The sequence below is a fragment of the Hymenobacter qilianensis genome (genome assembly GCF_014489555.1).
Classification (GTDB): Bacteria; Bacteroidota; Bacteroidia; order Cytophagales; family Hymenobacteraceae; genus Hymenobacter; species Hymenobacter qilianensis.
In genome coordinates, this window is the sequence record NZ_CP060784.1 from 3,272,612 (window position 1) to 3,330,282 (window position 57,671).

39 protein-coding genes and 5 pseudogenes (2 of these 44 running past the window's edge) are annotated in these 57,671 nt (G+C 55.0%); 36 read left to right on the forward strand and 8 right to left on the reverse strand.

The window, feature by feature from the left end; translation table 11 throughout:
* The 7 genes and pseudogenes from H9L05_RS14965 to H9L05_RS14990 all read left to right on the forward strand — a co-directional run.
* A protein-coding gene (locus tag H9L05_RS14965; RefSeq protein ID WP_187731633.1) for a RagB/SusD family nutrient uptake outer membrane protein crosses the window boundary here: on the forward strand, nucleotides 1–1,063 show its 3' portion. The gene continues 659 nt to the left of window position 1, outside the view; 1,063 of the gene's 1,722 nt are visible here — the last part of the coding sequence; its start codon lies beyond the left edge, outside the window; its stop codon occupies nucleotides 1,061–1,063.
* Between the two features lie 42 nt (nucleotides 1,064–1,105).
* A complete protein-coding gene (locus tag H9L05_RS14970) occupies nucleotides 1,106–1,999 on the forward strand; it encodes a carbohydrate kinase family protein (protein WP_187731634.1) in 894 nt (297 codons plus the stop codon).
* A gap of 147 nt (nucleotides 2,000–2,146) precedes the next feature.
* Nucleotides 2,147–3,655 (forward strand): glycoside hydrolase family 32 protein, encoded by a 1,509-nt coding sequence (locus H9L05_RS14975; protein ID WP_187731635.1) that lies wholly within the window; start codon nucleotides 2,147–2,149, stop codon nucleotides 3,653–3,655.
* Between the two features lie 386 nt (nucleotides 3,656–4,041).
* Nucleotides 4,042–6,402, forward strand: a complete 2,361-nt coding sequence (locus tag H9L05_RS14980; RefSeq protein ID WP_187731636.1) for a glycosyl hydrolase family 28 protein — start codon at nucleotides 4,042–4,044, stop codon at nucleotides 6,400–6,402.
* 71 nt (nucleotides 6,403–6,473) lie between these two features.
* Complete coding sequence (locus tag H9L05_RS26285; protein WP_317174979.1) at nucleotides 6,474–7,595, forward strand: glycoside hydrolase family 88/105 protein; 1,122 nt, start codon at nucleotides 6,474–6,476, stop codon at nucleotides 7,593–7,595.
* 23 nt (nucleotides 7,596–7,618) lie between these two features.
* Nucleotides 7,619–8,419 carry a DUF4350 domain-containing protein gene (locus H9L05_RS26290; protein ID WP_317174980.1) on the forward strand — a complete coding sequence of 267 codons (801 nt, stop codon included), beginning with the start codon at nucleotides 7,619–7,621 and terminating at the stop codon, nucleotides 8,417–8,419.
* A gap of 26 nt (nucleotides 8,420–8,445) precedes the next feature.
* A pseudogene (locus tag H9L05_RS14990) lies at nucleotides 8,446–10,067 on the forward strand (glycoside hydrolase family 43 protein).
* Nucleotides 10,068–10,256: 189 nt separating this feature from the next.
* Here the strand turns inward: H9L05_RS14990 and H9L05_RS14995 are convergent.
* On the reverse strand, nucleotides 10,257–11,351 hold the full coding sequence (locus H9L05_RS14995) for a LacI family DNA-binding transcriptional regulator (protein ID WP_187731637.1): 1,095 nt from the start codon (nucleotides 11,349–11,351) through the stop codon (nucleotides 10,257–10,259).
* A gap of 320 nt (nucleotides 11,352–11,671) precedes the next feature.
* On the opposite strand from H9L05_RS14995, the pseudogene kduD reads away from it, so the two are divergent.
* The 20 genes and pseudogenes from kduD to H9L05_RS15090 all read left to right on the forward strand — a co-directional run bounded on the left by kduD (nucleotide 11,672) and on the right by H9L05_RS15090 (nucleotide 36,433).
* Nucleotides 11,672–12,441: pseudogene (kduD, locus tag H9L05_RS15000) on the forward strand (2-dehydro-3-deoxy-D-gluconate 5-dehydrogenase KduD).
* A 129-nt stretch (nucleotides 12,442–12,570) separates the two neighbouring features.
* Complete coding sequence (locus H9L05_RS26295) at nucleotides 12,571–13,002, forward strand: hypothetical protein (RefSeq protein ID WP_317174981.1); 432 nt, start codon at nucleotides 12,571–12,573, stop codon at nucleotides 13,000–13,002.
* Entirely contained in the window at nucleotides 12,903–13,391 is a 489-nt protein-coding gene (locus H9L05_RS26300; RefSeq protein ID WP_317174982.1) for a 5-deoxy-glucuronate isomerase, read from the forward strand. The genes H9L05_RS26295 and H9L05_RS26300 overlap by 100 nt, the downstream gene beginning before the upstream one ends.
* Nucleotides 13,392–13,421: 30 nt before the next feature.
* Nucleotides 13,422–16,694 carry a SusC/RagA family TonB-linked outer membrane protein gene (locus H9L05_RS15010; RefSeq protein WP_187731638.1) on the forward strand — a complete coding sequence of 1,091 codons (3,273 nt, stop codon included), beginning with the start codon at nucleotides 13,422–13,424 and terminating at the stop codon, nucleotides 16,692–16,694.
* 20 nt (nucleotides 16,695–16,714) lie between these two features.
* Nucleotides 16,715–18,598: a RagB/SusD family nutrient uptake outer membrane protein gene (locus H9L05_RS15015; protein WP_187731639.1), complete on the forward strand. Its 1,884-nt coding sequence runs from the start codon at nucleotides 16,715–16,717 to the stop codon at nucleotides 18,596–18,598.
* A gap of 10 nt (nucleotides 18,599–18,608) precedes the next feature.
* Nucleotides 18,609–18,953 carry a cupin domain-containing protein gene (locus tag H9L05_RS15020; RefSeq protein WP_187731640.1) on the forward strand — a complete coding sequence of 115 codons (345 nt, stop codon included), beginning with the start codon at nucleotides 18,609–18,611 and terminating at the stop codon, nucleotides 18,951–18,953.
* Nucleotides 18,954–18,980: 27 nt separating this feature from the next.
* Nucleotides 18,981–21,035, forward strand: a complete 2,055-nt coding sequence (pelA, locus tag H9L05_RS23925) for a pectate lyase (RefSeq protein ID WP_223284475.1) — start codon at nucleotides 18,981–18,983, stop codon at nucleotides 21,033–21,035.
* A 10-nt stretch (nucleotides 21,036–21,045) separates the two neighbouring features.
* Nucleotides 21,046–22,575: a tagaturonate reductase gene (locus H9L05_RS15035; RefSeq protein ID WP_187731641.1), complete on the forward strand. Its 1,530-nt coding sequence runs from the start codon at nucleotides 21,046–21,048 to the stop codon at nucleotides 22,573–22,575.
* A complete protein-coding gene (locus tag H9L05_RS15040) occupies nucleotides 22,572–24,227 on the forward strand; it encodes a UxaA family hydrolase (protein WP_187731642.1) in 1,656 nt (551 codons plus the stop codon). Before H9L05_RS15035 ends, H9L05_RS15040 begins: the two co-directional genes overlap by 4 nt.
* Before the next feature lie 256 nt (nucleotides 24,228–24,483).
* Nucleotides 24,484–25,939: pseudogene (gene uxaC / locus H9L05_RS15045) on the forward strand (glucuronate isomerase).
* Between the two features lie 110 nt (nucleotides 25,940–26,049).
* Nucleotides 26,050–26,910 carry a sugar kinase gene (locus H9L05_RS15050; protein ID WP_223284476.1) on the forward strand — a complete coding sequence of 287 codons (861 nt, stop codon included), beginning with the start codon at nucleotides 26,050–26,052 and terminating at the stop codon, nucleotides 26,908–26,910.
* A gap of 458 nt (nucleotides 26,911–27,368) precedes the next feature.
* Nucleotides 27,369–27,833, forward strand: coding sequence for a beta/alpha barrel domain-containing protein (locus tag H9L05_RS15055; RefSeq protein WP_317174983.1), 465 nt, complete (start codon nucleotides 27,369–27,371; stop codon nucleotides 27,831–27,833).
* Nucleotides 27,834–27,911: 78 nt separating this feature from the next.
* Nucleotides 27,912–29,105 carry an MFS transporter gene (locus H9L05_RS15060; RefSeq protein ID WP_317174984.1) on the forward strand — a complete coding sequence of 398 codons (1,194 nt, stop codon included), beginning with the start codon at nucleotides 27,912–27,914 and terminating at the stop codon, nucleotides 29,103–29,105.
* The gene (locus tag H9L05_RS26305; protein WP_317174985.1) at nucleotides 29,099–29,266 is read left to right on the forward strand and encodes a hypothetical protein; all 168 of its coding nucleotides are present in this window, start codon (nucleotides 29,099–29,101) and stop codon (nucleotides 29,264–29,266) included. The genes H9L05_RS15060 and H9L05_RS26305 overlap by 7 nt, the downstream gene beginning before the upstream one ends.
* Before the next feature lie 55 nt (nucleotides 29,267–29,321).
* Nucleotides 29,322–29,795 carry a nuclear transport factor 2 family protein gene (locus tag H9L05_RS15065; protein WP_223284477.1) on the forward strand — a complete coding sequence of 158 codons (474 nt, stop codon included), beginning with the start codon at nucleotides 29,322–29,324 and terminating at the stop codon, nucleotides 29,793–29,795.
* Nucleotides 29,796–29,987: 192 nt separating this feature from the next.
* Nucleotides 29,988–31,037 (forward strand): annotated as a pseudogene (gene fbp / locus H9L05_RS15070) (class 1 fructose-bisphosphatase).
* A 41-nt stretch (nucleotides 31,038–31,078) separates the two neighbouring features.
* Nucleotides 31,079–32,431: a Gfo/Idh/MocA family oxidoreductase gene (locus H9L05_RS15075; protein WP_187731643.1), complete on the forward strand. Its 1,353-nt coding sequence runs from the start codon at nucleotides 31,079–31,081 to the stop codon at nucleotides 32,429–32,431.
* Between the two features lie 250 nt (nucleotides 32,432–32,681).
* A complete protein-coding gene (locus tag H9L05_RS15080) occupies nucleotides 32,682–34,226 on the forward strand; it encodes an aldehyde dehydrogenase family protein (RefSeq protein ID WP_187731644.1) in 1,545 nt (514 codons plus the stop codon).
* A 226-nt stretch (nucleotides 34,227–34,452) separates the two neighbouring features.
* Nucleotides 34,453–35,583, forward strand: coding sequence for a DmpA family aminopeptidase (locus H9L05_RS15085; RefSeq protein ID WP_187731645.1), 1,131 nt, complete (start codon nucleotides 34,453–34,455; stop codon nucleotides 35,581–35,583).
* Entirely contained in the window at nucleotides 35,573–36,433 is an 861-nt protein-coding gene (locus tag H9L05_RS15090) for an aminotransferase class IV (protein WP_187731646.1), read from the forward strand. The genes H9L05_RS15085 and H9L05_RS15090 overlap by 11 nt, the downstream gene beginning before the upstream one ends.
* A gap of 46 nt (nucleotides 36,434–36,479) precedes the next feature.
* Here the strand turns inward: H9L05_RS15090 and H9L05_RS15095 are convergent, their stop codons facing one another.
* Nucleotides 36,480–37,349: an AraC family transcriptional regulator gene (locus tag H9L05_RS15095; RefSeq protein WP_187731647.1), complete on the reverse strand. Its 870-nt coding sequence runs from the start codon at nucleotides 37,347–37,349 to the stop codon at nucleotides 36,480–36,482.
* A 153-nt stretch (nucleotides 37,350–37,502) separates the two neighbouring features.
* A complete protein-coding gene (locus tag H9L05_RS15100) occupies nucleotides 37,503–37,952 on the reverse strand; it encodes a DUF983 domain-containing protein (protein WP_223284478.1) in 450 nt (149 codons plus the stop codon).
* Between the two features lie 138 nt (nucleotides 37,953–38,090).
* On the opposite strand from H9L05_RS15100, the gene H9L05_RS23930 reads away from it, so the two are divergent.
* Nucleotides 38,091–38,564: an amidohydrolase family protein gene (locus H9L05_RS23930; protein ID WP_223284479.1), complete on the forward strand. Its 474-nt coding sequence runs from the start codon at nucleotides 38,091–38,093 to the stop codon at nucleotides 38,562–38,564.
* A complete protein-coding gene (locus H9L05_RS15105; protein WP_223284480.1) occupies nucleotides 38,498–39,748 on the forward strand; it encodes an N-acyl-D-amino-acid deacylase family protein in 1,251 nt (416 codons plus the stop codon). The genes H9L05_RS23930 and H9L05_RS15105 overlap by 67 nt, the downstream gene beginning before the upstream one ends.
* A gap of 128 nt (nucleotides 39,749–39,876) precedes the next feature.
* On the opposite strand, the gene H9L05_RS15110 is transcribed toward H9L05_RS15105, so the two are convergent.
* From H9L05_RS15110 to H9L05_RS23935, 4 genes are all read right to left on the reverse strand, one after another.
* Entirely contained in the window at nucleotides 39,877–42,306 is a 2,430-nt protein-coding gene (locus H9L05_RS15110) for an ABC transporter permease (protein WP_187731648.1), read from the reverse strand.
* A gap of 207 nt (nucleotides 42,307–42,513) precedes the next feature.
* On the reverse strand, nucleotides 42,514–43,203 hold the full coding sequence (locus H9L05_RS15115; protein ID WP_187731649.1) for an ABC transporter ATP-binding protein: 690 nt from the start codon (nucleotides 43,201–43,203) through the stop codon (nucleotides 42,514–42,516).
* A 75-nt stretch (nucleotides 43,204–43,278) separates the two neighbouring features.
* Entirely contained in the window at nucleotides 43,279–44,334 is a 1,056-nt protein-coding gene (locus H9L05_RS15120) for an efflux RND transporter periplasmic adaptor subunit (RefSeq protein WP_223284481.1), read from the reverse strand.
* The gene (locus H9L05_RS23935) at nucleotides 44,334–44,537 is read right to left on the reverse strand and encodes a hypothetical protein (protein ID WP_223284482.1); all 204 of its coding nucleotides are present in this window, start codon (nucleotides 44,535–44,537) and stop codon (nucleotides 44,334–44,336) included. The genes H9L05_RS15120 and H9L05_RS23935 overlap by 1 nt, the downstream gene beginning before the upstream one ends.
* Nucleotides 44,538–44,853: 316 nt before the next feature.
* Here H9L05_RS23935 and H9L05_RS15125 point away from each other — a divergent pair, with 316 nt between their 5' ends.
* The 5 genes from H9L05_RS15125 (at nucleotide 44,854) to H9L05_RS15145 (ending at nucleotide 52,984) form a co-directional block, all read left to right on the forward strand.
* Nucleotides 44,854–46,236 carry a sigma-54-dependent transcriptional regulator gene (locus H9L05_RS15125; RefSeq protein ID WP_187731650.1) on the forward strand — a complete coding sequence of 461 codons (1,383 nt, stop codon included), beginning with the start codon at nucleotides 44,854–44,856 and terminating at the stop codon, nucleotides 46,234–46,236.
* On the forward strand, nucleotides 46,226–47,578 hold the full coding sequence (locus tag H9L05_RS15130; RefSeq protein ID WP_187731651.1) for a sensor histidine kinase: 1,353 nt from the start codon (nucleotides 46,226–46,228) through the stop codon (nucleotides 47,576–47,578). The genes H9L05_RS15125 and H9L05_RS15130 overlap by 11 nt, the downstream gene beginning before the upstream one ends.
* Before the next feature lie 120 nt (nucleotides 47,579–47,698).
* A complete protein-coding gene (locus H9L05_RS15135; RefSeq protein WP_187731652.1) occupies nucleotides 47,699–49,693 on the forward strand; it encodes an alpha/beta hydrolase family protein in 1,995 nt (664 codons plus the stop codon).
* A gap of 174 nt (nucleotides 49,694–49,867) precedes the next feature.
* Nucleotides 49,868–50,998, forward strand: a complete 1,131-nt coding sequence (locus H9L05_RS15140; RefSeq protein ID WP_187731653.1) for a metallophosphoesterase — start codon at nucleotides 49,868–49,870, stop codon at nucleotides 50,996–50,998.
* A 258-nt stretch (nucleotides 50,999–51,256) separates the two neighbouring features.
* A complete protein-coding gene (locus H9L05_RS15145) occupies nucleotides 51,257–52,984 on the forward strand; it encodes a CotH kinase family protein (protein ID WP_187731654.1) in 1,728 nt (575 codons plus the stop codon).
* Nucleotides 52,985–53,140: 156 nt separating this feature from the next.
* On the opposite strand, the gene H9L05_RS15150 is transcribed toward H9L05_RS15145, so the two are convergent.
* Nucleotides 53,141–54,685, reverse strand: coding sequence for a hypothetical protein (locus H9L05_RS15150; RefSeq protein ID WP_187731655.1), 1,545 nt, complete (start codon nucleotides 54,683–54,685; stop codon nucleotides 53,141–53,143).
* Between the two features lie 659 nt (nucleotides 54,686–55,344).
* On the opposite strand from H9L05_RS15150, the gene H9L05_RS15155 reads away from it, so the two are divergent.
* Nucleotides 55,345–56,070, forward strand: a complete 726-nt coding sequence (locus H9L05_RS15155; RefSeq protein ID WP_394368496.1) for an aminotransferase class IV — start codon at nucleotides 55,345–55,347, stop codon at nucleotides 56,068–56,070.
* A gap of 11 nt (nucleotides 56,071–56,081) precedes the next feature.
* A pseudogene (gene ilvD, locus H9L05_RS15160) lies at nucleotides 56,082–57,671 on the forward strand (dihydroxy-acid dehydratase) (it continues 82 nt past the right edge of the window).

Sequence of the window (57,671 nt, forward strand, 5' to 3'; positions counted from 1 at the left end):
GCAGGCTTATCTGGCCAAAACGCTGCTTTTCCAAGCCTATGTGCAGAGCGACAATAATGCTGTGACGTCGGTGGATCAGGCCAAGCTTCAAGAAGTGGTGACGTTGACCAATCAGGTCATTGCCTCGGGTAAATATTCGCTGCACTCTGATTTTGCTACCAACTTCCTCACGGCCGGCGACAACGGGGTAGAATCGGTATTTGCCATCCAGTTTTCGCGCAACGACGGCACGCCCAAAGGCCGCACGGACCGGGGCAATGCCCTGAACTACCCGATGAATCCGGACTACGGCTGCTGCGGGTTTCATCAGCCCAGCCAGAACCTGGTCAACGCCTTCAAGACGGACGCCCAGGGTCTGCCCCAGTTTGAAACTTTCAACAACTCGGACCTAAGCGCCCCCGCTGATTTCCAGACGAACACCGTCGATCCGCGCCTCGACCACTCTGTTGGTATTCCCTCGCACCCTTACAAATATTCTCCATCGTTCATCTTCGAAACCTCCTGGCTGCGCGACCAGAACACGTACGGAGTGTACATGTCGATGAAGGAAAACGTGCTGCCTTCGGACCCAAGCTTCCAGAAAACGCCCCCCTTCATGAGCTCATCGAAGAACTGGACCATCATCCGCTACGCTGATGTATTGCTCTGGAAAGCGGAGGCCCTGATTGAGCTGAACCGCCCGGCCGAAGCTCTGCCCATCGTTAACCAGATCCGGCAGCGCGCTCAGAACAGCACCGCCCGGTTGAAAACTACTACTGGTGCCAACATCTCCAACTATCGTATCGGCCAGTATTCGGCCGGGGTTTGGAACCAAGCGTACGCCCGCCAGGCGCTGCGCTTCGAGCGTCGCTTAGAGTTTGCGCTGGAAGGTCAGCGCTTCTTCGACCTAGTGCGCTGGGGAATTGCGGCCGATTATCTGAACACTTACTTCGAAAAGGAAAAAACAAAGCGTCAGCACCTGAAGGACGCCCGCTTCACCCGCGGCCGCGACGAATACTTGCCAATTCCGTTAAATCAGATCAACTTCAGTAAGGGCCTGTATCAGCAGAATCCGGGTTGGTAGACACACGGTTGAATGCCACAAAAATCATCAAATCAGCTTCTTATGAAAGATACAGTTGTGTGTTTCGGCGAAACGCTCTGGGATGTGCTGCCTTCGGGCAAGCAGCCTGGTGGGGCGCCCTTCAATGTGGCGGTGCACTTGCACCAGTTTGGGCAACCTGTGGAGCTTATCAGCCGCGTTGGCGACGACGATCTGGGGGGCGAATTACTGACCTTTCTCGAAAGCCGGGGCGTTAGCACGAAGTATGTGCAGCGCGGCAAAACCCACCTGACTGGCGTAGTGAAGGCCAACGTGGACGACCGCAATGAGGTGGTTTACAAGATTGTGCAGCCCGTGGCCTGGGACTACATTCAGTACGACAACGACGTGCGCGACCTGGTAGCCAACGCCAAAGTATTTGTGTATGGGAGTCTGGCTGCGCGTAGCCAGGCCACGCGCGAAACCTTGTATCGGCTGCTGCAAAGCGCCCAACTCAAGGTGTTCGACGTAAACATGCGCCCCCCGCACTACACCCGCGAGGTCATTAAATACCTGCTGGAGCAGGCCGATGTGGTAAAGATGAACCACCATGAGCTGGCCGAAATCCTGGATTGGTTTGGCGGCAGCACCGACGACGAAGCTGCCCTAGCTGGCCTGGCTAGTCGTTTCGGTTTGAAAGCCGTGTGCGTCACGCTTGGCGCTGATGGGGCTATGCTGTGGGCTGGGGGGCAAATTTACCGCTCACCCGGTATCAAAGTCGAAGTAGTGGATACCATCGGCAGCGGTGACGCATTCTTAGCGGCTTTCCTACGAGCTTGGCTGAGCGGTCGGCCCTACGACGAATGCCTGCGCATTGCCTGCGCGAGTGGAGCGTTGGTTGCCACCTATCAGGGAGCCACCCCGGCGCTTAGCGAATCGCATATTGCGGAGCTGCTGGGAGTAGGACGCCACGCCTAAATTCACTTACATGAACGTCATGCAGAGCAAAGCGAAGCATCTCGCTCGCTTCGTTGCAATGCTAATCCTGACGATTGCACGCGAGATGCTTCGCTTTGCTCTGCATGACGTTCTTTTTTATACAGTAAGCTTTAATCGCCTCTCCCTATGAAAAAACTGTTTTTACTGACTGTAAGCTTGCTGGGCCTGACGCTCAGCGGCTGGGCCCAACGGCCGCAGGCCACCGAGCAGTACCGCCCCAAGTTTCACTTCACCCCGAAGGCCAACTGGATGAACGACCCGAACGGAATGGTCTTCCATAAGGGCACCTACCACTTGTTCTATCAATATTACCCCGACAGCACCATCTGGGGGCCGATGCACTGGGGCCACGCCACCAGCAAGGATCTGGTGAGCTGGCAGCACCAGCCTGTTGCCTTGTACCCCGACAGCCTGGGCTATATCTTCTCGGGCAGCGCCGTGCTGGACGTGAACAATACTTCTGGCTTCGGTAAAAACGGGCAGGTGCCGATGGTGGCCATTTTTACGCATCACGATCCGAAGCTGGAGAAGCTGGGGGGCAATAAGCACCAGAACCAAAGCATTGCCTATAGCCTGGACGAAGGCAAAACATGGACGAAGTACGCCCAGAACCCGGTGCTGAAAAATCCTGGTATTCAGGACTTCCGCGACCCGAAGGTGAGTTGGTACGAGAAGGACAAGAAGTGGATTATGACCCTAGCCACCAAAGACCGCATCACGTTCTATTCCTCGCCCAACCTGAAGGACTGGACCAAGCAAAGTGAGTTTGGCGAGAAGGTAGGCGCCCACGGCGGCGTGTGGGAGTGCCCCGATCTGTTTCCGCTGACGCTGGGGGGCAAAACGCAGTGGGTGTTGCTGGTCAGCATCAACCCCGGCGGACCCAACAAAGGCTCGGCCACGCAGTACTTTGTAGGCGACTTCGACGGCAAGAAGTTTACGCCGCTTTCCACCGACACCAAATGGGTGGACTACGGCCCCGACAACTACGCGGGCGTCACGTGGTCGAACACCGGCGACCGGAAGATTTTTCTGGGTTGGATGAGCAATTGGGAATATGCCAACCAAGTGCCCACGCATCCTTGGCGCAGCGCCATGACCATCCCCCGCGACTTGTCGCTGCGCAAAGTAGGAACGCAAGTGCTGTTGGTGTCGCAGCCATCGAAGGAGGTAAGCAAGCTGGGATCAAGCGAAATTACGCTTGATAATGTGGCGGTGAAAGGGGAGATGAACCTCTCGGACAAAACCAAAAACACGGGCCCATTTCAGTTGAAACTAACTGCTGATCAGCTCGCTGATTTTGCTGTAGTCTTGACCAATGACCGCAAGGAAGAAGTGCTGATTGGCTACGACAAAAAAGCCAACCAATACTACATCGACCGCACCAAGTCGGGCAAGTTTGACTTCAGCAATAAATTTGCGATGCGCGCCACTGCGCCCCGCCTTACCACCAGCGCCAAGATGGACCTCACGCTTATTGTAGACGCGGCTTCGGTGGAAGTATTTGCCGATGAAGGCCTGACCGCCATGACGGGCATTTTCTTTCCCACTGATGAATTTAAAACCATCAAGGTTCGGGCAGCGAATCCGCTTACGCTGCGCAAAGTCACTTACAAGCGCATGGGTGTCGGAATTTGATTGCTCCGTAACAGCTTCATCGTAGGAGCCGCGGAGTGAAAGCCAATCGGGTAGCAGACGGAGCGAAACTTCGACTGCTACCCGATTGGCTTTAGATGCATCATCATAAAATGCAACAATGGCGTAGACTCGCCGGCTTTGCGTACTGCTACGAACCACCCAAATCGGCATCAGAAGCGCGATAATGGAGTACAGCGAAGGGCACAGAACCGAGGAATGAGAACGTTCCCGGTAACGATTGCGCAAATAAACTCTTCGCTAAGTCCGTTTCCCTCACGGCTCCGTCTGTAGCTTAAGCTATTGCTCAATAGCTGCTGAAGCGGCCGTATCAGGAAAGAATTACACTCCAGCCGGTGCTGGGGGCTTTTTTCCCTAACGCTCATTCGATGAAAAAATACGCTGTATTGCTGCTGTCACTGGTAGCCCTGGCTTTCCGCCCGGCCGAGGAAAAGAAGGTTCAAGTGTTTCTGGTCGGCGACTCTACCATGTCGGAGAAGCCGGACCGCAGCAAGCCCGAGCGCGGCTGGGGCATGTACTTCGACCAGTTTTTTGACGGCGAAACCGTCGTGCAGAATCACGCCATGAACGGGCGCAGCACCCGCAACTTTCGCCACGAAGGCCGCTGGGCCAAGGTGATGGAGCAGGTGAAGCCCGGCGACTGGGTGCTCATCCAATTTGGCCACAACGACCAGAAAAAAGAAGACACCGCCCGCTACGCCGCGCCCCAAACCGACTACCGCAAAAACCTGACGCGCTACGTGCAGGAAGCCAGGCAGCGGGGGGCAAATCCGGTGCTGCTCACGCCCGTTGGCCGCCGCTACTTCGATGAGCAGGGCAAGCGCAAAGACGACCACGGCGAATACCCGGCGGTGGTGCGCGAGGTAGCCAAATCGCTGAAAGTGCCGCTGATTGATATGCACGAAAAAAGCTGGGCCTTGTACTCCCAGCTCGGCGAGAAAGGCAGCCGCGACCTTTTCTGGAGCTACCAGAACGGCTATTACCAGGAGAATCCGGTGGCCCCCGCCAAGAACGACAACACGCACTTTTCGGCCTATGGCGCTGAGCTGATTGCGCAGCTAGTAGCACAGGACGTAAAAAAGCAAAACCTTGGCCTAGCTAGTCACCTGAAGCCGCTGGCCTTCGCGGGCAAGTATGCTTTCGATCTGCCGGTAGTGCTCCAGCCTTCATTCCGTGCCGATACCTTTAACATCACCAAGTTCGGGGCCGTGGCCGATGGGCAAACGCTGAATACGGAGGCATTCCGCAAAGCCATTGAGGCTTGCAGCCAGCAAGGTGGTGTGGTATTGGTGCCACGCGGCCTGTGGCTCACGGGGCCTATTCAGCTGAAAAGCAACGTGAACCTGCATGTGCAGCGCGGGGCGCTGGTGCAGTTCAGCAACAAGCTTTCTGACTACAAACTCATTAAAACCAACTGGGAAGGCGAGGATGCCGTGCGCAATCAGTCGCCCATTTCGGGCTACGACCTCGTAAATATTGCCATCACCGGCGAAGGCACTTTCGACGGTGCCGGCGACGCCTGGCGCATGGTGAAGAAGGAAAAGCTGAGCGAAGGCCAGTGGCAGAAGCTGGTGAAGTCGGGGGGCTTTTTGGATGAAAAAGGCACCACCTGGTACCCGACGTCCAGCTCGCTGAAAGGCTCGCTCTCGCCCAAAATCTGGGTTATTCCGGCTGGTCAAGCCGAAGTAGATTTCAACCGCTACACTGAAGTAAAAGACTTCCTGCGGCCCAACATGCTCAGCCTACAGCGCTGCAAGCAGATTCTGCTGGAAGGCTTTACCATTCAGAACTCGCCGGCCTGGACCATTCACCCGCTGCTCTGCGACAACATTACGCTGCGCAACGTGACGGCCAAGAACCCGTGGTACGGCCAAAACACCGACGCGCTGGACCTGGAATCTTGCCGCAATGGTTTGGTAGAAGGCTGCACCTTCGACGTGGGCGACGACGGCATTTGCATCAAGTCGGGCCGCGACGAGCAGGGCCGCAAGCGCGGTGTGCCGACCGAGAACTTCATCATCCGCGACACCAAAGTATATCACGCCCACGGCGGCTTCGTAATCGGCTCGGAAATGTCGGGCGGCGCGCGTAATATCTACGTGACCAACTGCACTTTCATGGGTACTGATGTGGGGCTGCGCTTCAAAACGGCTCGCGGGCGGGGTGGGGTAGTGGAGAACATCTTCGTCGACGGAGTAGACATGACCGACATTGCCGGCGAAGCCATTCTGTTTGATATGTTTTACGCCGCCAAAGACCCCGTGCAAGTGAACGGCGAGGCGTTTGCCATTCCCGAAATTAAGGCTGAACCCCTGAACGAAGGCACTCCGCAGTTCCGCGGCTTCCGCATCAAAAACGTAACCTGCAAGGGGGCCAATACGGGTATCCTGATTCGCGGGGTGCCCGAGATGAACATCAAGGATATCGAGATAGAAAATACGGTGCTGGAAAGCAAAAAGGGCCTCGTGTGTCAGGAAGCCGACGGTATCCGGCTTAAAAATGTGGCCCTGTTTTCCACCGAAACAAAGCCGGTGCTGGAAGTACAAAACAGCCGTAACATCGTGATGGACAACATCCGCTATACCAACGGCGCCGACCTGCTGCTGCGCGTAACCGGCGACCGTAGCAAGAATGTGAAGTTGGTAAACACTAACACGAAGGGCGCGAAGGAGGATGTGGAGTTCGGGAAGAAAGTGTCGAAAAAAGTGGTAACTGTTTCGAGCCGCTAACCAGTAAGAACATCAATCCCCGCCTCAGCCGAGGCGGGAAATCGTTTATCGCTTAAGCTCACGTATAGCCTATGTTCCGAAGTCTCATTCTTGTCGGTTTTCTGTTTTCGTTTGTTGCGGCGACGGCCCAAAAAGCCCCCCAGACGGCCACGCAGCCCATGTCGCAGCGCATGGCTGATTCGTTCATCAAATGGCACCCCGATTCCATCCTTATCGGCAGCCGCAAAACGACTCGGTGGGACTACGAGCAGGGCTTAATGCTGAAGGCTCTGGAGCGGGTGTGGCAGCGCACCGGCGACCCCAAATACTTCACCTACATTCAGAAAGATATTGACTTGTTTGTGCAGCCTGATGGTAGCATTCGTACCTACAAAATCGAAGATTACAACCTCGATAATCTGACTACCGGCCACGCGCTGCTGTTGCTGAGTCAGATGTCGTTGGGCAACTCGGCAGCGCAGCAGAAGTACGTGAAAGCCGCCCAACTGCTGCGCAAGCAGATCGCTGAGCAGCCCCGCACCAAGGCCGGCGGCTTTTGGCACAAGAAGATCTACCCCAACCAGATGTGGCTGGATGGCCTGTACATGGCTCAGCCCTTTTACGCCGAGTACAATAAGGTTTTCAACCAGCCTCAGGACTTCGACGACGTAGCCAAGCAGTTTGCGCTTATCGAGAAAAATCTGGTTGATGCGAAGACTGGCTTGCTCTACCACGGCTACGACGAGAGCCGGGAGCAGCAGTGGGCCAACAAGCAAACCGGCCAATCGCCCAACTTCTGGGACCGGGGCATGGGCTGGTACGCTATGGCGCTTGTAGATGTGCTCGATTACTTCCCCAAAGAGCACAAAGAGTATGCGAACCTGGTGAAGTATGCACAGCGACTGGCGCCCGTGTTGGCTAAGTATCAGGATCAGAAAACGGGCACCTGGTCGTTGGTAGTAGATCAGGGTTCACGCAAAGGCAACTACGCTGAAGCCTCGGGCAGCAGCATGTTTGTGTATATGCTGGCCAAAGGCGTACGCATGGGCTATCTGGATAAATCGTATCAAAAGGTGGCTGATAAAGGCTATCAGGGCCTCCTCAAAACCTTCGTAGCCAACGAGGCTGACGGGGCTCTGGCGTTCAATGGCACGGTGAGCGTAGGCGGTCTGGGGGCAAACCTTACCGCGACGGCAGCTTCGAGTACTACCTGAGTGAGCCGCTGCGCAAGAACGATTTGAAAGGCGTCGGCCCGTTCATTCTGGCTAGCGTGGAAATGGAAATTGCCGCTGAAAATAAGCTCGGTCAAGGCAAAACCGTAGGTCTGGATACGTACTTCAATCACGAGTCGCGCAAGAGCCCGATTACCGGCGAAACAGAGCCGTTTCACTACACCTGGGAAGAGCGTACCCACGGTGGTTTCTGGTTCTGGGGCAACCAGTTTCGTGAGCTGGGGGGCAAAACTATTTCGATTCCAACCGCGCCAACGGCTGCCGCACTCAAAGGCGTAGATGTCTACATTATCGTTGACCCGGACACGCGCAAGGAAACGCCGAATCCGAACTTTGTAGAAGCCGCGCACGTGCAGGCCATCAGCGACTGGGTGAAGGCTGGCGGCACGCTGGTAATGCTGGCGAATGATACGTCCAACTGCGAGATTCCGCGCTTCAACCAACTGGCTCAGGCCTTCGGAATGCGCTTCGCCAACACCAGCCTCAACATGGTGAAAGGTGACCAGTTTGAGCAAGGCAAAGTAGATTTGACGTCCGGCAAAACGGTGTTCAAAACTGCTAAAACTGCCTATGTAAAAGAGCTGGCTCCCCTGGAGATAAAGTCACCCGCACAGCCGCTGGTAAAGAACGGCAGCCACGTGATTATGGCCACGGCCAAAGTAGGCAAAGGAACGGTGTTCGCGCTGGGCGACCCATGGCTGTATAATGAGTACGTAGATGGCCGCAAAATCCCAGCTACCTACGAGAACTTTCAGGCCGGTAAAGACCTGGCTACCTGGCTGCTGCAGCAAACTGTCCGCAAGTAAGGCTGAGCCATTTAGCTTTGCTTCTCATGAAAATTCTTGGTCTTCTGTTTTTGCTGCTTCTGCCCGTTTTGGGTGCAGCGCAATCATCTTCTTTGTCGAAAGTGTGGGTGCCGGACTTGGGCAACGGCACCTACAAAAACCCGGTGCTGTACGCCGATTATTCCGACCCAGATGTCGTGCGCGTCGGCTCCGATTATTACCTCACTTCGTCGAGCTTTAATGCGGCGCCGGGCCTGCAGATTCTGCACTCGAAAGACCTAGTAAACTGGACGATTATCAGCACTGTTTTTACGCAGCAGTCGCCGCTGGATGTATTCAGCAAACCTCAGCATGGCAATGGGGTTTGGGCCCCAGCCATTCGCTACCACAAAGGGCAGTTTTATATCTATTACCCCGACCCCGACTACGGCATTTATGTAACGCGGGCGAAGAACCCGGCAGGGCCGTGGGAGACGCCTATTCTGATTAAAGAAGCGAAAGGTTGGATTGACCCTTGCCCTCTCTGGGACTCGGACGGACAGGCCTATCTGGTGCATGCCTTTGCCGGCTCACGGGCCGGCTTTAAGAGCGTGCTGGCTGTGTCGCGCATGTCGCCCGACGGGCTGAAGCTGCTGGGTGATGAGGTGATCATTTTCGATGGCCACGAGAAACACCCGACTATCGAAGGCCCGAAGTTTTATAAGCGCAACGGTTACTACTACATTTTTGCGCCGGGCGGGGGCGTATCCACGGGCTGGCAGGTGGTGCTACGCTCCAAGAATGTATTTGGTCCCTATGAAGACCGGATTGTAATGGCCCAGGGCAATACGCCCATCAACGGGCCCCACCAAGGTGCGTGGGTGACCACGCCCGGCGACAAGGAAGACTGGTTTATGCATTTTCAGGACCAGGGGCCTTACGGGCGCGTGGTGCATTTGCAGCCCATGGTCTGGAAAAACGACTGGCCCGTCATCGGCAACGACCCGGACGGCGACGGCAAAGGCGAACCTGTACTAACGTATCGCAAGCCCGCTTACAAAGGCGCTGCGCAACCGCTGGCCACGCCCGCTACTTCCGATGAGTTTGATGCTACCACGCTGGGTCTGCAATGGCAGTGGCACGCCAACCCGCAGCCAGGCTGGGCGTTCATAAATGCCCCCCAGAGCACGCTACGCCTCTACTCCGTGCCGCTGCCCACCGATTTTAAGAACTTCTGGCAAGTGCCGAATTTGCTGCTACAAAAGCTGCCCGCCGCGGCTTTCACGGCTACTACTAAACTCAGTTTTACCCCGCGTTTTGAGGGGAGCAAACGGGGCTGATTATGATGGGGATGGACTATGCGCGCCTGAGTCTGATCAACCAGAATGGCCGGATTTATCTGGCCCCAACGGTGTGCAAGAATGCGGACAAAGGAGAAGCAGAAGTAGCTGCCGCGCCTCCCGTAGAAGTTCCGACCAACCAGCCGATTTATCTGCGCATGGCCGTGCGCGAAGGCGCCAAATGCCAGTTCAGCTACAGCCTCGACGGCCAGCAGTTTCAGCCCATCGGCACCGAGTTTCAAGCCCGCGAAGGCCGCTGGATTGGTGCCAAAGTAGGCCTGTTCTGCACACGCGCCAGCAAAACCAACGACGCCGGCTCTGCCGATGTCGATTGGTTTCGGATTGAATAAAAAAAGCCCCCAGCGTTGCTAAGCTGACGCGGGGGGCTTTTTTATTCGTCTGGTTTAACAGAACGATGTATAGACGCGGCATTTCGCGTCTCGTCGTTGCTGATGTTGTTTGGTAAGTGCGGTTTTCGTCGTTCAACCGATGACGAGACGCGAAATGCCGCGTCTCGTCATCGGTTGAACGATTTGCCCTTAAATAGACAGCACGAAATCACGCGGCTTTGACTTCTGATCCTCGGGTGATGCCGTCGCTAAGCGCGCCATGATATGCTCTGGTAGCCGCGTAGAGTCGCGTGCGATGAGCTCGGTGGCAATACGCACGGTGCCTACGGGCTGCGCGCGGTGCTTGCGCTCAATCAAATCGATGAGGCGCTCGGCCGCCACCTGCCCGATTTCCTGGGCCGGCTGAACTACGGTGCTTAGCGAAGGCGACAAGAGCTCGGCTACGTTCAAATTGGTGAAGCCAATAAGCGAGACATCGTCGGGAATGGTGAGGTTGCGCTGGCGCAGGGCCGTGAGGCAGCCCACGGCCAGCCGGTCGCTGGCGGTAAAAAAGGCGTCGGGCGCGACGGGCAGCGCCATTAGCTCATCGACCATGGGGCCTACTTCATTGGGCCCGAAGGTGCCGTAGCGCACCAAGTTTTCATCGTAAGTCAGGCCGTACTTTTCCAGGGCCGCCCGGTAGCCGGCCAGGCGCTCCTGCGTAATGCTGAGCCAAGGCTGAATGGTAAGATGAGCAATGCGCCGCCGCCCCGATTGAATCAGATGCTCGGTGGCAGCAAAAGCGCCCTTAAAGTTGTCGGCTACCACTTTGGTTACTTCCAGCTCCGACGAAACCCGGTCGAAAAGTACGATAGGAACGCCCTTATCGTGCAGCTCGCGCAGGTAAGTAACATCGGAAGTCTCGCTTGATAAGGACAGCAGCAAGCCATCCACGCGCCGCGACATAGCCTGCTCTACGTTAGCCACTTCCCGCTCGTAGGACTCGTGGCTCTGGAAAATGATAACGTGGTAGCCGCGGTTGTAGGCAATGGCCTCAATGCCATTGATAGCTTGAGAGAAAAAGTAGTTGGCAATCTGGGGAACAATAACGCCAATGGCGCGGGTGCCGCTACCTTTCAGGCTCAGCGCTATCGGATTAGGACGATAGTTGAGGCGCTCGGCGCATTCCATCACCAGCCGCTTGGTTTCGGGGTTGATTTCGTAGCTGCCGCGCAAGGCTCGCGAAACAGTGGAGGTGGAGATGTTCAGTTCGCGGGCAATATCCTTAATGGTGAATGTTTCCAAGAAAGTAGCAGTGTAAGGGAGAGGAGTAAGGAGCGTCGTGAGGGGGCAAAACTGACTAAAGTTCAAGAACCATAAGCGTGCCGCCACTGCTTGTAGCACCTTGGCAGCAGAAATATCCACTTGTTTTCAGCGCAAATCCTAGTCGGGACCGGGGAGAGTCGGCTTTGTGGCAACGTTCCCGATAACGTTTGCGCGAATAAAAACCGGGTTATACTTCCTGTTAAGCATCACTTGATATGATATTAACAGAGCGAATAATTTGATCAGTGTCTTAAAAGTACACTGAATTTCTTTGAAAAGTTTATAACAACAACACCTGCATGAGTGCATCTTCTCTCTTCAGCTTGGCTGGCAAAGTGGCCTTGGTAACGGGTTGTAACCGCGGTATTGGGCAGGCAATGGCCCTCGGACTGGCTGAAGCCGGTGCCGATATTATCGGCGTGTCGGCCTCACTCGAAGCCAGCGGAAGTGAGACGGAACGGCAGGTGCGGGCCTTGGGCCGCAAGTTCACGGCCTACCAGGCCGACTTCAGCCAGCGCCCCCAGGTCGATGCCTTTATTCAGCAGGTGCAGCAGGACTTCCCCCGCATCGATATCCTGATCAACAACGCCGGCACCATCCGCCGCGCCCCCGCCGCCGAGCACTCCGATGCCGACTGGGACAACGTCCTGGCTATCAACCTCGACTCGCCTTTTCGCCTCGCTCGCGCTATTGGGGGCAAATGTTGCGGCAGGGCAGCGGCAAAATCATCTTCACGGCTTCGCTCTTGACGTTTCAGGGCGGTATCAATGTGCCCGGCTACGCGGCCAGCAAAGGTGCTATCGGCTCCTTAGTGAAAGCCCTGGCCAATGAATGGGCTGGCAAAGGTGTGAATGTAAACGCCATTGCCCCCGGCTACATCGCCACCGATAATACGGAGGCCCTACGCAACGACCCCGAACGGAGCCAAAGCATTCTGGGCCGCATTCCCGCCGGCCGCTGGGGAACGCCCGAGGACTTTAAAGGACCCACCGTTTTCCTGGCCTCCGAGGCCGGCAACTACGTGCACGGCACCATCCTCACCGTCGATGGCGGCTGGATGGGCAGGTAAAGGTGAAATTGTGAAGTGGTGAAATGGTGAGTTTGTCGTTCGGCTGAAGCAGTAGTACAAGGAACCTCACCACCTCACCATTCCACTACCTTACCGCTTCACCATTTCACCACTTCACTAATTCACCTTATGATCCAGCGCCACGCCAGCAGCCCCCGCGAAACCGTTACCCTGACCACCGACCAGCTCCGCGAGCAGTTCCTGATCGAACAGCTCTTTGTCGAAGGTCAGATTGAACTCGTGTATTCCCACTACGACCGCATGATTGTAGGGGGCGCGGTTCCCGCCGGCCAGACGTTGACCTTGCCCAACCCCGCGAACCTGAAAGCGAACTACTTTCTGGAGCGCCGCGAACTGGGAATCCTCAATGTGGGCGGCGCGGGTCAGGTAACCGTGGATGGCACCAGCTACGAGCTAGGCAACCAAGACTGCCTATATGTCGGTAAGGGGCGCAAACCATTATGTTCAGCGGCCAGGAGGCCCGCTACTATCTGCTCTCCGCGCCAGCCCACGCCACGCACCCAACCACGCTGCGCACGCAAGCCGAAGCTACTCCGGTAGAAATGGGGGCCATGGAAACGGCTAACGAGCGCACCATTTACAAGTACATCTACAACGAAGGCATTCAGAGCTGCCAGCTCGTGATGGGCCTCACCCAGCTCAAGCCCGGCAACGTGTGGAACACCATGCCCGCGCACACACACGACCGGCGCATGGAGGCCTATCTGTATTTCAATTTGCCCCCCAACCAGCGGGTGCTGCACCTGATGGGCGAGCCCAACCAGACCCGGCCGCTGTGGGTGAGCAACGAGCAGGCTATCATCTCGCCCCTTGGTCGGTGCACACGGGCTGCGGCACCAGCGCCTATGCCTTCATTTGGGGCATGGCCGGCGAAAACCTGGAATACACCGACATGGACGCTGTTGGCATTCATGATTTACGGTAAGTAAAAAGTAAAACCCACCATTCCCATTCCCACAATGAAAAAATATCTATTCCTCTTCTGTCTGCTGCTGGGTGCGGTGACAGGGGCTTACGCGCAGGCCCAGCGAACCATTACGGGCGTGGTGCGGTCGGCAACCGAGGCCTTGCCCGGCGTAACCGTGCTCGTGAAAGGCACGACCAATGGCGCCTCTACTGATCCGGAAGGCCGCTTCACGCTGACCGTACCCGCCGACCAGGACGTGACTCTGACCGTCAGCTCCATTGGCTACCTCTCCCAGGACGTAGCCGTGGGCACCCGCGAAGCGGTGAACGTAACGCTGAAGGAAGATACGCAGCAGCTGAACGATGTAGTAGTAATTGGCTACCAGGAAGTAAACCGCCGCGACGTGACCGGCTCGGTGTCGTCGGTAAGTGCCCAGCAAATCAAGGATATTCCCGTCAACTCGGCCGCAGAGGCCTTGACTGGTCGCTTGGCGGGTGTGCAGCTGACCAGCGCCGAGGGTACTCCCGGCAACCAGAACGTGCAGGTGCGGGTACGGGGCGGTGGCTCCATCACGCAAGACAACTCGCCGCTATATGTAGTGGACGGGGTGCAAATTGAAAATGCGCTGAGCGTAATTGCCCCCCAGGATATTGCTTCCGTTGACGTGCTGAAAGATGCTTCGGCTACGGCCATCTATGGCGCACGCGGTGCTAACGGGGTAGTAATTATTACCACTAAGAAAGGAATTGAGGGCCGTACTGTAATCAGCTACAACGGATTTGCTGGTGTCCGGCGCCTTGCCAATAAACTAGGGGTGCTCAACCCCGAGCAATACTTAGACTACCAATTCGAGCGCGCCCAAATAGCGGGCTCTGGTACGGGCGGTTTGCCTTCTTTCCGCTCCCTCTTCGGGAGCAGCAACTTCAACAGCGATACGCTGCAACGGGCTCGTAGTGCTCCGTTCATCGACTGGCAGGATGAAACCTTCGGCAGCGACGCGTTTCAGCAAACCCACAACGTATCGGTGGCCGGGGGTGTGAAAGGCACCACCTACTCATTAAGTCTGACGCGCAACCTGGAGGATGGTATTCAGCGCGGCTCCGATTATGACCGTAAACTCGTCAACTTCCGCTTTGATACCAAAGCAAGTGAGCGGCTGCAAGTGGGGTTGAACGTACGTTTCAATGACCAAACCACCGACGGGGCCGGTACTTCCACTACGGGTTCCAATACCACATCGCGGCTGCGCAACACGGTGCAGTATCAGCCCCTGTCGGTGCCCAGAGCATCCGGCGCGGTGCTCGATCCGAACACCTTCGATGATGAGTTCCTCGCCATTTCTTCGCTGGTGAGCCCAATTGTGGCTATAGACAGTGAATACCGTCGTGATAAGCGCCAAACATTCAACATAAGCGCTAATGCGGCTTTGAAAATCGTCGAGAATCTGACGTTCCGAACTACGGCTGGTTTCGATATCACGAATGCCAACCTCGGCACCTTTAATGGTCGTTTCTCACCGCTGCTGCGGCAGCCCGCCGGCAACTACCAGCAGCTGCCAACCGCTTCTATCACTACCGGCGTGCAAAACACGTTCAATAACTCCAACGTGTTGGACTACAATTTCAAAAAAGACCTGCACTCAGTAGGGGTGTTGGTTGGCCAAGAAATTTACCAGCAGCGCAACACCCAGCAGTACATCCAAACCAACTTCCTGCCGCTGGATATCACGGCTGAGCGGGCTTTGGCTAACATAAACCAGGGCGTGCTGCCCGCTGGCCAGACGTCGCAGCCAGTGTTGCCACAAACCAGTATTCCACAAGATTATCGTCTCCTTTCAGGGTTTGGCCGCGTCACATACTCTTACGACGACCGATATCTGTTTACGGGTACCTTCCGGGCAGATGGCTCATCGAAGTACCGGCCAGGCAACCGCTGGGGCTATTTCCCCGGTGCTTCGCTAGCCTGGCGTATCTCGCGCGAGAGCTTTTTCCAGGATATAGAAGCCGTTTCGGACCTAAAACTGCGCTTGAGCTACGGCAAGGCTGGAAACAACCGCATTGCGGACTTCTTAGGTGAGCAGCTCTTCTCAGCCGGCAGCGCTCCTTATTCTATCAACAACTCCATCGTGCTGGGTTCAGCTGCCACTTCGCTGGCAAACCCCAACCTGAAGTGGGAGTCTACCACATCGCGCAACATCGGGGTTGATCTGGCCCTGCTTGATAACCGGGTGCAGTTCACCGCCGATGCTTATTACAATACTACCAGCGATCTGCTGATCAACCGTACCATTCCGGCGTTTCTGGGCTACACTAGCCAAACCCAGAACATCGGGTCTACTTCCAACCGCGGCCTGGAGCTGCAACTGACCGGCACCATTATTACTAATGATGCCTTCACCTGGACGGCAACGGCGAACTCCTCGTTCAACCGGGGCCGTATCGAGAGCTTGGGTGAGGGTCTTGATGAATTACCGGCCATCAGCTCCGGTTGGGCGGGAAGCGCAGCTACGCTCAGTCGCGATTACGTGGCTAGAGTTGGCCAGCCAGTGGGTCAGATGTTTGGCTACGTAACTGATGGTTATTACACAGCTGATGATTTCCAGAGCTACAATCCGGCCAACCCAGCCGCTCAGCGGTGGGTTTTACGAACCGATCGCCCTGGCTTATTGACTTCAGGCACACCTGATGGCTTGGCAGCGCAGCCGGGCTTACTGAGGTTGAAAGATCAGAACGGCGACGGTGTAATCAATGAGGAAGACCAAGTAGTTATCGGCAATGCCAACCCCAAAATGGTAGGTGGCTTAAACCAGCAGTTCACTTATAAGAACTTCGACGCCAGCGTATTCCTGAACTTCGTGTTGGGCAACGATGTGTACAATGCCAACAAGATTGAGTTTACTACGAACACAGCGAATACGGTATTTAGCAACGTGCTCGACGACATGAACTCGCGCTACCGTATCACCGAAACCGACGGTACGTTCATCACGTCGGCAGAGCGGCTAAGCGAAATCAACCAGGACGCTAATATCTGGCGGCCCACATCCAGCTACTTCCTGCATTCGTGGGCGGTGGAAAATGGTTCGTTCCTGCGCGTGAATAACGTAACCGTAGGCTATACTCTGCCCAAAGCGCTAACTGAACGGGCTAAAGTCCAGCAGTTGCGTTTCTACGTGACGCTCAACAACCTATACACCTTCACCAAATACTCGGGCTACGACCCGGAGGTGAACACGCGCCGCAGTACACCGCTCACGCCCGGTGTTGATTACGCTGCTTACCCACGCAGCCGCGCCTTCATGTTTGGGGTGAATCTTTCTTTGTAATTCTTTATCCGTTACTCGATATGAAACCCTCTGTTTTTTTCCGGGCTGCACTAGCCGCTAGTGCGCTAGTCGGTACCGCCGGGATGGTAACGTCTTGCAAAGACTACCTCGACGTAGAACCCATTGCGCTCAATACAACCGAATATACTTTCAGTACCGTAGCAGGCGCCACGGCGGCCGTTATCGGGGCTTATGATCCACTGTCGGGAGATAATAGCTACGGACAGCGCATAAGCATGTATTTCCCTTATGATAGCGACGAAATGATCAGCTCACCGGGCCCGGCAACGGATGGCGGCCGCCGGGGCATCGCGCGCTACAAAGCGCTGGCAACGAACAGCGACTTAACCAATCCCTGGAATACTCTCTACCAGGGCGTGGAGCGATCCAATATCTGTATTCAGCAAATTCCTTTGTCGCCTCTTTACAACGGCGGTACCCCCGCCGACACGGCGGCCATGCACCGGCTGCACGGCGAGGCACTTACCTTGCGGGCTCAGTACTATTTCGACCTGGTGCGCCACTGGGGCGACGTGCCGGCCCAGTTTACACCATCGGTATCGGGCCAGGATTTTCTGCTGCCCAACGCCGACCGTCAGGCCACGCTGGCCAAACTGATTGAAGACCTGGCGCTGGCGCAGAAGCTAGTGCCATGGCGCTCCGCTGCTGGGGTGGCTAGCGAGCGGATAACCAAAGGAGCTGTGAAAGCTCTGCGTGCCCGTATTGCCCTGTTCCGGGGCGGCTATAGCCCTAACCCCACCACTGGTGCAATGGAGCGCCCCGCCGACTACCTTGACTATTACCGCATTGCACGACAAGAATGCAGCGAGATAATGGCGCGGCCCGCCGAGCATTCGTTGAATCCTAGCTTCGAAGGACTATTCAAGAGCATTAATCAGCTGCAATACGAAAGTGCTAATGAAATTATGTTTCAGGTGGGAATGACAGGCTCAACAGCCGCGTCGGACAGCAAACTGGGCTACTATAATGGACCCCGTTTGCAAAATGCTTCCAGCATTTATGGCTCTACCCAGGGAGGTGTAAACGTGGTGCCCACTTACTTCTACGCTTTCGACTCCACAGATACGCGGCGCGACGTAACCATTACCACCTACGGTATGGCGAATAACAGCACGTTCTTTACGGGCGTGGCTCTGAACGTGATAGCAGACGGCAAATTCCGCCGCGACTGGCGCACCCCGCTGCTCACGGGCGCAAGCAACTACTTAGGCTACAACTGGCCCGTCATTCGGTTTGCCGATGTGTTGCTGATGTTCGCGGAAACAGAAAATGAGCTCGAAGGCCCCACTGCCAATGCACGGGAAGCCATGCTACGCGTCCGGACTCGCGCTTTCGGTGGTAACCGTTCCCGGGCTGAGGCCACGCTCGCGCAGGGCGGGTTCAGGCTGACCAGTAAATCAGATTTTTTCAATGCTATAGCAAACGAGCGATATCTGGAGTTCGGCAGCGAAGCTATTCGCAAATACGACCTGATCCGCTGGAATCTGTTCAGCGCGAAAATGGCCGAAGTGAAGGCCAATCTGGAGAAGCTAGCCAGAGGCCAAGCACCTTACCAGAACGTGCCGCAGTATATGTACTTCCGCACACCAACTACTGTAGGCAGCAGCGTACAGTGGACGCGCTCGTTCTATCGTCCATCACCTACTCTAAATACTGCTCCTACGGGTACAGTACGGGTGAACTGGCGTCAGGCAATTGACGCGGCGTACATTGCCAATACTAAGCCTCTGGGTACTTCCTTCACACTTGGCACTACCACTGCCGTCAGCCTGGGTACTGGTTTAGCCGCCGAATACGTGCCTAACGCCGGTAGAGAGTTGTTACCCATTCCGCAGGCTACTATTGCGGCAGATAACAAGCTGGTTCAGAACTTCGGTTACTAGCCGCTTACTGATGGCAACTACACCCACGTCAGGCACTTTCTTCGAATCCGACCGTCTTCCCTGGGAGACGGTCGGAGAGGGAGTAAGCCGGCAGATTCTCACCTACGAGCCTGGCTTGATGCTGGTGCGCGTGAGCTTCGAGGCGGGCGCCGTGGGGGCGCTTCACCACCATATGCACACGCAGATGACCTACGTGGAAAGCGGCGTATTTCGGTGCACGGTGGGAGAGGAGGAGCGCACGCTGCGCGCCGGTGATGCTTTCTACGCCCCTTCTTATGTATGGCACGGCGTGGTGTGCGAAGAAGCAGGAAAATTGGTGGATGCCTTCAGCCCCATGCGGGAGGATTTTGTGTAATGCCGCTCAGGTACTGACACCTTGTTCATGAAACAATTCTTTCACTCCCTAGTGCTGCTACTGCTGCTGGGGGGCTTTTTGTCCCCCAGTCAGGCCCAGCAGATCGTGGTGGCCCAGAACGGCTCGGGGAAGTTTCGCACCATTCAGGAGGCCATCAATAGCCTACCAAATGAGGCGTCGAAGCCGCGGGTAATTCTGATTAAAAACGGTACGTATCGCGAGAAGCTTTTCATCGACGGCAAGAGCAATATTACGCTCAAAGGCCAAAGCGAAAAGGGTACTATAATCACCATTTCGCAGGCTCGCGACGCCTGGCGTTGCGACCCTGTAAAGGGCGCTGACGATTGGGGCGTGGCAACGCTGAACATGCGTAACTCGCCCGATATCACGCTCGAAAATCTGACTTTCATCAACAGCTACGGCTTCGATGCGAAGGGTGAGACGACGATTGACTGCCCGGCTGATCCGAGCGGCAAGAAAGTGGTGCAAAAAGATGGTCATCAGATGGCCATGCGCACCTTCGGGGGAGCTACCCGCATCACGGTGCGGCACTGCACTTTCCGCGCTCTGGGTGGCGACACGGTTAGCCCCTGGGACACCGAAGGCGGCATGTTCTATTTTCAGAATTGCACCCTGGAAGGTGGCGTCGATTTCTACTGTCCGCGGGGCTGGGCTTACATCGAAAACAGCCGCTTTATCTGCCACAATATGTCGGCCGCTATCTGGCACGATGGCTCGGGCAACCGCGACTCCAAAACGGTGCTGAAGAACTGCACTTTTGAGGGCGACGACAACTTCAAACTGGGGCGCTACCACCGCGAGTCGCAGTTCTATCTGATCGACTGCAAGTTCCCCAAGAACATGGCCGATGCCGACATCTACCATTCGCCTTCCGGGCCGGGTACACCCAATTGGGGTCGGCGTGTGTACTATGCGAACTGCCACCGCGAAGGCGGCGACTACGCCTGGCACAAGGACAACCTAAATACAGCAGAAAATGCCCCCCAGGTGCGCGCCATTACGGCTAACTGGACTTTCGGTGGCCGTTGGAACCCCGACCGTAAATCGCCGGCCATTACGGCCTCTACGGCTCCCGCTGCCATCGACACCATCGCCGAGAAGATGCTGGTGTACCAGCGCAGTGTAGGCGGCTGGCCCAAGGCCGTAGGCGACGTGAAAGTAGATTACAGTAAGCCGCTCAGCGCTGCTAAAAAAGCCGCTACGCTCGATGATGCCAATCGTAATGACGCTACCATCGACAACGATGCCACCACGCGGGAGATTAAGTATCTGATGGAGGCATTCAAGAAAACCAACAATCAGGCATATCGGAGTGCGGCTCAGAAAGGCATTCAGTACCTGCTGAAGATGCAGTACCCGAATGGGGGATTTCCGCAGTTCTACCCCGATATGAGCAACTATCGGCACTACATCACCTACAACGACAACGCCATGATTCGGGTGCTGGTGTTGCTGCGGGATGTAGCCCAGCAGAAAGGCAACTTCGCCATCGTGAATTCGGCCCTGATACCGCAGGCCCAAGCAGCCGTAACGCGCGGCATCGACTGCATCCTCAAAACCCAATATGTGCAGAATGGCAAGCTCACCGCCTGGTGTGCCCAGCACGACGAGAAAACTCTGCTGCCGGCAAAAGCCCGGGCCTTCGAGCTAGCCTCGCTCAGCGGCATGGAAACCGTGGAAATAGTCGAGTTTCTGATGGCCGTAGATAAGCCTTCGCCTGAGATCAAAAAGTCTATTGAAGCTGCCGTGGCTTGGCTGGATGCTGTGAAGCTGTCGGGCTACGCGGTGAAGCTCATTGACGCGCCGAAGGAGCCTACTGGCAAAGACCGCGTGATTGTACCGGAGCCCGGCTCAGTTATCTGGGCCCGCTTTTATGATTTGGAAACCAACAAGCCCATTTATGTGGGCCGCGACGGGGTGAAAAAAGCCACTCTCGCCGAAATTGAAAACGAGCGGCGTGCCGGCTATGCCTATGCAGGCACCTGGGGGGCAAAATTGCTCGCCAAAGAATACCCCAAGTGGCAGCAGAAATGGGCCAACACCACCGGAGCGAAATTATAAGTATTGCATTATGAAGAATTTAAATCGCGCCACAGCCTTAGCTGAAACTGAGGCACCCGTGCTCCGACCCACTGCTGCTTTGCTGGAGCTGCCCGAAAAAGTGCTGCAATTCGGTACCGGCGTACTGCTGCGCGGCCTGCCTGATTACCTCATCGACAAAGCCAACCGCCAGGGTATTTTTAACGGCCGCATTGTGGTGGTAAAGTCTACCGACGGAGGCGACATGACAGCTTTCGAGCGTCAGGACAACCTATATACGTTGGGTATTCGGGGCGTGGAAGACGGCCGTACCGTGGAGGAAAACGTGCTGTGCGCGTCCATCAGCCGGGTGCTGTCGGCTAAAAGTCAGTGGGCGGAAGTGCTGAAATGCGCCGCTAATCCCGATTTGCAGGTCGTTATTTCCAACACCACCGAAGTCGGGATTCAGCTTACGGCTGATGATATCCAGCAGGAGCCCCCGCACTCTTTTCCGGGCAAGCTGCTGGCCGTGTTGTATGCTCGCTTTCAGGCCTTTAACGGTGATCTAAGCAAAGGCCTGATCATCGTACCCACTGAGTTGATTCCGGAAAACGGCAGCAAGCTGGAAGCTATTCTCTTGGAATTGGCTCACCGCAATGGCCTCGAACCCGAGTTTATCGAGTGGCTGGAAACGGCCAATCAGTGCTGCAATTCGCTGGTGGACCGTATTGTGCCCGGTAAGCCTGATGCGGCGACTCAGCAGGCACTGACTACGCAGCTTGGCTACGAGGACGAGCTGCTGACCATGGCGGAAGTGTATCTGCTTTGGGCCATTGAGGGCGACGAGCGGGTGAAAGAAATATTGTCTTTCCACCAGGCAGATCAGGGAGTGGTTATCCGCACCGATATCAACCTGTTTCGGGAACTGAAGCTGCGCTTGCTCAATGGCACGCACACGCTGAGCTGCGGACTAGCTTATTTGAGCGGTTGCGAGACGGTGCGCGGGGGCATGGATAATGATTGTGTGGCCACGTTTGTGCACAATCTGATGCTGGGTGATTTGCTGCCGGGCATTCCGTATGCCGTGGACGAGAAAGTAGGTCAGCGCTTCGGTTTGCAGGTGCTGGACCGCTTTCGGAATCCTTACATCGAGCATCGGTGGCTGGCCATTACCATGCAGTACACCATGAAAATGCAGATGCGTAACGTGCCCACCTTGCTGCATTATTATAAGCGGTTCAACACGGCGCCGCAGTATGTAGCGCTGGGGTTTGCGGCCTACTTGCTGTTCATGCGCGGCACTAGGCAGGATGGCAAAACGTGGTTCGGTACAGCCAACGGCACGGAGTATCCGATTAACGATGATCAGGCGGGATACTTTGCTGAGCTGTGGGCCCGCAACTTATCTGCGGCCGATCTGACAACGACTGTTCTACAAAATCAAGCGCTCTGGGGCCACGACCTCAGCCAGTTACCCGGCTTTGCCAAACGTGTAAGTGACAACTTGCAGCAAATGCTGGAAACCGGTGTTGCGGCCACTGTAGCAAAGCATTTAAATAAAAAAGCCACCTTAGTCAAATGAAGCATCAGGTAGCCCGAATTCATCCCGACGATAACGTACTGGTGGCCCTGGCCGATTTGCCAGAAGGCACGCCCGTACCGTGGGATGGCACGACCATCACGACGACGGCTCGGATTCCGGCCAAGCACAAGCTGGCCACCCGCGACTTTGAGCCGGGCGATTTGATAACCATGTACGGTGTGCTGGTGGGCAAAGTCCGCCAGTCGATACCGGCTGGCGGCTTGCTCACGACCAGCAACATTCAGCACGCCACCGACAGCTACGACGAGCACCAGCACGAAAAAGCCCCCTGGACGGCTCCTGACGTAAGCCGCTGGCAGGATCGCACCTTTATGGGCTACCACCGCTCCGACGGGCGCGTGGGCACGGCCAACTACTGGCTGGTTATCCCGCTGGTATTCTGCGAAAACCGCAATATACAGGTGCTGGAAGAAGCCTTGGTAAATGACCTGGGCTACGCCCGCCGCAAGAGCTACCAGCCTCAAACGCAAGCCCTTATTTCCTTAATGCAGGCGGGCAAGTCGGTGGAAGAAATCCTGCAAACCGATCTGCATAGTTCCGAAAATGCCCCCCAGGGACCGAATCGTTTGTTTCCGAACGTGGATGGTATCCGGTTTCTGAGTCACGAGGGCGGCTGCGGCGGTATTCGCCAGGATGCGCAGACGCTGTGTGGGCTGCTGGCCGGCTATATCACGCATCCCAACGTTGCGGGTGCTACGGTGCTGAGTCTGGGATGCCAGAACGCGCAGGTGAGCATGTTGCAGGACGAAATCAACAAGCGTAGCCCCAACTTCGATAAGCCGCTGTTCATCTTGGAGCAGCAAAAAATCGGGACGGAAGAAGCGATGATTAGCGCGGCGCTGCGCCAGACGTTTGCGGGCCTGATGCAGGCCAACCAGATTCGACGTCAGCCGGCGCCGCTGAGCAAATTGAATATTGGTTTGGAGTGCGGCGGTTCCGATGGCTTTTCTGGCATTTCGGCAAACCCCGCTGTGGGCTACGTGTCGGATATGGTAGTGGCGCTGGGAGGCTCGGTTATCCTGGCCGAGTTTCCGGAACTGTGCGGCGTTGAGCAGGAATTGGTGAATCGTTCGGTGGATAACGCTACGGCTGAGCGCTTTAGCCAGCTGATGAAAGCGTACGGCGACACCGCTATTGCCGTGGGCTCTGGCTTTGATATGAATCCTTCGCCCGGCAACATTCGGGATGGGTTGATAACCGATGCTATGAAGTCGGCGGGTGCGGCGCGGAAGGGGGGAAGCTCGCCCGTAGTGGCCGTGCTCGACTACCCCGAGCCCGTGACCAAGCCCGGCCTTAACCTATTGTGCACGCCCGGCAACGACGTGGAATCTACCACGGCCGAGGTAGGCTCTGGCGCTAACGTAGTGCTGTTTACCACTGGCCTGGGTACGCCTACCGGCAACCCGATTGCCCCAGTCGTGAAGATTGCCACCAACACGGCGCTGGCCAAGCGCATGCCTGATATTATCGATGTGAACACCGGCACAGTCATCGACGGCGAAGAAACCATTGAGCAGGCTGCCGAGCGAATTCTGGATTATGTAGTTCGGGTAGCCAGCGGCGAGGAAGTTGCTGCTGTACGCCACGGACAAACCGACTTTATTCCGTGGAAACGCGGAGTTTCGCTGTAAGAAATCAGAACGACCAACTCCCCTCCTCAGATGAGGAGGGGACGCGGCGCCAACGGCGCCGCTGGGGTGGTTGACCTCGTTGCTGATGTTGTTTAGTTGTTTAGTAAGTATTAAAAAAAGCCCCCACGCGCATCGTTCAACTAAACAACGACCGCAACCACCCCAGCCGCGCCTTCGGCCCGGCATCCCCTCATTATCAAGGGGGGAGCTTCGTTCACTAACTGAAATTTGCACGCTACTTTATCAGCTACGCACTATGAAAAAGCCTTTTCTCAACGACGATTTCCTGCTGCAAACAGAAACTGCCCAGCATCTCTACCATGAGTTTGCGAAGCAAATGCCCATCATCGATTACCATTGCCATTTGCCCCCGACCAGATTTCTGAGGATCGGCAGTTCGAAAACGTTACCCAAATCTGGCTGTACGGCGACCATTATAAGTGGCGCGCCATGCGCACCAACGGGGTAGATGAGCGCTTCGTAACGGGTGATGCGTCTGATTGGGAAAAGTTTGAGAAGTGGGCCGAAACGGTGCCGCAAACCGTGCGCAATCCGCTCTACCACTGGACGCACCTGGAGTTGCAGCGCTACTTCGGCATTACGGAAGTGCTGAATAAGGACAGCGCCCGCCGCATCTACGAAGCCTGCAACGAGAAGCTGCGCACGCCGGAGTATTCGGTGAAAAATTTGCTGCTTAAAATGCAGGTGAAAGTCGTGTGCACTACCGACGATCCGGCCGACTCGCTGGAGTATCATCAGGCCATTGCGGCCCAGCCGTTCGGGGTACAAATCCTGCCTACTTTCCGGCCCGATAAGGCCATGTCGCCGGAAGACGTAACGGCCTACAACAGCTACCTGGATAAGCTGGGCGCGGCGGCCGACATTACCATTGCTACCTACGACGACTTGCTGGAAGCCCTGCGTCGTCGTCACGATTTCTTTCACGCTCAGGGCTGCCGCCTTTCTGATCATGGTTTGGAGCGTCTGTACGCTTCCGACTACTCGGCGGAGCAAGTGGCGAATGCCTTCGCGCAAGTGCGTGGGGGGCAAAAACTAAGTCTGGAAGACACCGAAGCGCTGAAGTCGGAGCTGCTGCTGGAGCTGGCCCGCATGGACCACGCCCGCGGCTGGACCCAGCAGTTTCACGTGGGCGCGTTGCGCAATAACAACGCCCGCATGCTGCGCCAGCTCGGCCCCGATACGGGCTGGGATTCGATCGGTGACTTCCCCCAGGGCCGCGCGCTTTCCACCTTCCTCGACCGGCTGGATTCGTCGGATCAGTTGGCCAAAACTATTCTTTACAACCTCAACCCCGCCGACAACGAGCTGATGGCGACCATGATTGGCAACTTCCAGGATGGCACCGTGGCCGGTAAGGTACAGTGGGGCTCGGGCTGGTGGTTTCTGGACCAGAAAGACGGCATGGAAAAGCAGATTAACGCTTTGTCGAACATGGGCCTGATCAGCCAGTTTGTGGGCATGCTCACCGACTCGCGCAGCTTCCTTTCTTACCCGCGCCACGAGTACTTCCGCCGCGTGCTCTGCAACCTGTTTGGCAACGACGTGGAAAACGGCGAGCTGCCCGACGACATGGAGCTGCTGGGGGCATTATTAGCAACATTTGCTACTACAATGCCAAGCAGTATTTCGGGTTTGATGCCGTAGCGCAGGCCGCGCCCGCACCCACGTCAGGTGAGTACATGAAGGTATAGCTGTTCTTATTGTCCATCTTGCTCTTGGTCCGAAATGGATAGGAGCAAGATGAACTTGGGCTTACCTGCGAATTGATTTCGCTTTCCCTCTCAGCATTCCTTACATTCAGATGAAACAAGTTGTCACTTTCGGCGAGATTATGCTGCGGCTCTCGCCTCCTTTGCACTATCGGTTTACGCAGGCTAACAGCTTCGAGGCAACGTACGGAGGCGGTGAGGCTAACGTAGGCGCCGCGCTGGCGGGGCTGGGTGTACCGGCCGCGCACGTCACCTGCTTTCCGCCCAACGAGCTAGGCCAGGCGGCCACCCAAAGCTTCCAGCGTCTCGGCGTAGACATGAGCCACACCGTGTACAGCGGCAAGCGGCTTGGCCTCTACTTCCTGGAAGTAGGCGCATCCATGCGGGCCAGCAAAGTGGTGTACGACCGCGCTGATTCCTCCTTCGCTAACCTCGATCCAGCTGCCTTCGATTGGGATGAAATTCTGAAGAATGCCCAGTGGCTGCATTGGACGGGCATTACGCCGGCCATTTCGGCCTCAGCAGCCCAAGCCATCAGCGAAGGAATACAAGCAGCGCGGCGCATGGGCCTTACTGTATCGGCCGATGTAAACTACCGCCGCAACCTGTGGCAGTACGGGCAGCGCGCTCAGAATGTAATGCCCGACCTCGTAGCTGGCTGCGATGTAGTGGTGTGCTCCGAAAATGACGCCGACGATTTATTTGGTATCAAGCCCGCCGCCGGAACCGACAATAAATTCGCTTCCATTAGCGAGCAGCTGATGACGCGCTTTCCGCAAATCAAGCAAGTAATCAGCACCCGTCGCAAAACCCAAAGTGCCTCCCACGAGCGCATCAAGGGCCAGTTGTTTGACGGCGCTTACTCTGAAACACCTTACTACGACATCACGCCTGTGGTGGACCGCATCGGGGGCGGCGACGCGTTTCTGGGGGCTTTATTTATGGCACTTTAAACTACGCTACGCCCCAGGAAGCGCTGCACTTCGCGGTAGTCGCCTCGGCTCTCAAGCACACCATTCACGGCGATGTAAACTTGGTGACAGTGGCCGAAGTGGAGCACGTGCTACAAGGAAATACTACTGGCCGCCTAGTGCGGTAGAACCCCAATTATGTCATGCTGAGGCACAAAGCATCTCGCGTGTTTAGTAAGATTAGTAACCTCACATCAGCACGCGAGATGCTTTGTGCCTCAGCAAGACAATAGCCTATAAATCAATAAGATGCCTCGTTTTTCCTCTGATCATATTTTAGAAACCGTCCTGCGCCACCCCATCGTGCCGGTTTTTTACCACGCCGAAGCAGCCTACGCGAAGCGTATTATGCAGGCTTGCTACGATGGCGGACTGAGGGTATTTGAGTTTACAAATCGGGGCGAAAAAGCCCCCAGGTCTTCGCTGAGCTGGTTGCTTTCGTGCGCGACACCTGCCCGGATATGCTACTGGGCATCGGCACTATTTATCAGGCCGAAGAAGCCGAGCGCTTCATTGCCGCCGGCGCCGATTTTGTGGTGCAGCCCGTAACCACGGCCCCCGTGGCGGCGGTGTGTCAGCACCACGATGTGCCCTGGCTGCCGGGTGCTATGACTTTGAACGAAATCTACAACGCCACTCAGCTGGGCGCTAAGCTCGTGAAGGTGTTTCCGGGCAACGTGGTAGGACCGGGCTATATCAAGAGCTTGCGCGGACCGATGCCTGCCGTGAAGCTGATGGTGACCGGCGGCGTAGAGCCCACCACCGAAAGCCTGCAAGAGTGGTTTGGCGCCGGCGTCAACGTGGTCGGGATGGGTTCTCAGCTCTTCAAAAATGCCGACGATACCGCCGCGCTAAGCCGGCAAATTGCTGAGTTGCTACAGTTTGTAGAGACCTTGAAAAAGTAGCGCCTTTTGGGTGACGCGCTGTCGTCATCGGTTTGCTTACGAGTACGAGTTCTGCCTTGCTATCAATTCCCACAATCGATGATGATACCTTCTCCCACTCAATCGCCGCCCGGCACCCCACTTGCTGCTGCATCCGACAAGATGAGCAAGTACCGGTGGACCATCTGCGCGCTGGTGTTCTTCGCCACCACCGTCAACTACCTCGACCGGGCCGTTATCTCGCTGCTCAAGCCCTACCTGGAGACGGAGTTTAACTGGAACTCAGGTGATTACGCCAACATCGAAATAGCCTTCAAAGTGGCCTATTCGCTGGGCATGCTGGTAGCGGGGCGTATCATCGATGCGCTGGGCACCAAGATCGGTTACGCGTTATCTACTTTTCTGTGGAGCCTGGCCGCAATTGGTCACGCCTTTGTCAGCAGCACCTTCGGCTTCAGTGTGGCGCGCGCTTTTCTGGGCGTAACGGAGGCGGGTAACTTCCCGGCCGCTATCAAAACCACGGCCGAGTGGTTTCCGCAGAAGGAGCGTGCCCTGGCTACCGGTATCTTCAATTCGGGCTCCAATGTGGGCGCTATCATTGCCCCGCTCACCGTGCCGCTTATTGCCGAAACCATAGGCTGGAAATGGGCTTTCATCATCACGGGCGCCATTGGATTTGTGTGGCTGATTCTGTGGTTTATTTACTACGAAGTGCCCGCTAAGCAGGCCCGCCTGACCAAAGCCGAGTTCGATTACATCCACAGCGACGTGGACGATATGGCGGCGGCCTCGATTACGACGCAACCCAAAGTTTCCTGGTTTAAGCTCCTGACTTTCCGTCAAACCTGGGCTTTCGTGTTGGGCAAATTCCTCACCGACCCGGTGTGGTGGTTTTACCTCTTCTGGCTGCCCGACTTCCTGAACAAGCAGTACGGTTTGAAAGGCACCGACGTGGCCTTTCCCGTAGCGGCCGTGTACATCTTGTCGAGCATTGGTAGCGTGGGTGGCGGCTGGATTCCGCTGAACTTTATGAAGCACGGAATGCCTGCTTTTAAGGCTCGCAAAACATCCATGCTGCTGATTGCGCTGTGCGTGTTCCCGATTGTATTTGCCCAATACCTCGGGCAGATTAACATGTGGCTGGCCGTGCTGGTAATTGGTATTGCCGCCGCTGCTCATCAGGCGTGGAGCGCCAACATTTTCACCACCGTATCAGATATGTTTCCAAAGCGGGCTGTGGCTTCGGTTACGGGTATCGGCGGTATGGCCGGTGGTCTGGGGGCATTTTGCTGACGGCTTTAGTGCAGAAGCAGATGTTCGTGTACTACGAGAGCATCAACCAGCTGGAAACTGCTTACTTCATCATGTTCCTGATTTGCGGCGGCGCTTATCTGCTGGCCTGGGTGCTCATGCACTTCCTGGCACCGCGCATGAAGCAAATTTCCCTTGACTAAGTAGCTGATGCCTCCGCTGCTGCGCTGTCCTTTCGCACTCTAACTCCCCCATGTTATGCAAAAACATTTTCTGCTCCTGGCGCTCCTATTGTTGGTGCTGCCGGTGCTCAGCTTCGCCCAAAACAGGAAGAATATGGATGCCGCTAAAGAAGTGGAAGCGTTAGAGCGCCAGCGCTTTGCGGCCCAGGTGAAGAAAGATTATGCGCTGCTGGAGAAGTACTTTGGTGACGACTTAGTTTACACTCACGGAAGCGGCAAACAGGATAACAAAGCCACGTACATCCAAAGTATTCGCGACGGCAAAAGCGTGTATGATAAGATTGATGTAGAGGCGATAAATGTGCGTGCCTACAACGAAGGGCTCACGGCCGTGGTGAACGGCACCATTCTGATTACCTCGCCGCCTACCCCCGATGGGAAGCCTAATCTGGCCCGCATCAAGTACGTGGTAGTTCAGATAAAAGACCCCAAAAAAGGCTGGCAGGTTGTGCTTTGGCAGGCCCAAAAGCAGGCCGAGGCAAAGAGCTAGGCCACAAGCAGTACAATATATTTTGGGCCGTTGCATAATACCCAACGGCGCACAAAAAAGACACAAAATGCTGTGTCTTTCCATAATTCCTGCAATATAAAATAGCTTCATCTTAGTCAGAAGATGCTGTTTACTGCCTTTCATCTTCTGGCCTTTAGTCACAAATTCTCTGCTCCCATTTATCCTACTTCTATGAATCCCGCTCACGAAAACAACCTAGCCCAACCCGTTGGCACCACGCTGGACCGGTATATCATGCGCAATCAGTCCGAGTTTGCATATGCAACCGGCGAGTTGTCGCAGCTGCTGCGCGATATTGCCTTAGCCGGAAAAATCGTGAACCGTGAGGTAAATCGAGCGGGACTTACGACAATTATTGGCGCGGCTGGGGCGCAAAATGTGCAGGGGAGCAGCAGCAAAAACTGGATGTGGAGGCCAATATCCGCTTTATCCGGGCCTTGACGAATGGTAAGGAAGCCTGCGCGGTACTATCAGAGGAGAATGAGGATATCATTCATACGGGCAACACTGAGGGCCGCTATGTGGTAGCCATCGACCCACTGGATGGCTCGTCAAACATCGACGTGAATATCAGTATTGGCACGCTGTTTAGTATTTATCGGCGGGTGTCGCCGATAGGCACGGAAGCTACACCAGCCGACTTTTTGCAGGGCGGACGTAAGCAGGTGGCGGCCGGCTACATTCTGTATGGCTCCAGCACCATGCTTGTGTACACTACCGGGCACGGCGTGGCGGGCTTCACGTATGAGTCGTCGTTGGGTGAGTTTTTTCTCTCCCATCCCAATATCCGCATCCCCGCTACCGGCCCCGTATTCTCTTGCAACGAGGGTTACTGGTTTGAGTACCCCGAGTACGTGCAAAAATTCCTGATGAGCTGCAAGCGACGCACTATGAGCGGGCGCTACGTGGGCTCCCTCGTTGCCGATTACCATCGCAATCTGTTTACGGGGGCATTTATTTGTATCCGCCCAATAAAAAAGCCCCCAAGGCAAGCTGCGCCTGCTGTACGAAGGCTACCCGCTGGCCTTCATCATTGAGCAAGCCGGAGGTTTGGCTTCCTGCGGAAAGCGAGCAATCCTTGACCTTGAGCCTACCGATTATCACCAACGCTCCCCGCTGTTTATTGGCTCGCCCGAGTTAGTGGCCGAGCTGATAGCGGGCAACATGGAGCCAGTTACGACTCCGGCCTACGAGGCCGCGACAGATCTACATAGCGTTTAAGAATTGATATTCTCTCTCTTCAACTTCTGATAGTTAGTGCTATGAATGCAACTCAGAACGATGCTTCCCGTCGGGAATTTTTGCAAAAGTCGATGCTAGCAACGGCAGGCCTGCTTACGCCGCTGCCATTCAGCGTATTGGGCGCCCCAAAAGCCAAGCGCCGCGTGGCCATGGTGGGCACCGGCCACCGCGGCACCGGCATGTGGGGCAAAGAGTTACTGGCTGAGCACGGCGACGTGATTGAGTTTGTGGGTCTGTGCGACAGCAACAAGGGCCGCCTCGAAACCTCCAAAAAGATGATGGGCGTCAACTGCCCCACCTTCACGGACTTCGAGCAGATGATGCGCAAAACCAAGCCCGAAATCTTGATCGTGACTACCGTGGATAGTACTCACGATGAGTTCATTATCAAGGGTATGGAAATGGGAGCCAATATCGTGACGGAGAAGCCCATGACCACCGACGAAACCAAGTGCCAGGCTATTCTGGACGCGGAAAAGCGGACCGGCAAGAAAGTGACGGTGACCTTCAACTACCGCTACTCGCCCCACCGCCAGAAGATGTACGACCTTATTCGGCAAGGCGAAATCGGCACGGTAACGTCCGTCGATTTTCATTGGTACCTCGACAACCGCCACGGCGCCGACTACTTCCGCCGCTGGCACCGCCTGACGGAGAAAAGCGGTTCGCTGTGGGTGCACAAGGCCAGTCACCATTTCGACTTGCTCAACTGGTGGCTGGAGTCGGAGCCCGAGACGGTGTATGCGAAAGGCGCTCTGGAAAACTATGGCAAAAACGGCCCGTTCCGCTTCACCAACTGCCGCCCCTGCCCGCACAAAGACAAATGCCCCTATTACTGGGACATGACCAAAGATGCCCGCCTGATGGCTCTGTACGCGGCCAATGAGCAGTACGACGGTTACCACCGCGATGGCTGCGTGTTCAAGGAAGACGTGAACATCTACGATAAAATGGCCGCCACTATCGGCTACGCCAACGGTGTGCAGGTTAGCTATTCGCTTACTGCTTATTCGCCCTACGAGGGCTACCGCATTGCCTTCAACGGCACCAAAGGCCGCATCGACGCCTGGATAAAAGAGTCGGGAGCGATGAAAAAGGAGCCCTACGATGAGATTATGCTTTCCCGGAACTTCGGCAAAGTAGAGTACTTCCAGATTCCTCAGGCCGAAGGCCACGGCGGCGGCGACAAGCTCCTGCGGGCCCAGATTTTCCGTCACCCCGAAGCCGCCGACACGTATCGTCAGGCCGCCGGCAGCCGCGATGGCGCCATGGCTATCTTGGTGGGCGTGGCGGCCCGCAAAAGCATAGCCAGCGGCCAGCCCGTGCGCATTGCTGACCTTACCAACCTGAAGCCTGTGGCTGTTAAAGCATAGGGCTTAACCAACTTAGGCGGTCATGCAGAGCGGCAGCGAAGCATCTCGCGTGTTTAGCTGGATTACTAATTAGACGACCGCGAGTAAGATGCTTCGCTGCCGCTCTGCATGACTGCCTATTGGATTTCTTAATTTGAGATTTTAAGCTGCTGAGTCCGATAGCAGCCTTAGTGTTCTAACCTAAACCACTACCTCTTTCCTCCTAGAGCCAAGTTGACCTCAACTTCACAAATGGCTCTTTTCCTGCACTATGCCCAAAATAATTGCCCCCCAGGTCGAGTTCAGTTACTTGCTGAGCCAGGTTAAAAGTGTTACCCCCGAAATCCTGACGCCCGACGGTCAGTTTCTGAACCTGATGGAAGGTCGCTGGCAGGAGCCCGGCAAGCCCCGCAAATTCACCTCGCCCGTAGACGGCACCGATCTGGGCGCCCTGCCCATGCTCGACCACGAAACCGGGCTCCGGGCCGTCATTTTCGCTAAGCAGGAAGCCGCCGCTTGGGCCGCCACCGACCTCGACGAGCGCAAAAGCCGGGTTCAGGACTGCCTCAATCAGCTCCGCGACCAGGTTGATTTAGTGGGCAAGCTGCTCATCTGGGAAATCGGCAAAACTTACAAGCTGGGCTTCACCGACATCGACCGGGCTATTGAGGGCGTGCAGTGGTACGTCGATAATATCGAGGAGATGCTGGGGCAGCGCAAGCCCCTGGGGCTGGTGAGCAACATTGCCTCCTGGAACTACCCCATGTCGGTGCTGCTGCACGCGGTGCTGGTGCAGGCGCTCTGCGGCAACTCCGTTATTGCCAAAACGCCCACCGACGGCGGTTTTATCTCTCTTAGCCTCACCTTCGCCATTGCCCGCCGTTGCGGTCTGCCCGTCACACTGGTGAGCGGTCCGGGGGGCGAATTGAGCGACGTGCTGGTGAAGCACGATGCCATCGACTGCCTCAGCTTTGTAGGCGGCCGCTACAACGGCCGCAACATTGCCGACGCCCTAAGCGCTCATAATAAGCGCTATATGCTGGAAATGGAAGGCGTAAACACCTACGGCATCTGGGACTACAGCGACTGGAACAGCATGGCCGATCAGCTCAAAAAAGGCTACGACTATGGCAAACAGCGCTGCACGGCCTACGTGCGCTTCGTGGTGGAGCGCCGCCTGTTTCCGCAGTTTCTGGAAACCTACCAAAGCGCCATCCGCAGCCTGAAAGTCGGCAACCCCACGCTCGTTGATAACGCCGACGACAAGCTGCCGGACTTAGCGTTTGGCCCCGTTATTCACGCCCAACAGGCCCAGGATCTGGACCGGTTGTACAAAAACGCCCTCCAGACTGGCGCTACGCCCATTTATGAAGGCAAGCTCGACGACAGCCTATTCCTGCCCGGCCAGGACCGTTCGGCCTACGTGGCGCCCCGTGCTCTCGTCAACCTGCCTCGCCAGAGTGAGCTGTACTTCAAAGAGCCTTTCGGCCCCATCGACAGCATTGTGCTCGTGGATAGGGTAGAGGAGCTGGTGGGCGAGATGAACATCAGCAACGGCGCGCTGGTAGCAGCCATCGCCTCCGACGATGAGAAGCTGGCTCGTCGCACGGCCAAGGAAGTGCGTGCCTTCAAAGTGGGCCTCAACAAGCTGCGCTCCCGCGGCGACCGTGAAGAAGTTTTTGGTGGCCTGGGCGAGAGTTGGAAGGGTGCCTTCGTGGGGGGCAAATTGTTGGTCGAAGCCGTGACAGAAGGTGGCCCTGGACAGTCGGTGTTGGGTAATTACGAAGAAGCTACGTTGCTGCCGGATAAGATTTAAACGCTAGTTTCATTCAAGCTTATAAAGGCTCGAAAAAGGATCCTGGGGGCTTTTTCGGGCCTTTTACTTATGTTGGTAGGACGAAGGATTTGAAAGTCGACTGCTTTACATAGCATTTGCTTCCTGTGCACCCACTGAAGGAATAATGCGCCACTGCTCGTTTAAGCTTTTCGCTGGTACATAACTCTCCGCCTGATACCCTTAACTACTCTTCTTGCCCCACCACATGAAACTATCCTTGCTCGTGCTGTTACTTGTAGGCTTGGCCTTACAGGCTCGAAGTCAAGAACGTAAACGCGCCCGAGAGTATGGCATCCGCATTGGGGTGCTGCCCACCGGTGTGCTCAATGCCATTACCGATGTACAAGGCGTGCGCGTAGGGCATACTACCCTGGTGCAAGGCCAAGAAGTGCGGACCGGGGTAACAGCCATTGTGCCGCACGCCGGCAACGTGTTTCAGCAGAAAATACCGGCGGCGGTATACGTTGGTAACGGCTTTGGTAAGCTGGCGGGCAGCACCCAAGTAGTAGAACTCGGCAACCTTGAAACGCCCATCGTCCTGACCAATACGCTCAGCGTGGGCACGGCTATGAAAGCGGTGGTAGAGTATGTGCTGCGGCAGCCCGGCAACGAAGCGGTACAGTCGGTAAATGCCTTAGTAGGAGAGACCAACGACGGTGGCCTCAACGACATACGTGGCCGTTATATCACGGAGCAACACGTGCTGGCCGCCATTGAGCAGGCCCAGGCAGGCCCGGTGGCGGAGGGCAACGTGGGTGCCGGTACGGGCACGGTGTGCTTTGGCTTTAAGGGTGGCATCGGTACCGCCTCGCGCCTGTTGCCTGCCAAGTTGGGGGGCTATACTGTGGGCGTGCTGGTGCAAACAAATTTTGGCGGCGTGCTCCAGGTCAATGGAGCGCCGGTAGGGCAGGAGCTAGAGCAGTTTTACCTGAGTCAGCAGTTGAAAGACCGCGCCGATGGGTCCTGCATGATTGTGGTAGCCACCGATGCACCTGTTGATGCCCGCAACCTGGAGCGCCTAGCCAAACGTGCCTTCCTGGGCCTGGGCAAAACGGGTGGCATAGCCACGAACGGTAGCGGCGACTATATCATCGCTTTCTCCACTCATCCGGGCTTGCGCGTGCCGTATGCGTCGACGGCTACGACTCAAACGACTACCACACTCACCAATGAAGCAATGTCGCCACTGTTTCTGGCGGTTATTGAGGCCACGGAAGAAGCCATTATCAACTCGCTTTTCAAGGCCGAAACCATGCAGGGCAAGCAGCAACAGCGCATTGAGGCTTTGCCGCTGGATAAGGTTCTAAAGATTTTAAAGCAACATCATGCCCGCTAACCAGCCTCTGTACGCTTATATCCACGGCCAGATCACGCCTCTTGAACAGGCATTTCTGCATGTCAGCGACCTGGCCATACAGCGTGGCTACGGCGTGTTCGATTTCTTCAAGGTACATGCGGCGCAGCCGTTATTTCTCGATTATTACCTCAACCGCTTCTACCAATCGGCGCAACTCATGGAGCTGACTGTACCCTTGGCACGCCCGGCGCTGATCGAGGTGATTCAAGCCCTGATTCGGCGTAACGACCTGCCGCTGTCTGGCATTAAGATGATCCTGACCGGCGGCTACTCAGCCGACGGCTACAACCCCGTCGAGCCCAACCTCCTCATTATACAGCAGCCATTGATGCTGCCTACGCCCGAGCAGGTAGCAAGGGGCATCAAAGTAATAACGCACGACTACCTGCGCGAAATCCCGCCGGCCAAAACCATCAATTACTCCATGGGTATCCGGCTTATCAAGCAGATTAAGGCCCAGGATGCCGACGATGTGCTTTACCACCATCAAGGTTTTGTAACAGAATTTCCGCGCGCCAATTTCTTTCTGGTAAAGCATGACAACACGGTAGTTACCCCCGCTACCAACGTGCTGGCGGGTATCACGCGCCGCAATGTCTTGGCGCTGACTGAGCAACCCTATCCAGTAACAGTGGGCACGGTAACTCTTGACGATATATATCAGGCCAAAGAAGCTTTCCTGACCAGCACCACCAAGCGGGTACTGCCAGTCGTGCAGATTGATGATGTAGTACTAGGCACTGGCAAGCCCGGCCCAGTAACTATGGCTCTACTCCAGGCACTGCTTCAAATGGAAGAACAACAGCAGCAAACGGTTGTCATAAACTAGGCAATAGAGCAGGCAGAGGCAACCCGGCACACGCCATTTGTCATGCTCAGGCATTTTGGTGCTGCCGAAAAGCTTCGGGTGTCTGGCCTGCGTACTTTTTAAAGTAGCGAGTAAAGTAGGAGGCATCCTCAAAGCCTAGTGCGTCGGCAATTTGCGCCACCGACTGCGCCGAGTGTTTCAGCTGGCGCTGGGCCTCCGTTACGACTCGCTCATGAATCAGGTCGCTGGCGGTTTTGTTGAGTAGGCGGCGGCAGATGGCGTTCAGATGGTTCGCCGTCAGCGACAAGCGCTCGGCATAGTAGCCCACCGTTTTTTCGGCGTGGAAATGCTGGGTTAGCAGCCGGCCAAACTCCCGCACATGCTGCTGCGCATAAGCGGGCGCAGGCGGTGTCTCGTGCGGATACAAGCGCGCCGCAAGCTCCAGATACAGAAAAAGATAGCCCCTCACGACAACGTCACTGTTTGGGGCCGGCAAGGCGGCCGTATTCTCTTGGTAGATGCGTTCTAATAAAGGCAGCAAGCCGGCTTCAGCAGGCACGGAGTAAACAACCGGCTCATTGGTCGGGTTAAAAAACGGATATGCCGCCAGCCTGCTCGCCGGAAACTGCTGCAGATAGAAGGCCTCACTGAAAAATAGAATAAATCCGCGGGTATCATCCGACAGCGACCAGGAATGAACCTGCCCCGGCATCAGAAAAAACAGGCTGCCCGGCCGCAGGTCGTAGGTTATCAGGTCGATGGTGTGCGTGCCGTGGCCGTGCGTGACGTAGAGCAGCAGGTAAAAATCGTGGGCGTGCGGCTCTTGCACATGCGGAAACTGCGCCACGTGCACCTCCAACTGCTGAATGTAATACAGGTGCTGCTGATGCGAGGGAAAGGCAGCAAGGGCTAGAACAGGCAGCGACGGAGCTTTCATACAGACGGCAGGTCGGGGCCGGTATAGTGGCCCTAACTCGTCTGCGCAAGCTACGCAACGTTCGCTTCCGAAAGCGGCTCTTCTGCTACCGCATCAACCTGGAATCAGCCTAAAAAGCAATGCCAGCCTGTGCAGGCTGGCATTCTGCGTTATTTAAGCGACTACTCTTAAAGTGCTCTTCCGCTTGTCGGGCTTCGACCCAGACTCTGCTGAGGGTCGGTTATTATACTTCGGGTCGTAGTGAACGAAGCCGAACAGATACAGCATGATGGCGCGGGAGTAGCGCAGCGTAAGCGGCGCCGTGAGCAGCACGAAGCCCGTTACCATCAGCACATATACCCACACCGCCGGGTCATGAAAGAGGTAGTAAGTTGCTACTCCACCCACGGCAAAACACGCGACCGAAAAGGCGTAGCTCACAAACATTGCCCCCCAGTAAAAGCCAGGCTCGGGCTCATACTGCACCTCGCACACCGGGCATCGCTCGGGCATCACGGCGTACTTGGTCAGGTTGTATGCAGGATAGGAAAACAACTTGCCCTGATGACAGCGCGGGCAGCGCAAATCCAGAAGGGCTAACGCGGAAGAATCAATAGGTTTCATAACAGTTTGATTATGAATAATTTGATAGTACAAAGATAGTCTCGGTGCATTAGCTAGGTAAGACACAAACTCGGGTAGTTACCGCACAAATCAACGATCTGTCGGCTTTGGGTTGGTGTAGGACTTGTTGCTAGCAGTATGCCCACCTTTTCACTGAACGATGATGCCGTGATATTGCGCTACTATTCTACGCTTGGCGCTACCTTAGCCCCTATGCGCCACGTCCTGCTATTTGCTCTGCTGCTATTCGCCCAAGCTCTCTCAGCCCAAACCCCGAAGGCCGATATTCTTATCCGCAACGGCCGTCTCTACGACGGCACCGGCAACACGTGGACTCTAGGCGACGTGGCCATTCGGGCGGGCCGCATTGCGGCCGTGGGCCGACTGCCGGCCGACTATCCGGCCGATACCGTGCTGGACGCGAAGGGCTTAGCCGTTGCGCCGGGCTTCATCGACGTGCACACCCACATCGAAGATGATGAGGTGCACCAGCCCACCGCCGACAACTTTATCTACGATGGCGTGACTACCGTAGTAACCGGCAATTGCGGCTCGTCGCGGCTACCGCTGGGGGCTATTTTAAGGTGCTGGACAGCCTACGCTTGTCGGTGAATGTGGCATCGCTGGTGGGGCATGGCACCGTGCGCAAGGCGGTGATGGGCCGGGCGCAGCGCACACCTACGGAAACGGAGCTGCTGCGTATGGAAAGCCTGGTAGACAGCGCCATGCGGGCCGGAGCGGTGGGTTTGTCTTCGGGTCTGATTTACATTCCCGGCACCTACGCCCGCACTCCCGAGCTGGTGCGCCTGGCGCGAGTAGCGGGCCGCCATCAGGGCCTCTACGCCACCCATATGCGCAACGAGTCCGACAGCGTCACTTATGCCATTCGGGAGGCGCTGCGCGTAGGCCGCGAGGGTGGGCTGCCCGTGCAGATTTCTCATCTCAAATTGGGTGGACAACAGAACTGGGGTCGTACCGCCGATCTGCTCAATCTTATCGAGTCGGCCCGTCAGGCTGGCCAGCAAGTCACCATCGACCAATACCCGTACACGGCCAGCTCCACCTCGCTCAGCACTCTGATTCCCGAGGATGTGCAGGCCGATGGCCGCGACTCTCTGCAGGCCCGCTTGGCACGCCCCGCCGTGCGCAAGGCTGTGGAGGCCAGCATGGTGGCGCGGTTGCGGCGTCGCAAGCTCAAGCACTTCAGCTACGCCGTAGTAGCCAGCTTTCCGCCCGATACCAGCTACAATGGCCGCAGCATAGAAGAAATCAACCGCATGCGAGACCGTCGGCACAAGGCCCGCGTTGAGGCCGCTACAATCCTTGATCTGGTGCTTCAACACGACGCGGGCATGGTATTTCACGGCATGAGCGAAACGGACGTGCAAAACATTATGCGCTACCCGCAGAATATGGTGGCTTCCGATGCCAGCATCCGGGTGTGGCAGGAGGGTGTGCCGCACCCGCGCGGCTACGGCTCCAACGCCCGTGTACTGGGCCACTACGTGCGCGAAAAGCGCGTCCTGACCTTAGAAGAAGCCATCCGTCGCATGACCAGTTTGCCCGCCCAAACCTTCGGCTTTACCGATCGGGGCCTGCTTCGTCCCGGTTTCGTCGCTGATATTGTCGTCTTCGATCCTGCTACCGTAGCGGACCGCTCTACCTTCGAGAAGCCCCACCAATACTCTGTGGGCATGCAGTACGTGCTGGTAAATGGCCGCCTCACCCTGCGCGACGGCCGCCACACTGGCACCCGCTGGGGGCAAATTCTATACGGTCCGGGCCGGCAGTTGTAGTACTGGGCTGGCCTTTTTCTGCAGTACTACCAGATCTTAATTCAGAGTACCCCAACATCAGAAAGGCCCTCGGAAAAAGCCCCCAGAGAGCTTTTGCCAAGAGCCTTTCTGATGTTGTTAGTTAAAGCTTACTCGGTGCGAAGATTTTTGATGGGGTTCGTCGTTGCTGCCTTTATTGCCTGATAGCTAATCGTCAGGAAAGCTACTAGAGCAGCTGCCACGCCGGCCGCAACAAAGACCCACAGCGGAATATCGATGCGATAAGCAAAGTCCTCCAGCCATTTACGCATCACCAGCCAGGCAATCGGGAAAGCAATAACGGCTGCCACTACCACCAGCTTAACAAACTCTTTGGACAACAGCCCAACAATGGTCGACACATCGGCCCCCAGCACTTTCCGAATGCCGATTTCCTTTTTGCGGCGCTCGGCCGCGTAAGTAGCCAACCCGAATAAGCCCAGACAACCCACGAAAATAGCGACGCCTGTAAAGATCCAGAGCAAGGATTTGAGCTTGTCTTCGGCCTTGTACATCTGGTCGAAGTTCTCGTCTAGAAACTTGTATTCAATGGGATAATCAGGCGAGAATTTGCCCCACACATCTTTCACATGGGCCACCGATTGGCTGATATTTTCGCCCTTCATTTTCACGGCCACTTTCCAGTAATCGTCGGGGTGAATATGCAGCACCGCCGGCTCTACTTTGTCGTAGAGGCTCTTGTAATGGAAGTCTTTGACCACGCCAATGACTTGCCCTTTCTTGACTGAGTCAGGCTGGGATGGGCCTAAACGCTGCCATATTAAGGTTTTGCCAATGGCCTGCTGGGGTGTGCCCAAGCCAAATTCTTTAACGGCCGTTTCATTGATGATATAGGCCTGGCTCTTATCCGTGGTCAACTCCTTTGAGAAATTCCGACCGTTCACCAGCTCCAGGCCTAAGGTTTTGATGTAATCGTAGTCGACCATCAAGTGGGTGGTGGAATGGAGCTTTTGCTCGCCATCCTTCGGAACTATAATCTGGTCGCCGGCGACGGCATCCCCGGGAAAGCCATAGCCAATAGAAACCGAAGAAATGCCGGGTCCTTGGGCAAGCTCGTTTTTGAAGGTTTCGTAGCTCCTGTTCATGTTGTCGCCCCGCATGGGGAAAAACATGATTTGCTCGCGGTTAAACCCCAGGTCTTTGGTGTGCAGATAATTCACTTGCAGAAAGACCACCGTCGCGCTGATTAGCAAGAAGATAGTCAGGGAGAACTGGATGACGATCAGGCCGTGACGCAGCCACTGTACGCGGCCAAACATTCCCTCGCTTACTACAGTGCTTTTCAACACCTTCACTGGCTTGAAGCCTGATAACACCAACGCCGGATAGAAGCCGGCTATTAAACCAACCACAAGCGTCAGCACAACCAACAGCAGAAAGACAACTGGGTTGGTGAGCAGATTGAAGCTCATGTCCTTGCCCGTAAAGTCATTGAGTGCGGGCAGCAACAACGAGGCAAGAACCACCGAAATAACGACGCTGATAAAGGTGAGCAGCACGGTTTCGATCAAAAACTGCAGCATCAGTTGCTGCTGACTGGCCCCGATGGTTTTGCGAATACCAACTTCCTTGGCTCTCTGCACCGACTTAGCCGTAGCCAGATTCACGAAGTTGAAGCACGCAATCAGCAGAATAAAGACCGCAATGATGCTCAGCGCCTTCACGTAGGTGATGTTGCCTCGGGGCCCCGTATCGAACTTGAAGTTTGCCGAGTGTAAGTAGATATCCTGCAACGGCTGCAGGTAAGGCACAAACCCAATGGGGTCATCCTTGGGCATCAGGGGCTGCACCTTCTGCGTGATATAGTCCTGCAGCTTGGCCTGGGTTTGCTTGATATCCGTGTCCGGCTTCACCCGCACATAGGTGTAAAACTGCTGCCAACCCCAGCTGCTCATGCGCTCGGCCGGTATCTCAGCCGCCGAAAGAGGAATGACATAGTTGACCTTCAGGTGAAATTTCGATTGATTATTCTGAATCACTCCTTTCACCAATAAAGTCTGCTTATTCATCTTAAGCTCTTTGCCAACCGGGTTTTCGTCGCCGAAAAAACGCTTGGCCACGTCTTCCGCCAGCACAACAGAGGCGGGCGCATCCAAGGCTTGAGCCGCCGAACCGTATTTGAAGGGCAGCGGGAAAATATCGAAGAAGGTGGAGTCGGCGATGAGACCGTTCTCTATGTATAGCTTCTTGTCGCCCACCTCCAGCAGGCTAATGGCCGAGTACATCAGAATGCGCATGCTCTGCTCCACCTCCGGGAATTCCTGCTTCATGGTGGTGGCAAACATAGGCGGGACGGAGGCCATGCTTTCCGGCGATTCGCTGGTAGTGCCCTGCGTATACACGCGGTACACCCGGTCGCCGTTGGGCAGAAACTTATCGTACTGCAGCTCATCGAACACGAAGAGGCCAATGAGCAGGCAAGCTGTGAGGCCCAGCGCCAGACCAGCAATATTGAGAAACGAAAAGCCCTTGTGCCGGATGAGGTTGCGGTAGGCAACTTTCAGGTAATTCGTGAACATACAGAAGGCAATTAAACGGTACGTAAATGCGGTGGATGAAGCTGTGGGGGGCTTTTTTGACGACCTGAAATGCAAATAGACCATCATACAGAGCAGCGCGAAGCATCTCGCGTGCTGACGTTTAGATTACTAATCCCGCTAAACACGCGAGATGCTTCGCGGTGCTCTGTATGACAGACGCGGGTTTTAAGAAACCCCAAACACACATTAGACCGTGAACTGCTTGTGCACGTTTTCCATCACTACCTCGCCATCAAGCAGCCGAATGACACGGTGGGCGTAGCGGGCATCATGCTCGGAGTGGGTCACCATGATGATGGTAGTGCCGGCTTCGTTGAGCTCCGTGAGCAGTTCCATCACCTCGTTGCCGTTGCTCGAATCGAGGTTACCCGTGGGCTCGTCGGCCAGAATCAGGCGGGGGGCATTTATCACCGCCCGGGCCACGGCCACGCGCTGCTGCTGACCACCGGAGAGCTGCTGGGGAAAGTGGTTGCGCCGGTGCATGATCTGCATTTTCTCCAGCACCTTTTCCACTTTCTGCTTGCGCTCCGCCGCGCCTACGCCCAGATAAATCAGCGGTAATTCCACGTTTTCCAGCACTGTAAGCTCCTCAATCAGGTTGAAGCTCTGGAACACAAACCCTAAGTTGCGCTTGCGCAAATCGGCCCGCTTCCGCTCGTTGTAATGGGCTATTTCCGTCCCGGCAAACTTGATGCTGCCACCGTCGGGCTCATCCAGCAACCCGATGATATTCAGTAAAGTAGACTTCCCGCACCCCGACGGCCCCATGATGGCTACAAACTCTCCGTCGTTCACCACGAGGGATACTTTGTTGAGCGCTTTGGTTTCAACTTCCTCCGTGCGGTACACTTTTTCGAGGTTTTCAATCTGGATCATAAGGCTGGTGGTTGGGCTAGTTTATGCTTATTTCTGTGACGTTGTTTTTGGTTGTATTTCCGGCTCTGGGGGGCTTTATTTCTCTTTGTCTTTGAGTACTAGCTCGCCCATGTCTTCGTAGCCTTCGTAGCTGGAAGTCACTACTTTATCGCCGGGCTTCAGGCCTTCGAGTACTTCGTAGTAATCAGGGTTTTGGCGCCCCAGGCGGATGTCGGTTCGGTAGGCTTTGGTGCCGTCCTCATTGACTTTGAAAATCCAGTTGCCGCCGGTTTTCTGGTTGAATCCGCCCTTAGCCACGCGCACCGCCTGGGTTTGGTCGCTTAAGGACAACCGCACCTGCAGCGTCTGGCCGCGGCGAATGCTCTGGGGGGCATTTCCCACGAATTCTAAGTCTACCTGCAAACCTTTATTTACCTGCGTGAAGATCTTTTTGACGCTAAGCTCATAGCGCTTGCCGTCGAGCATAAACTCACCTTTCTGACCCGGAAAAATGCGCGAGATGTAGTACTCATCAATGTTGGCGCGCACCTTCAAACCATTCAGCATATCCAGCTGCCCAATGCGCTGCCCCGGCGCAATCGACTCGCCCACTTCCGCGTTCAGCGACGTAATACGACCCGCCACGGGCGCTTTAATGGTCAGGTCATCCATCTTCTTGTGCATCAGGGCAAGGTTGCTTTGCATGCGCCCCACCGACTCCTGCATCTGATTGACCTGCTGGCGCATGGCTACCGAATCCTGCTGCAGCGTTTGGTTAGTGAGCTGCCGCTTGCGCACCTGGTACTGGTAGTTGTTCTGGCTTTCCGTAAACTCCTGCCGCGAAATGACTTTCTGCTCATAAAGCGACTTATTCAGTTCATAAATGCGCTTGGCTTCCTTAAGTCGAAATTCAATATCAGCGAACTGGTTGAGCTGCTGAATGCGGTTTTGCTGCATCAGGTTGCGCGTGTTCTGCAGGTTATTCATCAGGTCGAACACTGCCGTTTCGCGGTTCACCATTTCCAGCTGCAGGTCTGTGTTGGTGAGCTCCAGAATCGGTTGGCCGGGCGTGAGCGTAGCACCATCTTCTACTAGCACCCGCTTCACGGTGCCGCCTTCGGTAGCGTCCAAGTAGATGGTTTTGATGGGCATCACAGTGCCGTCAATCGGAATAAACTCCTGAAAAGCCCCCGAGTAACTTCGCTGATGGTGATGCGCTCCGGATCGACGTTGAGCTTGCTGGAGCCTGCCGAGGAGAAGTAGCTTGCCGCCAGCAACGCCAGCACCACCACAATTCCGCCGGAAAGCAGCAGCTTACGAAGCGTCCAGGTTTTCTTTTGAATGGGAACGTCCATGTAACTTTTGAAATGCTTTGGATGCCTTTTTCAAGGCCTTACCATCTGTACTAGTAAGGATAGTGCCAGCTAGTTAAAATATTGATTATTAAGTAGTTATTTAAGACGTATTTCGTATACGTGCACCAACTGTTCGCTTTCGATACAACTAAGTGTGCGCTAGTGATACAACTATGCAGGCAGCCCAAACAAAAACCCGCTCAGAAAGTCGGAAAGGGAGATTATTTTATTTAGTATAGTTTATGGTAGGCATTTGGATACTTAGCATTCCGAATCGATAAGTCCGGTTCTTCCATCTTCTCTTGTAGTAGTTTCCATGGCTTCCAATAAGGCGCGCGTTCTGGTAGTAGATGACGACCGTGATGTACTGTTCGCGGTGAAACTGCTGCTCAAAACCGAGGTGCAGGAAGTGGTAACGGAGCGCAATCCGGAAAACCTGCTCTCCGTGCTGAGCCGGCAGACGTTCGATGTCATCTTCCTGGACATGAACTTCAAAAGCAATCTGGGCACCGGCAACGAAGGCCTGTATTGGCTGAGCCGCATCCTGGAGCGCGACAAAGACGCCACCGTGATTATGATCACCGCCCACGGCGAAATCAGCACGGCCGTACGCTCCCTGAAAGCCGGCGCCACCGACTTCATTGTAAAGCCCTGGCACAACGAGAAGTTCCTGGAGACTCTGCACGCCGCCCTGCAGCACAAAGCCACCAAGACCAATTTGCCCCCCAATGCGCCTAAACGCCCCGCCTCCTTCGCCGATATGGCCATGCTGGGCAACTCGGAGCCCATGCAGGAGCTGTTTCACACCATCGAAAAAGTGGCGCCCACGGAAGCCAACGTGTTGTTATTAGGCGAAAACGGCACAGGTAAAGAACTGGCCGCCAAGGCACTGCACCAACGGTCATTTCGCGCCAATAAGCCATTCATTACCGCCGACCTGGCGGCCATGAGCGAGGGTATTTTTGAGAGCGAGCTTTTCGGCCATAAGAAAGGCTCATTCACCGATGCCAAAGACGATAGGGTAGGGCGCTTCGCGGCGGCCTCCACGGGTACTTTGTTTCTGGATGAAATCGGCAATATCTCGCTGCCTCAGCAAGCCAAACTGCTCACCGCTTTGCAAAACCGGCAGGTGATTCCGCTGGGCAGTAATACGCCCATTCCCATCGACATTCGGCTTATTTCGGCCACCAACGTGCCCATTTATGAGTTGGCGGCCAAGAATCAGTTTCGCAAAGACTTAATCTACCGCATCAACACCGTCGAGATAACCTTGCCGCCCCTGCGCGACCGCGGCGACGATGTAGTTATGCTCGCCCAGCATTTCGCGGGTTTGTATGCCGCCCGCAATCACAAGCCTCGCCCCGAGTTTGACCCGGCGACCCTGAAAAAGCTACTGCAGCACCGTTGGCCCGGCAATATCCGCGAACTGCAGCACGCCGTTGAGCGCGCCGTTATTCTGGCCGAAGGCCAGGTGCTTAGACCTCAGGATTTTACTTTCTCCGCCATGGAAACGCCGCGGCCCGCTGGGGGGCATTTTTTGCCAGATTTCGCCGATGGTCCGTTGCAGCTAAATGAGATAGAGAAAAACACAATTCTGCGGGTAATCGAGCGCCACCACGGCAACATCACCAAGGCGGCTAAGGAACTCGGCCTCACGCGCACCGCTCTCTACCGCCGCCTCGATAAGCATGACCTATAAACGGCTCGAAATCGGCATTTTCTTCCGGCTGCTGGGTATCCTGGTTTTGCTGTACGCGGCGGTTCACTATGGATACCGCGGCTCTTATGCGCCTGTGGTTTTTGCTGGCTTGCTGGTGATTGCGCTCGTGTTAGAACTGGCCCGCTACGTGACGCGCAGCAACAGAGAGCTGGCCAACTTCCTGCTGGCCGTGCGGTACCGCGACTTTTCCCAGCACTTCAACGAAGCCCATGCAAATCCCGCTCTAAGGCAGCTCTACTCGGCTTTCAACCAGCTCAATACCACTTTCCGGCAGCTAAGCGCTGAAAAGGAAGCCCAATTTACTTACCTCCAAACGGTGCTCGAACTCATCGATACCGGCATCATCTCCTACGACGCAGACGGGCACGTGGAATGGGTCAATGAGTCGTTTAAGCAGACACTGGAGCTGCCTTACCTCCGCACCATTCAGACCCTCCAGAAACGCCATGAGGGTCTGTACCACGCCATCATGCAGCTAACACCGGGCAGCCCGGCTGTGGTGAAGCTGACGGTTGGTCAGAAAACGCTGCAACTCTTATTGTCGGCCACGTCGTTTAAGCTCCAGGGCCGCGAATTCACGCTCATTGCTTTCAAAAATGTCAGTCACGCCCTCGACGAAACCGAAACGGAGGCCTGGCAGAAACTGCTGCGCGTAATGACCCACGAAATCATGAATTCCGTGGCTCCCATTGCCTCCCTGGCCGATACCCTGCGCCGCCACGTGCAGCTCGAAAAAGCCAAGGGCTCAGACACTCATCTTCAGGACATTGACTTGCTGGATGATGTGGAAGAGGGAATCAGCATCATTCAACACCGCAGTGAGGGCCTGTTGAACTTCGCGCAGGTATACCGCAATTTCAGCAAGATCACCACTCCGCTACTGACAACCATCTACGTCAAAGAGCTTTTCAGCAGTGTTCAGGCCTTGCTGGCTCACTCCCTGGCCGAAAAGAAAATTGAATTGCTGGTGTCGGTTAAGCCTCCAGACCTGCTTTTGCAGGCCGACAGTCATCTGATGGAGCAAGTGCTGATCAACTTGGTGCTCAATGCTGCCCACGCCGTGGAGGAGCGCCCTCGCCCCCAGATTCAGCTTGTGGCCTACACCGATGACAATGAGCGCGTTATCCTGGAGGTAATCGACAACGGCACCGGCATCCCCGCCGACTTACTGGACAGCATTTTTATCCCTTTTTTCACTACGCACAAAAGCGGTTCGGGCATAGGGCTGAGTCTGGCTAAACAGATCCTGCACCTGCATAAAGGCAGTATTCAGGTCCAATCGGTGGAGGGAGCGGGCAGTATTTTTCGGCTACTGTTTTAAAAGCGCATTACATTCTCCTGAAGGCCCGAAAATGCCTGTATTCGGGCCTTTTTCTTGCTGTTTAATGATTGGCTTTCGGTAACTTTAAGAGTGGCCAATCAATATATTCAACTATCCTTCGTGAAAGTTTTGCTGCTTTCCGTAGCGCTCGGATGGCTGCTTACCGGGTACGCTCGCGCCCAAGCGCCCTACGACGTTATTGATTGGAAGGCGCCTACTACGCTCAATACCTACTTAGTCCAACAGATTCATCAACAGTCTGACCAGCGCCGCGCTGCCTTCACTGCTGCCTTAAAGACGGGCGTTGCCATGCAGGCGTATCAGGATACGGTTCGGGCGCGCTACCGTCGGCTGTTGGGTCCGCTTCCGGCCCGTACGCCGCTCAAGGCCCGCGTGGGGGGCAAAATGGAGCGCTCCGGCTACCGGGTAGAGAAAGTGGTGTACGAAAGCACCCCCAACCATCATGTTACGGCCAATTTATATGTGCCGAAAGGCAAAGGCAAATGGCCCGCCGTGCTGCTCTTTTGCGGCCACGAAGCCACCGCCAAAGCCACCGAGTCGTACCAGAAAACGGCTATACTATTCGCTCAGAATGGCTTTGTGGTGCTGGTAATTGACCCCATTTCCCAGGGCGAGCGATATCAGCTCACCGATGCCAGCGGCAAGCCGCTCACCCGCGGCGGCACCACCGAGCATACCCTGCTTAATGGTGGCGCGGCCTTGCTTGGAACCAGCGTGCCCGCTGCCCAGCTATGGGATAATGTGCGCGGCCTCGATTATCTGCTTACCCGCCGCGAGGTCGACGCAGACCGCATCGGCTGCCTCGGCAACTCCGGGGGCGCCACCCAAACGGCCTATTTCATCGGGTTCGATCCGCGGGTGAAGGTGGCCGCGCTGTGCAGCTACGTGGCCAGCGGCGAAAGAAACCTGGAGCTTACCGGCCCCGCCGATGGCTGCGTGCAGATTCCGGGCGCCGGCCAGGCGGGCCTCGACTTGGCTGAGTGGCCCATCATGTTCGCGCCCAAGCCCTTGCTGCTTCTGGCGGGCCGCTACGATTTCGTCGATTATGCCAGCATTCAGGCTACGTATCATGAGTTAAAGCAAGTCTACACTAAGCTGGAAAAACCTGGGCGAATCAACCTGTTTACCTACGACGACGGACATGGAATTTCCCGGCCCAAGCGGGAAGCTGCCGTAGCCTGGTTTCGGCGCTGGCTGCGCGATGATGCTCAACTCGTGCCGGAAAATAACATAGCTACTTTGTCGGCTGAGCAGCTGAACTGCACACCTACAGGCCAGGTGAACACTGCCTTCCCGAAAGAAAGCACACTATCGGAGCAGTATGTGGCCCAGGCGCAAGCGTTGGCTTCGCAGCGCCAGCCCCTTACCTATGCCAGCCTGACGGCTGCAATCCGGCACGTATTGGCCTTGCCCGAAATTACGGCCATCATTCCTCCGGTAGAGGCCGCCGACGAAGGCAGCGTGCAAGCCAAAGGCACCACCATGCGCAAGCTGTTGCTGCGCCGCGCCGGACAGCCGCCCTTACCCACCCTGCTAGCCCTACCCCCCGGAAATTTGCCCCCCAGCAAGGTTATTGTCTGGCTACCCGACCAAGGCAAGGCGGCGCTTGCTGATAGCGCTAACCTGGTCGCCAGTTACTTGCGAGAACGGGCCGCAGTCCTGCTGGTAGACCTGCGCGGCCTGGGCGAAACCACCGATCCGGCGGCCTTCAACGACCCCAAATACTACAACCGCGAGTACCGCCCGGCCCTACTGGCACTGCACCTGGGGCGGCCGCTCCTGGGGCAGCGGGTGGAGGATGTGTTTTCGGTGTTAAACTTTATCCGGCAGGATGACCGGTTCCATACCTTGCCCATTGAAGTATATGCCAATGGGCGAGCCACGCCGGTGGCGCTGCACGCAGCGGTGCTGTCGCCCCAAATTACCCGTTTGGAAGTAATCGATTTGCCCGGCTCCTTCCACGAGATTTTGACGCAGCCTACGCGCAAGGACTGGTACTCGCTGGTACTACCCAACGTGTTGCACTACTACGACTTACATGACCTGGCGGTGGTAATTGGCCCCCAACGGCTTCACAGCAGTAGCGTGCGGTAGAGATGTCATTCGGCCTGCAAAATCAGATACCTCTATTTTAATGTTTTTAAGCCCGACAGTGGCAAGAAAGTTGAATCAATCTTAGACGACGGGAAGCATATAGGGCTGCTGAAAAATAGTTTTAATACAGAGAGGTACTAATTGGCTTACCTTTCCAGTCGTAATATCAGCTTCATGTCATCTCGTCTTTTCTGGGTTTCGCAACGACTTGCACTCGTTTTTTGCCTGTGTGTACTGGTCCAGTTCAGTTATGGTCAGCGGTTCGCAGCCATCGGCGACTATGGCTATGCAGGGCGGGCGGAAAAGGAGGTAGCGGACTTGGTTAAAAGCTGGGATCCAGAGTTCATTATTACGCTGGGAGACAACAACTACGAGCTAGGCGACTCTGCCACCATCGATCAGAATATTGGCCAGTATTATCACGCCTATATTCATAAATACAAAGGCCGTTATGGCCCCAGCGCTTCAACCAACCGGTTCTTTCCCTCGCTGGGCAACCATGATTATTACACCTCGAATGGTGAGCCCTACCGTGACTATTTCACCCTGCCCGGCAACGGCCGCTACTACGACTTCGTGCGCGGCGACGTTCACCTTTTCGCTATCAATAGCGACCCTGCTGAGCCCGATGGTATTGATGCCAACTCGGCACAGGCCAGTTGGTTAAAGAAAAAGCTTGCCGCTTCTTCAGCACGGTGGAAAATAGTATATTTTCACCATGCGCCTTACTCGTCGTCGGGGCATCACGGCAGCATTGCAGTTATGCAGTGGCCCTTCGGCGAATGGGGCGCCTCAGCAGTTTTAGCCGGGCACGACCATCATTACGAGCGGTTATTAGTAGATGGATTGCCATACTTTGTGAACGGCGTAGGCGGGCGAAGTGTAAATGCCATTAGAAAGCAGCCTTTACCCCAAAGCCAGGCTATTTATGACACCAACTATGGGGCAATGCTCCTGAATGCCACCCCGGATAGCTTGGTGTTTCAATTCTTCAACCGGCGGCAGGAACTCAAGGATACGTATGTGCTGCGGCCGGCCCCCCTCACGACGCCCACGCTCTTCCCTGTCAGCCCCAATCCTTTTCAGGATGCCACCCAGATTGAGTTTTCGCTACCAAGCGCTGCCGAAGTGCAGGTGAAAATTCTGAATACATTAGGTCAGGAAGTAACTACGCTGCACCGAGGTGTGGTAAAAGCCGGCCGCCGCCGCCTCACTTGGCAGCGCAATGCCTTGCCTGCCGGTGTGTATTATGTACAGTTGGTTGGTAGCAACTTTTCGCTAATAACCCGTGCCATAGCTTACTAATAAGCTGTAAAAAAGCAGCCTGCATAGCCACCCGTGGTTATGCAGGCTGCTTTTTTATGCCATCAGTAGATAGCGCAATCAAAGCGAGTATTTGAATATGTTGCTTGCTATATGCTTGAAATACAGAAATTTATATACTTATACTAACTTCTTAATTTAATTATATAAACGAAGTTTCTGGCATGTTTTTTAATGGCTGAGTTCAGTTATATAAATGTGTTCTCAAACTAACTGTTCATAAATTAACTAAAACTGATAATGCAAAAACCGTTTACTCCCAAAAGCATAATAATTATATTTAGTCTTATTATTCTTGCAATAGTTGATACGCTGGCTGGCGTTACCCTTACAGTTCCTACGGAGTTCTACCATATTGACGATAAAAAAGATTTAATACTTGTCAATCGGAACATCAACGATATTGACACAGATGGCGAAGGAAATATCAGTGAAATCGTACTTAATAAAAAATATAGCTTTATCACGCCAGTCACGACCTTAAGTACGGCTAACTCATACCGGGTTAGATTTGAGGAATCGACATATACGCTGTATTTTACTCAGTTGCCCGTAATTCAGATTGGCGTTAAAAAGGAAATAATGGATAGCCCAAGTATTTATGCCGGCTTCACTATGTCAGAGTTAACCGGTGCTGTTACTGAGTCGGCGATAGATATTGAAACCAGGGGTGCTTTTTCGCAAACATTCCCAAAGAAATCGTATGAAATAGGCTTTTTAACCGATACTGTTACGGCAGAAAGCCGAGATATGCGTCTTTTACAGATGAGAACCGATAATAAATGGAATCTGCAAGCGATGTATAATGAGCCATTGCGGATAAGAAGCAAAGTATCGAATGAATTATGGCAGAACATCCACCAGATATATTATAAAGACAAAGAGCCAGAGGCTAAGAACGGTATAGATATAGTCTATGTGGAGCTTTTCATTAATGAGGAATATAAAGGAGTGTACGCTTTAAGTGAGCGGGTAGATCGCAAGCAACTAAAGCTGAAAAAATATAGCAACGGTGTAAAAGGTGAGCTGTATAAAGGCGATAACTGGGGCGGAGCTGTTACTTTTACTGCTCTGCCGCCTTTTGATAACACAAGCTTGCTCTGGGGCGGATTTGAGTATAAGCACCCGGAAGAAGAAACTGATTGGTCTAGGATTTACGACTTTGCTAATTTTGTAAAGAATAGCCCAAACGAGGAATTTTATCGCGACTATCAGAAAAAATTTCATTTAAATAATGCCGTTGATTATTTTATTTTTTTGAATTTGTCCAGAGCCATTGATAACACTGGCAAAAATGTTTATATTGCTAAATACAAGACTGATGACCCTTATTATTATGTCCCGTGGGATCTTGACGGCGTATTCGGTACTAACTGGCAGGGTTGGGATGTAAATATTACCAATGATATCTTGTCCAATGGATTTTATGACCGTTTGATGCAGGATCGTTCAGCAAATGGATTCCGCGCTACTGTTAATCGCCGTTGGGCAGAGCTACGCTCTTCAATAATAACGGAGGAGTTTATACTGACAAAATTCAAGAAGAACCATGATTATTTATTAAACAATAATGTGTACGAGAGAGAAAATAAGGCGTGGAGCGCATTTGAGCGCGACGAAGCTCAGCTAACTTATATTTCCACATGGCTTAAAAACAGGTTAAATTATTTGGACGTAGCTTTTGGTAGTGCTCTTGTTACTTCAGATGTCGTTTTGAGCACTACAAATAATCAGACTAACGCGTCGTTTGATCTTTATCCTAATCCAGCCAGCGATTATTTAATTATTACTTCTTCTGCCATGGCATTTGAATTAATTATTCAGGACCTGAATGGAAAGGTGGTATTGAAGTCATCTTTCTCAGGAAAAACTAATAAAATAGCTATCCATCAGATCAAGAAAGGATTGTATATAGCTACCGTAAAAAGTGATAAAAATATCAAAACTCAGAAGCTGTTGATAAACTAAGCTGCTGATAAAAAGTAATATATGCCTTCGAAGTTTGCTTTCTGCCTAAACTGAAGGGCCTGAACGAGAGGTAACGCAATAAAAAGCCCCCACAGTAACGAGGGGGGCTTTTTTTATGAAGTAAATACTGCAACAAAGTAGGTGTGCAGGGATCAATTACTTTAACAGCAAGAATTTCCGCTGAATAATCTCCTGCACAGGCGCGTTCTCAATCTTGCTTTCCAGCCAGGAAATAATGTCGAGGTAGAGGAAGGGGCGGCGCTCAAAGGGGTTGGCCGCAATGCCGATTAGCTGCTCCTTCAGCTGCACAAACGCATCTTTCAACTGAGAGGGCGCCACATCGCCGAGGCTGCGCAGAAACTGGAATATGGCCACCTGCATCTGCTGCTGCTCGTTCATCTTCCCCAAAAACCGATACACCGATTTTATCTGATACTCCAGGTCCTCGTCGCGGCCGGCCTCGTAGTGCGCAATCAGGTTCAGGATGCGGGCGAAGCACTGAATGTCTTCGCGCAGGCTTACGTCCTTGTACTGAATGACTTTGGTCAGATAGTCGATGGCTTTATCATGGTCGCCGCTGCCGAAATACAGGCTGGCAATCTTGTAATAAAACACCAGCCGCCGGTGTGGGTCGAGCTGTTGGCGGAAGCGACTTAGGTTGTCGAGCAGCTCTGGGATGATGGTGAGGCCCTCGGTGAAGCGCCCGCGCATGAAATAGGCGTTGATACGGTTGGTGTACACGTACAGAAACAGCAGCATGTCCGTGTTCGGATTCGTACGCCGATCGGGTTGGTTTGACAAGGCCTCCAGCGTTTGTAATACTTCGTTGAACTTACTGTAATACTGTAAGTTGAATAGCGAAACTAACAGGTTGTGCAGGCCCTTGAGGTAGAGCATAAACTGCTGCTCCTGCTGGCCAGGGTATTGGGCAAACAGGTCGACCCACTTCTGCGCGTAGCGATAACAGGCGCGGAAATTCTGAGTGATGGTGTGGTACCACACCTGCGCTTGGTAGTAATACAGCTTCTCAAAAAAGCCCCCCGCAGTCAGGTCAACCTTGGCTACCTCGGCCCGGAAAAGCGCGGTGATACTTTCGGAGTCTTCCTGGTTGCGAGAGTGGCCAATTTTAATGTACAACCCATACATGCGCAGGGCCAGATTGGACAGCTCGTGCTCTTGGGCTAAGTGAGCTACCGTGTCCCGCACCTCCGCCGATAGGTTCTCCGCCTTGCCCCGCAAGCTGCGCGTAATGTATTGAGCCTCAATTAGTTTTTCAAAATCTAGAGCTAGTAAGACGATGTGGGGCATCTCGGCCTGGTGGGCCGCTACCTTCACTTTCTCCAGCATCTTCAAGCTCTGCTGGTACAGGCCGCGGTTGTAAAGCACACGGGCATAATCAAGCTGTTCGCGCAGCTGAATATCCAGGTTCTGGCCCATGTGGTAGAGGCGCAGGCTGGCCAGCATCTGCTTATATAAGTTGGCTTTCAGATTAGCCAGCTGCACCTTTTTGATGGCCGGCACCTGCGAAAGCACGCGTTCCTCGTCGTAACGCTCCTGCTCGTCGAGCGCGTCAAAAAGCTGCAAAAATTTCAAGCCCTCATTGGAGCCTTGCCGGTTGGTAAATAGCCGAAAGTGCCGCTTTTCAGTGCGGGTTAAGGACTTAATTAACTGAAAAACCGGGTCAAGACTTTCGTTGGGCATTGTATTCTGCTGTTTACTAAACCATTATAAAAGAGCGTGTTGCATCTGAGAAAGCTGCATTTGGAAATAGTGAATAAAGTAAATTTTGTTTTTAGCTCAATAAACAGGCGGTGCTACTTGCGTGCAGCTTACAGCAATGAAGGGCCGGCTTTCAAGCTAACTGCGACACTCAGCGAAAGTGCACTGTAGCGCCGCAAGCTAAACAGAAAGCAGCACCTGCTTATTGCCCGCAAGTTGACCGTCCTGACCGACAACTCAAATGAATTTACGTGCATAGTTGGGCTCCTCTTTCCTGCATGCATCAACAACGCCACCGCTCCAGCCGCCATGCTTTTTACCGTCTTGGTCGTCATTCTGGTCATTATTCGGCTGCCGCTGGGCTGAAGGAGCTACTTCTGTTTTTCAAGAACAAGCCTTTCTAAGCCCCGCGCTCAGAAAGGCTTTTTACTGCTGACTACTTACCTCAAATTCACTGCTTCTATGTATTTCAAGGAAAACACTGTCGCTTTTGTAGATGGTGAGTTTGTTCAGGCCGATCAAGCTACCTGTAGTGTCTATGCCCAATCGTTGCACTATGGATATGCCGTTTTTGAAGGCATAAGAGCATATAATAGCCCCAGGGCTCCCAGATTTTTAAGGCGCGTGAACACTACGAACGGCTGGAATACTCGTGCAATACCGTAGGAATGCCGCTGCCATACTCGGTGGAGGAACTGATTCAGATCAGCTACCAACTGCTGGAGAAAAACGGCCTGACGGACGCTTACATTCGGCCGCTGGTGTATGCCGCTACGCCCAATATGAGTCTGAAATGCGCGAGCAGCAGCAATCTGCTGATGGCCGTGTGGGAGTGGGGCAAATACCTCGGCGACCAAAGTCTGCGCCTTACCATTTCGCCCTACGAGCGGCCCAACCCCAAAGCAGTGCCCATCGAGGCTAAAATATCCGGGCACTACGTTAACTCCATCATTGCCAGCACCGAAGCGAAAGGTCGGGGCTACGACGAAGCCTTGTTGCTGGACATGAACGGCTACGTAGCTGAGGGGCCGGGGGCCAATTTCTTCTTTGAGAAAAACGGGGAATTATTTACCGCGCCGGCCGGCAGCATTCTGCGCGGCATTACCCGCAATACTATCATTGATTTGGCCAGAGAAGCAGGCATTACGGTGCACGAAAAGTTCTTCACGCCCGCCGCGTTGCAGGGCGCCACTGGAGCCTTCATGACCGGCACCGCCGCCGAAGTAATTGGTGTGTCTTCCGTGGACGATGTGGTGTTCGAGACGCCTTTTCAAGATACCATAGGAGCCCAACTGGCCCGCCGCTACCAGGCGTTGGTAACTGGCGCCTTAGCACCAGCTCTTTCCTCAAAAACGACTCCCGCTTAGCACCGCTTTTCATGGCTCTCAATCCTTACAGCCGCATTTACACCCAAGACGACAGTTTGCCAGCCTCTCAGGCTATGCTGATTGGCTCGGGCCTGTCGGAAGCCGATTTGCGCAAGCCGTTTGTGGGAATTTGCTCCACTGGCTTCGATGGCAACACCTGCAATATGCACCTGAATGGGCTGGCCGATCAGGTGAAGGAAGGCGTGGGCGCTCACGGCATGGTGGGGCTGCGGTTCAATACAATTGGCGTAAGTGACGGGATTACGAACGGCACGCCGGGCATGCGTTATTCGCTGGTTTCGAGGGAGATAATTGCCGATTCTATTGAAGCTATGGCCGCCGCGCACAACTACGATGCGCTGGCCTGCGTGGTGGGATGCGACAAAAACATGCCCGGTTCGCTTATAGCGATGGCGCGCCTGAATCGGCCTTCGCTTATGGTGTATGGCGGCACCATTAAGGGGGCAATTTCAAGGGGCAGCAGCTCAACATTGTCTCGTGTTTTGAGGCCTATGGGAAGAAGCTACAAAATGCCATTTCCGACGAAGATTACCGTGGCATAATCAACCACGCCTGCCCGGGTCCTGGCGCGTGCGGGGGCATGTACACGGCCAACACGATGGCCTCGGCGGCGGAAGTGTTGGGTATGTCGGTACCGTATTCTTCTTCGGCACCGGCGGTGAGTTCTGCGAAGCGCGAGGAATGTCTGCACACCGGTGAGTACTTGCTGCGCCTGCTGGAAAAAGACATTAAGCCGCGGGATATTCTGGTGCGCGAAGCCTTCGAAAACGCCATGGTGCTGATCACCGCGCTGGGGGCTCTACCAACGCCGTTATTCACCTCATTGCCATTGCCGACGCGGCAGGCGTGAAGCTGACGTTGCGTGACTTTCAGCACGTCAGCAATCGGGTGCCCATGCTGGCTGATCTCAAGCCCAGCGGCAAGTATTTGATGGAAGATCTCTCGGCGCTGGGTGGCGTGCCCGCCGTGATGAAAACGCTGCTCAACGAGAAGCTGCTTACCGGCGACCTGCTGACTGTAACTGGTAAAACTGTGGAAGAAAACCTCACCAGCGTGGCTGCCTTGGATGAAGAGCAGGATTTGCTGCGGCCGTTTTCCAATCCTATTAAAGCGGATGGTCACATCCAGATACTGTACGGTAACCTCGCGCCGGAAGGAGCTGTGGCTAAAATCACGGGCAAGGAAGGGACCAAGTTCGTGGGTCCAGCCAGCGTGTTTGATTCGGAAGAAGAGCTGAATGAAGGATTGACCCAGGGCAAAGTCGAGGCCGGTCAGGTGGTGATTATCCGCTACGTAGGTCCGAAAGGTGGACCGGGTATGCCTGAGATGCTCAAGCCAACATCGGCCATCATCGGAGCGGGCTTAGGCGACAAAGTAGCGCTGGTAACAGACGGCCGATTTTCGGGTGGAACTCATGGCTTTGTTATCGGTCATGTGTGCCCCGAGGCCTACGACGGCGGCCCCATCGCGCTGGTCCGCAACGGCGACCAGGTGGTGCTGGATGCCGCGAACAACACGATTAGTGTGCTGGTGGAAGAGGACGAAATGACGGCCCGTCGGGCCCAATGGACTCCGCCAGC

Excerpts from the sequence above, each read along its gene's own strand:
- H9L05_RS15110 (WP_187731648.1), bottom strand. The coding sequence starts at position 42,306 with ATGTTCACGAATTACCTGAAAGTTGCCTACCGCAACCTCATCCGGCAC.
- H9L05_RS14975 (WP_187731635.1), top strand. The coding sequence starts at position 2,147 with ATGAAAAAACTGTTTTTACTGACTGTAAGCTTGCTGGGCCTGACGCTC.
- pelA (WP_223284475.1), top strand. The coding sequence starts at position 18,981 with ATGAAACAATTCTTTCACTCCCTAGTGCTGCTACTGCTGCTGGGGGGC.
- H9L05_RS15120 (WP_223284481.1), bottom strand. The coding sequence starts at position 44,334 with ATGCCCATCAAAACCATCTACTTGGACGCTACCGAAGGCGGCACCGTG.
- H9L05_RS15150 (WP_187731655.1), bottom strand. The coding sequence starts at position 54,685 with ATGCCCAACGAAAGTCTTGACCCGGTTTTTCAGTTAATTAAGTCCTTA.
- H9L05_RS26300 (WP_317174982.1), top strand. The coding sequence starts at position 12,903 with ATGTTCAGCGGCCAGGAGGCCCGCTACTATCTGCTCTCCGCGCCAGCC.
- H9L05_RS15115 (WP_187731649.1), bottom strand. The coding sequence starts at position 43,203 with ATGATCCAGATTGAAAACCTCGAAAAAGTGTACCGCACGGAGGAAGTT.
- H9L05_RS15125 (WP_187731650.1), top strand. The coding sequence starts at position 44,854 with ATGGCTTCCAATAAGGCGCGCGTTCTGGTAGTAGATGACGACCGTGAT.
- H9L05_RS15065 (WP_223284477.1), top strand. The coding sequence starts at position 29,322 with ATGCAAAAACATTTTCTGCTCCTGGCGCTCCTATTGTTGGTGCTGCCG.
- H9L05_RS14980 (WP_187731636.1), top strand. The coding sequence starts at position 4,042 with ATGAAAAAATACGCTGTATTGCTGCTGTCACTGGTAGCCCTGGCTTTC.
- H9L05_RS26295 (WP_317174981.1), top strand. The coding sequence starts at position 12,571 with ATGATCCAGCGCCACGCCAGCAGCCCCCGCGAAACCGTTACCCTGACC.
- H9L05_RS15035 (WP_187731641.1), top strand. The coding sequence starts at position 21,046 with ATGAAGAATTTAAATCGCGCCACAGCCTTAGCTGAAACTGAGGCACCC.
- H9L05_RS26285 (WP_317174979.1), top strand. The coding sequence starts at position 6,474 with ATGTTCCGAAGTCTCATTCTTGTCGGTTTTCTGTTTTCGTTTGTTGCG.
- H9L05_RS15040 (WP_187731642.1), top strand. The coding sequence starts at position 22,572 with ATGAAGCATCAGGTAGCCCGAATTCATCCCGACGATAACGTACTGGTG.
- H9L05_RS23935 (WP_223284482.1), bottom strand. The coding sequence starts at position 44,537 with ATGGACGTTCCCATTCAAAAGAAAACCTGGACGCTTCGTAAGCTGCTG.
- H9L05_RS15075 (WP_187731643.1), top strand. The coding sequence starts at position 31,079 with ATGAATGCAACTCAGAACGATGCTTCCCGTCGGGAATTTTTGCAAAAG.
- H9L05_RS23930 (WP_223284479.1), top strand. The coding sequence starts at position 38,091 with ATGCCCACCTTTTCACTGAACGATGATGCCGTGATATTGCGCTACTAT.
- H9L05_RS15100 (WP_223284478.1), bottom strand. The coding sequence starts at position 37,952 with ATGAAACCTATTGATTCTTCCGCGTTAGCCCTTCTGGATTTGCGCTGC.
- H9L05_RS15050 (WP_223284476.1), top strand. The coding sequence starts at position 26,050 with ATGAAACAAGTTGTCACTTTCGGCGAGATTATGCTGCGGCTCTCGCCT.
- H9L05_RS15015 (WP_187731639.1), top strand. The coding sequence starts at position 16,715 with ATGAAACCCTCTGTTTTTTTCCGGGCTGCACTAGCCGCTAGTGCGCTA.
- H9L05_RS15095 (WP_187731647.1), bottom strand. The coding sequence starts at position 37,349 with ATGAAAGCTCCGTCGCTGCCTGTTCTAGCCCTTGCTGCCTTTCCCTCG.
- H9L05_RS15080 (WP_187731644.1), top strand. The coding sequence starts at position 32,682 with ATGCCCAAAATAATTGCCCCCCAGGTCGAGTTCAGTTACTTGCTGAGC.
- H9L05_RS15140 (WP_187731653.1), top strand. The coding sequence starts at position 49,868 with ATGTCATCTCGTCTTTTCTGGGTTTCGCAACGACTTGCACTCGTTTTT.
- H9L05_RS15085 (WP_187731645.1), top strand. The coding sequence starts at position 34,453 with ATGAAACTATCCTTGCTCGTGCTGTTACTTGTAGGCTTGGCCTTACAG.
- H9L05_RS15145 (WP_187731654.1), top strand. The coding sequence starts at position 51,257 with ATGCAAAAACCGTTTACTCCCAAAAGCATAATAATTATATTTAGTCTT.
- H9L05_RS15010 (WP_187731638.1), top strand. The coding sequence starts at position 13,422 with ATGAAAAAATATCTATTCCTCTTCTGTCTGCTGCTGGGTGCGGTGACA.
- H9L05_RS15090 (WP_187731646.1), top strand. The coding sequence starts at position 35,573 with ATGCCCGCTAACCAGCCTCTGTACGCTTATATCCACGGCCAGATCACG.
- H9L05_RS14970 (WP_187731634.1), top strand. The coding sequence starts at position 1,106 with ATGAAAGATACAGTTGTGTGTTTCGGCGAAACGCTCTGGGATGTGCTG.
- H9L05_RS15020 (WP_187731640.1), top strand. The coding sequence starts at position 18,609 with ATGGCAACTACACCCACGTCAGGCACTTTCTTCGAATCCGACCGTCTT.
- H9L05_RS15130 (WP_187731651.1), top strand. The coding sequence starts at position 46,226 with ATGACCTATAAACGGCTCGAAATCGGCATTTTCTTCCGGCTGCTGGGT.
- H9L05_RS15060 (WP_317174984.1), top strand. The coding sequence starts at position 27,912 with ATGATGATACCTTCTCCCACTCAATCGCCGCCCGGCACCCCACTTGCT.